Here is a 56,771-nt window from a genome sequence, read left to right as displayed (position 1 = left end):
CGAAGCCGCCGAAGCTGATCTCCGCGTAGTGCTCGATCCGCAGCCCGGTCGCACCTTCTACGGTCTTGACCAGCAGCGGCGCGCCACCGAGCGCGAACGCGGCGTTGATCTTGTTGACGCCGTGGCCCGGCACCTCGACGTTCGAGTCGCGCGGCAGCGACAGCAGCGTCGGCAGGGTGTCGTTGTCCGGGATGTGCGCGACCATGATCGTGTCGGTGCGCTTGCCCGCCGCGTCACCCGTGGTGAGCTTGGCCTTCTCCTCCTCGGACAGGCCCTCGCGGCTGTCGGACCCGACGATCAGCCAGTTCGTGCCGGAGGCCTCGGCGGGCCTGCCCGGGTAGTCCTCGATCGCGGTCACCCGGTTGAGTGAGAAGTCCATCCACACCAGACCGCCCGCGACGATCAGGAGCAGCACCAGGACGCCGATGAGGATCCGCCGCCCCCAGCGCGGCCTCCTGCGCCGCCGCGGTGGTGGCGGGTAGCCCTCGTCGCCGACGGGCGGGCGCCGGTAGTCGTCCGGCGGGGCCGGGCGGCGTGGCGGCGGGCCGTTGAAGTCACGCGGGTCGTCCTGCCCTGGCAGGGGCAGCATCCTCGTGTTGTGGTAGGCGGGCTTGCGACCACCGGGGCCCGAGCGTCCGTAACCGGGCTCGGGGCCATACCCTGGGCCGCCTCGGCCCTGCGGGGGACGGCCCTGCCCCGAACCGGGCCGTCGCGGTGGCTGCTGGTAGCTCATTTCCCCACCCTTTCGTTGCAACACAGGACGTGGGGACCCTCGCGCAGGTTGCGAAACACGGTGCATACCGTACGAGACCGTTACTAGACGGGCACGCGGAGTCCGTCCGGCACCGGCTTGCCGAGTGCGTCGAGGATATCCCGGTCCAGCTCCGTGAAACCCAGGACACCCAGCGTGAAGCGCCTGACCAGGCGGGTCCACTCGCGGTAGCGGAGCAGCAGGGCGTGCGACTCGCCGCGGACGTCGAACCGCGCCACCCGGTCGGTGACCTTCTTGGCACGTTCGGCGTAGGCGTAGGACAGCGCGGGGTCGGTGACCCGGTCGCGGTCACCGTGCGCGATGAGCACGGTACGACCGGCCAACTGGTCGACCGGCTCGCCCTGCGGCGTCCACGGCGCGAGGGCGCACACGCCGACGACGGCCGGGTCGTCGGCCACCCGCAGTGACACTCGCCCACCCATCGAGTGACCCACGAGCGCGATCGGCACCTCCGGGTACTCCCGGCGGATCTCCGCGAGCGCACGGCGTGCGTCGGTGACGGGATCGAGGTCGTTCCAGCCGCGGTGGGTGTTGAGCACCTGCCAGACCGCCAGACCTCTCGTGCGGCCGAGCGACCGCGCGAACGGCACCATCCGCCAGTACGCGGGGTACCAGCGGGTGGCCGGTCGCGTGCTGACCTCCTGACCGCCGTGCAACACGAGCACCACCGCACGCACCCCGGTGGTCGCCCCCCTCTTACTGATTTCCACGTGTCTCCCTGTCGATGTACGCCTCGATGCCGTCGAGGACGCGTTGGAGGCCGAACTCGAACTCGTCCTCCCAGGTCAGCTCCTCGTCCCGCCAGACGCTCGCGAGGGAGGGGAACCGACTCAGGTGCGGCTCCAGCAGCGGCGCGAACTCGTGCCAGAACTGGAGGTCGGACCTGCCGGAACGCTGCTCGGTGCGGGCGGCCTCGGCCAGTTGGCGGGCGCGGCCCTGCACGTAGCTGACCACGAGGCCGACGACGGCCATCTTCCGCCCGTTGGTGAGGCCGGTGCCGTCGAGCACGGCGAGGAGCCGGTCGAGCACCGCGGCCTGGTTCGGCCCGACCATGCCCCGCGACAGGGACGCCTCGAGCAGCCACGGATGCCGGCGGTAGCCGTCGAGGCTCTGCCGTGCGACGCCCGCGAGGCTCTCGCGCCAGTGCCGGGTCGCCGGGCCTGCCACACCCGCGTCCTCGCCCATGACGGTGTCGAGCATCAGCTCGTACAGCTCGGCCTTGCCCGGCAGGTAGCGGTAGAGCGACATGGTGCCGACGCCGAGCGTGTCGGCGACGCGGCGCATGGAGAGCGCGTCGAGCCCGTCCGCGTCGGCGATGGCGATCGCGGTGGCCACGATCCGCTCGACCGTCATGCCCGGTTTTCGGCCCCGGGCCGGCGCCGGCTTGGTGCCCCAGAGCAGGGCCATGGTCGTCGCCATGTCGCCCGCGTGGTCCTCAGTGGTCATCACCCCCGATCGTACGGTGGTACCGTTTATGCGTACAGCGTACCCACTTTGGGAGGGTCCCCGTGAAGGTGTTGGTGACCGGCGCGACCGGTCAGGTCGGTCGGCACGTGGTGGAGCAGCTGGTGGCGGCGGGTGCGTCCGTGGTGGTGCTGACCCGTCGGGCCGACGCCGTCTTCCCCGCCGGGGTGACGGTGGCGCGCGGGGACCTGCTCACGCCGTCGTCGCTGCCGCTGGCGGACGTGTCGCGGATGTACCTGTTCCCCGAGCCGAGGACGGCACGGGAGGTGGTGGCCCGCGCCGTGGCGTCGGGCGTGACGCGGATCGTGACGCTCTCGTCCGGGGCGGTGACCGGTGGCTTCGACACGGACTTCCAGCTGCCGGTGGAACAGGTCGTGGAGGCGTCGGGTCTGGAGTGGACACACCTGCGGCCGGGTGACTTCGCGTCGAACACGCTTCGCCTGTGGGGCCGGATGATCCGGTCGTCGCGGGTCGTGCGCTACGCGGCGCCGTCGGCCCCGAGCCTCGCGATCCACGAGGCGGACATCGCGGCGGTGGCCGTGGCGGCGCTGCTGTCCGACGGACACACGGGCCGGTGGTACGACCTGACGGGACCGGAGCTGGTCACCCGGCGGGAGCAGGTGGGCGCCATCGGTGCCGCGCTCGGCGAGGAGGTCCGGTTCGAGGAGGTGAGTCCGGTCGAGGCCAGGGACATCCTTCTGGCGCAAGGAGGATGGGCCGCGGAGAACGCCGACTTCCTGCTGGGGTTCGCCGACTACTCGGCGGACGGCCCGTCGTTCGAGGACGTCGACTGGTCGGCGCCGCTGCTGCCCCTGCCGACGGTGGCGGAGGTCCTCGGCCGCCCGGCGAGGACGTACGCGCAGTGGGCTCGCGACAACGTCGACGCGTTCCGCTGAGCAACGCACCCGATCGGCCGGGTTCGGGGGTTTACGCTGGGGTTGTGAGAGTTGCTGGGTTGCTGTTGGCAGCGGGGGCCGGGCGGCGGTACGGGATGCCCAAGGCCCTGGTGCGACATCGCGGCAAGCTGTTCGTCGAGGCCGCGACGGACGTGCTGTACGACGGCGGCTGCTCGCCGGTCGTGGTGGTCCTGGGGGCACTCGCCGAGGATGTGCGGACCACCGCCGCGCTCAGCGGGGCGCTGCTCGTGGACAACCCGGACTGGGACACCGGTATGGGTTCTTCCGTGCGGGTCGGGCTTTCCGCCCTGGGTGCGACGGACGCCACGGCCGCTCTCGTCCTGCCCGTCGACACCCCCGGGACCACCGCCGAGGTGGTCCGCCGGTTCGTGGGGCTCGCGTCGGCCGACGTGTTGGCCAGGGCCACCTATGGCGGCGTGCCGGGGCATCCCGTGCTGATCGGGCGGGAGCGCTGGGAGGCCGTGTCCGAACTCGCCACCGGGGACGCCGGGGCACGTCCCTACCTCGAGCGGCACGACGTCGCCACCGTGCCGTGCGAGGACCTGGCCGACGGCGCCGACGTGGACCGGCCCGAGGACCTGCCTTCCTGAAACACCTGCCGGAGGAGCGGCGACGGCCATCGTGACCGCGACGGTGTGGGGGCTCGCACGGCCGTTCCGGTCCGGTCGGGACGGAAATCGGATCATGACCCGTGGCCTGGTGATCGCAAAACCCCTGGTCGCGTCCGTTCCATTCCGACCGGAGGCTCGAGCGCCCTGGTCGCCGGGTCGATCCGCGACCAGACACGGATCCACCCAGCACAGTGGCCGGCGGACGCGGCCGCGATGGAGTGATCCGCGGGACCGCTGTCCTGGTCAGGAGTCGAGGGCCGACCCCGCTCCGCCGGGATGGGTGGAGCGGGCGTGACGCCAGGTTTCGATTCCGTCCACAGAGCGGTTCTCGGTCGGGGATTCCAAATTCCCGGACGGTCATTTCCCCGTGCGTCGACCGGCCGTCTTCATACCCGGTTCAGCTGGTTGGTCGTTCGGTTTTTCGTCGCTTTCTCACGCTGCCGCCGGTTGGTTCGCGAACTGTGTTCGGTAGAGGTCCGCGTAGCGCCCGCCCGCCTCCAGGAGGGCACCGTGGGTGCCCCGTTCCACCACCTCACCCGACTCGACGACCAGGATCTGGCTCGCCGCACGGATCGTGGACAGGCGGTGGGCGATGACGATCGCCGTCCGGTCCGCCAGCGCGTCTGCCAGCGCTTCCTGTACCGCGACCTCCGACTCCGAGTCCAGGTGTGCGGTCGCCTCGTCGAGGATCACCACCCTGGGCTGGGCCAGCAGCAGGCGGGCGATGGTCAGGCGTTGGCGTTCGCCGCCGGACAGGCGGTAGCCGCGCTCCCCCACCACCGTGTCCAGGCCGTCCGGCAGCGATCGGACCAGGCCGGCCAGGCGGGCACGTGTCAGCGCCTCCCACAGCTCCTCCTCGGACGCGCTCGGCCTCGGGTACAGCAGGTTCGCGCGGATCGTGTCGTGGAACAGGTGGCCGTCCTGCGTCACCACGCCGACCGTCTCACGCAGCGAGTCGAACGACAGGTCCCGCACGTCCGTACCGGACAGCCGGATCATCCCGCTGTCCACGTCGTACAGTCTCGGGACCAGCGAGGCGATCGTGGACTTGCCCGCACCCGACGAGCCGACCAGCGCGACCATCTCCCCCGGGCCCGCGCGGAAGCTCACGCCGTGCAACACCTCCTCGCCGCCGCGCTTGTCCAGGACAGCCACGTCCTCCAGCGACGCGAGCGAGACCTTCTCCGGCGGTGGGTAGCTGAAGTGGACGTTCTCGAACTCCACCGAGACCCCGCCCTGCGGCACCGGGACCGGGTCCGGCTTCTCCTCGATCATCGGGTGCAGGTCGAGCACCTCGAAGACCCGCTCGAACGAGACCAGCGCCGTCATGATGTCGACCCGGACGTTCGCCAGCGCGGTCAGCGGCGTGTACAGCCTGGTCAGCAGCAGTGCCAGCGCGACGACCGTGCCCGGCGCGAGCGCGCCGGTGATCGCCAGGTAGCCACCCAGCCCGTACACCAGCGCCTGCGCGAGCGCCGACACCAGCGTCAGGCTCGTCATGAACCACCTGGTCAGCATCGCCGACCTGATGCCGATGTCCCGCACCCGCAACGCGCGGTCGGAGAAGTCGGCCAACTCGGCACGCGGGTGCCCGAACAGCTTCACCAGCGTCGCGCCGGGCGCCGAGAACCGCTCGGTCATCTGGGTGGTCATCGACGCGTTCAGGCCTGCCGACTCGCGCTGGAGGTCGGCCATCCGCCTGCCCATGCGACGTGCCGGCAGCACGAAGATGGGCAGCAGGACCAGCGCCAGCACGGTCACCTGCCAGGACAGCGTCAGCATCACGCCGACCGACAGCACCAGCTGGATCACGTTCGTCACCAGCCCGGCCAGCGTCGACGTGAACGCCCGCTGCGCACCCATGACGTCGTTGTTCAGCCGCGACACCAGCGCGCCGGTGCGCGTGCGGGTGAAGAACGCGACCGGCATCCGCTGCACGTGGCCGAACACGGCCCGGCGTAAGTCGTAGATCAGGCCCTCGCCGATGCGCGAGGACTGCCACCGCTCGACCAGGCCCAACCCCGAGTCCAGGATCGCCACACCCGCGATGGCCAGCGCCAGCCACACCACCACCGACACCGCGCCACCGCCGACGATCACGTCGACCACGCGGCCCGCGAGCAGCGGCGTGGTCACCGCCAGCACCGCCGACACCATGGTCAGCAGCAGGAACACCACCAGCTTGCCCCGGTGTGGTCCCGCGAACTGGTACACGCGCCGCAGGGTGCCCTTGCGCAGGCCCTTCGGTGCGTCCGACGCGTGCATCGCGCCACGCATGAACATCCAGCTGTTCTCCACCTGATACCCCTCACTCCGCCCTGACCAGGAACAACACGTACGGCAGCCGTGTGCTTCCCGGTTGATCGCAGAGCGAACACGGGCGGGTAGCCTGCCGCTGTGGAGCCGACCCGACGCCGTGCCTGGCGCCTCGACCTGCTCTTCTACGGCGTCAGCCTCGCGTTCGCCGCCGGCAACGCGATGTTCTCCGAGTTCTACGGGTATCGCGTGTGGGGCAACTTCGCGACGGCCGGCTACCTGCTCGCACTCGTCCTCACGGTTGTGCAGGCAGTGTCTCGCACGGCACCGACAAACGCGCTCCGCTCCAGGTGGACGGCCGTTTCAGTGGCCGGGCTGCTCGCCGGGCTGGTGCCGCTGGTCGTGCTCGTGTTCAGGCGCGACCCCCGCTTCGTGTGGGGCGACTGGCCGTGGTCGTTCCCGTCGCAGCCCGAGGTCTGGGTGGTCGAGCGGTCGGCCCGCTGGCTCATCGACCACGGCACGCCCTACCCGGACCTCGGGCTGCTCGGCAGGCCACCGGACCCCGACGACTACACGCCCTACGGCCCGGCCATGACGATCTTCGGCCTGCCGAGGGCGCTGTTCGGGGACGGGCCGTTCACCGACGCCCGTGTCTGGTTCGCCGTCGGCACCGTGCTGGCCGTGGTGGCGGCCCTCAAGGTCATGGGCTGGCCCAAGGCGCCGGTGCTCGCCGCACAGCTCGCCGCCGTCAGCCCGCTCACCCTGCTGACGGTCACCGTGGCGGGTGACGATCTCCCCGTCATCGCGCTCGTCGTACTCGCGGCCGTCGTGGCTTTGAGATCCAGTCCCACCTCGGGTGGCACCAGTCAGTCCATTGCGGCCGGACTCGCGATCGCCTTTGTCATCAACATGAAGCTCACCGCGCTGCCCGCGCTCGCGGTGCTCGCCGTCGCGCTGTTCGCGACCAGAGGTTGGCGTGCGTTGTTGATCTTCTTTGGTACAGTGATCATCACGAGCGCGGTGCTGGTACTACCGGTGCTGTTGGAGGACCCGGCCGCTTTCGTCGAGCACGTGATCCTGTATCCGGCAGGGTTGGGCGAGGCTGGGTCCCCGGCGGCGAGTCCGCTGCCGGGGCACCTCATCGCGCAGCTCGGCCCGGTCGGGCACGCGGTTTCGCTCGCGCTGCTCGCGGCGGCGGCCTGTGCGATCACCGTCTGGCTGGTGGTCCGTCCGCCACGCGACCCCGCGGACGTCATGCTGCGCACCGCGACCGGGTTGGGGACGGCGATCGTCCTCGCACCGGCCACTCGCTGGGGTTACCTCGTGTACCCGCTGGCGATGGCAGGCGCGATGCTCGCCTTCTCAGCAGCGACTCCGGCGACCCGGAAGGAGGGGACCAGGACTACCGCGGGTCCGACCGACGGTGAGCAGGACGTCACCCACGACGACGACGTCAACCATCAGATCGCGAGCCCCGACACCCGCGGCATCCAAGCGTGAACCCAGTTACTTCTTCTTCGTTCGCGTTGCGCCACCACGGCCGCGCAACGTCACCCCGGATTCTGACAGGACGCGATGTACGAATCCGTACGATCGCCCCGTCGACTCGGCCAGGGCTCGAATGCTGGCGCCCTTCTCGTACTTCTTCTTCAGGTCGGCAGCCAGCTTGTCGCGGGTACTGCCGGTGATCCGCGCGCCCTTCTTCAAATCAGCCACGTTGTCCGCCTTCCGTAGCGTGTCACGGAGGTTTATTGAGAACACCTGCCGTGGCAATGATCGAACACGATCGCGTGGAATGCCAGGCGAGATCGAAAATACCTATGAAATCCCCCACGGCTCACCGGTACGGAGCAACCGTTCCGGGCCCCCGGACGGGTCCGGGGGCGCCCCCTCACGCGAGCTGCACGAGCTCCAGATAGTCCGCTGACCAGTGATCTTCTGTCCCGTCGGGCAGCAGGATCACCCGCTCGGGCTCCAACGCCTCCACGGCACCCGGGTCGTGTGTGACCAGCACTACCGCGCCGGTATATCCCCGCAACGCGTCGAGAACCCGCTCGCGGGAGGCCGGGTCGAGGTTGTTGGTCGGCTCGTCGAGCAGCAGGACGTTGGCCGCACTGGACACCAGACCAGCGAGCGCGAGCCTGGTCTTCTCGCCGCCGGAGAGCGTGCCCGCCGGCTGCTCGAGCTGCTCGCCGGTGAACAGGAACGTGCCGAGCAGCGAACGCAGCTGCTGCTCCGGGGTGTCCGGCGCGGCGTGGCGGACGTTCTCCCACACCGACGCCTCGTGGTCGAGGGTCTCGTGTTCCTGGGCGTAGTAACCGATCCGCAGCCCGTGGCCGGGCACGACCTCGCCGGAGTCGGCCGTCTCCCGGCCGCCGATCAGGCGCAGCAGCGTGGTCTTACCAGCACCGTTGAGTCCAAGGACGACGACCCGTGAGCCGCGATCGATGGCCAGGTCGACGCCGGAGAACACCTCGAGCGAGCCGTAGGTCTTCGACAGGCCCTCCGCGGTGAGCGGGGTCTTGCCGCACGGCGCGGGCTCGGGGAAGCGGATCCGCGCGACCTTGTCGGACTGGCGGACCTCCTCCAGACCGGACAGCAGGCGTTCCGCGCGGCGCGCCATGTTCTGTGCCGCAACGGCCTTGGTGGCCTTCGCACGCATCTTGTCGGCCTGCGCCTGCAGGGCGCCCGCCTTCTTCTCGGCGTTGGCGCGCTCGCGACGGCGGCGCTTCTCGTCGGCGGCACGCGCGTCGAGGTAGCGCTGCCAGGTCATGTTGTAGGTGTCGACCTGACCACGCGTCGCGTCGAGGAACCACACCTTGTTGACGACCTCGGCGAGCAGCTCGACGTCGTGGCTGATCACGACGAGGCCGCCGTTGTGTCCCTTGAGGAACCCGCGCAGCCAGGTGATCGAGTCGGCGTCGAGGTGGTTGGTCGGCTCGTCGAGCAGCAGCGTGGTGCCCGCGCCACCGCCGCCGGAACCGGCCTCGGAGGCGGCGAACAGGATGCGGGCCAGCTCCACGCGGCGGCGCTGGCCACCGGAGAGCGTGCCGATCTGCTGGGCGAGGACGCGGTCGGGCAGGCCGAGGTTCGCGCAGATCCGCGCGGCCTCGCTCTCGGCCGCGTAGCCGCCGAGTGCGGCGAAGCGCTCCTCGAGCCGACCGTAGCGGCGGACCTCGCGGTCGCGCTGCGCGTTGTCGACCAGCTCGGACATGGCCGACTGGGCCTTCTCCATCTCGCGGAGCAGCTCGTCGAGCCCCCGTGCGGACAGGACGCGGTCCTTGGCCGTGACCGACAGGTTGCCTTCGCGCGGGTCCTGCGGCAGGTAGCCGATCTCGCCCTTGCGGAGCAGGTGACCGCCGTAGGGCTCCCCCTCGCCCGCGAGGACGCGCAGCGAGGTGGTCTTGCCTGCGCCGTTGCGCCCGACGAGGCCGATGCGGTCGCCCGGTTGGACACGCAGGGTGGCGTCGGAGAGGAGGATGCGGGTGCCTGCACGCAGTTCGAGGTCAGTGGCGGTGATCATGTCGGAAGCTCCGGGGATTGGTCGTGGGCAGGACTGAGTGGCCCGCCGGTCGGAACCGGTGGGCGCGCCTGCCTGCTAGGCCGTACGGATCACCACGTCCTCGACTATACGTGGCTTCGGCAACAGGGTTTCGCGCGCACTCGCGGACTAAGCAAGCGCTTAGCTAGAGTCATCAGCCATGACACAGGACTTTAAGGGAAAGGTCGCGCTGGTCACGGGGGCCAGCCGCGGCATAGGCCACGCGATCGCGGCGGAGCTGGCCAGGGGTGGGGCGGCGGTCACGATCTCCTCACGCAAGCCCGACCAGATCGCGGCGGCCGCCGACGAGCTGCGTGCGCTGGTCCCGGACGCGCGGGTGCTGGCCGTGCCCGCGAACACCGGGAGCGACGAGGACCGGGCGGAGGTCGTGCGCCGCACGGTCGAGGAGTTCGGCTCGCTGGACGTGCTGGTCAACAACACCGGCATCAACCCGACCTACGGCCCGCTCGTGGACGCGGACCTGGCCGCGGTGCGCAAGATCTTCGACGTGAACGTGGTCGGCGCGCTCGGCTACGTGCAGCTCGCGCTGAAGGCGTGGATGGCGGAGCACGGCGGGTCGATCGTGAACATCGCGTCGGTGGCCGGGCTGCGGTCCTCCGGGGTGATCTCGGCGTACGGGGCGAGCAAGGCGGCACTGATCCGGCTGACCGAGGAGCTGGCGTGGCAGCTCGGCCCCGGCGTGCGGGTCAACGCGGTGGCGCCCGCCGTCGTGAAGACGAAGTTCGCCGAGATGCTCTACAACGCCGACGAGGACGCCGTCGCGAACCGGTACCCGATGAAGCGCCTCGGTGCCCCGGAGGACGTCGCGCAGCTGGTGGCGTTCCTGGCCTCGGAGCAGGCGTCGTGGATCACCGGCGAGACCGTCCGCGTGGACGGCGGGATGCTCGCGACCGGGTCACTGTAGGGGCTCGAGGACGTTGTTCACCTGGTGGCGGTAGACGATCGACGTGCGGAAGCCGACGATCTCGCGGCGGCTGGTGAACCGGTCGACCAGGAACGCGTGCAGGTGGTCGATGTCCTGGGCGGCCACGTGGATGATGAAGTCGTCGCTGCCTGCCAGGGTGAACACGGCGAGCACCTCCGGCAGTGCGGCGACGCTGTTCTGGAAGGCCTCGATCACGCGCCGGGACAGCGGCCGGATCTGGGCGGCGATCAGGGCCTGGACGCCGCGGTTGAGTGCCGCGAGGTCGATGTCGGCGTGGTAGCCGCGGATGACGCCGCGCCGGCGCAGCAGGCGGGTGCGCTCGAGGCAGGTCGACGGCGCGATGCCGACCGCGCGGGCGATGTCCTGGTTGGGCTGGCGGGCGTCCTCCTGCAGCGCGCGGATGATCGCCGAATCAACTTCGTCCATGCCGCCATTTTGCCCACCCGCATCGAATTTTGTTCGGCGGACGGCCCATTTCCCTGGCGATCTGCCTAACGTTGGTCCGCACGGTCGTGATGTGTTCGGCAGGAGGACGTGGTGGGCGAATCATGGGAGCACGAGGAGGTCGTGACGCGGCTCGGCCGCCGATCCGGGGTGCCGGTGACGGTGGCCGTGCACTCGCGGCGCCTGGGCCCCGCGGCCGGCGGGATCCGGCTGCGGCAGTACGCGACGTGGCAGGACGGCCTGGCCGACGCGTTGCGGCTGGCCAGGGGGATGACCTACAAGAACGCGGTGGCCGGACTGGCCTTCGGCGGCGGCAAGACGGTGATCGCGGTGCCGTCGGGGGTGGCGCTCACCCCGGCCCTGCGTGCCGACGCGCTGGCGGACGCCGGTGACCTGATCGCCTCGTTCGAGGGCTCCTACCTGGCCGGACCGGACATCGGGACCGGCCAGGAGGACATGCTCTACCTGCGGTCGTTCACCGACCACGTGTTCTGCCTGCCCGAGGCGCACGGTGGGACGGGGTCGTCGAGCGGGCCGACGGCGCGGGGTGTGCTGGCGGCCGTTCGGGCGGGGATGTCCTCGGTGTTCGGTACGTCGACGGTGGCGGGCCGGCGGGTGGTCGTGGTGGGGATGGGTTCGGTGGGGACGCTGCTGGCGCGGGACCTGTCGGCGCAGGGCGCGTCGGTGGTGGTCGCGGACGTGGACGAGACGCGGTGCGCAGGGTACGAGCAGGTCGCGGTGGCCGACGCGTACTCGCTGCCCGCCGACGTGCTGGTACCGGCGGCGGTAGGCGGGGTGATCGGCGAGGGCGTGCGGGCGCCGCTGGTGGTCGGCCCCGCCAACAACCAGCTGGTCTCCGACGACGTGGCGGCATCGCTGAACGCGTCCGGCGTCGTGTGGGTGCCGGACTTCGTGGCGAGCGCGGGCGGGGTGGTCTACACGCTCGGCCGGGAGGCCTCCGGCCTCGACCACGACGCCGCGATGGCGCAGGTGGAGACGATCGAGGAAACGGTCACCACCCTGCTGGCAGCTTCCGCGGCGCACGGCGCGACGCCGCTGGCGGAGGCACTCGCACTGGCTGAGCGGCGCCTGGCACCGGCACCTAGCCGAGTGTGAGCAGGGTGCTCTCCCCGTCGATGGCGGCGAGCAGCACCCCGGGGGCCCAGTCGAGGCGGACGCTTCCCGACGCGGCGGCCACGTGGCCGCCGCGCAGCTTGGTCGGTGCACCGCCCGGTTCGGACACGACGTCGACCGAGCCGGGCAGGTCGACGTAGGCGATGGCGTGGCCGGTCGGCGACCAGGTCGGGAACGCGACCTTGCCGCCGGCCACGGGCACCGGGTCGCCGCCGAAGACGCTGACCGCCCTGGCGCCGCCTCCTGCCGCGCCCGCGTAGCCCGCGTACTGGGACAGGGAGTCGGCGAGCAGCCACAGGCCGTCCGGCGAGAAGGACAGAGCCGACCAGTCGGCGCCCTTCCTGCTGGTGACCACCTTGTGGGCGTCGCCGCCGTCGTGGCCTGCGATGCTGACCGTCGCGTCGTCGAGGCCGCAGGTCCAGGCGACGTGGTCCGCCGTCCACGCCATCGCCGACAGGGTGGTGACGGCGCAGTCGACCGTACCCAGCTTCGTGGCGTCGCCCCCGCCCGCGGGAACGGACATCAGGTCGACCCGTTCGGCGTCGAGGTCGCCGCGCGCGAACCAGACCGTCGAGCCGTCGGGTGACCACGCGGGCAGGATGTCGACGTCCGCATTCGGGTCGGGGTTGGTGAGGTCGAGCTTTTCCGTCGCGTCGTCGGTGAGGTCGCGCAGGTCGCCGGTGGTGACGTCGTACACCCAGACGTCGGGCTCGCGGAAGAACCGGAAGAAGTCGTCGGTGAAGACGAGCTTCGTGCCGTCCGGGGACCACTGGGCGAGCCTGCCGTCCAGCTTGACCTTCTCGACGCACTTCTCGGCGCCACCGCCGCGGTCGGTGACGCACAGGTCGTTGCCGGTCTGAGCCAGGTGCCTGCCGTCCGGGGAGAGGCGGACGGGTCCGTCGGCCGTGACCTTCTCGATGCCGATGACCTTGAGGTTCGCCGCCTCGGGCTGCTCGTCGCTGTCACTCGAGCAACCGGCGAGCGCGAGGAGGAGAGCGAGCACGAGGATTCGCCGCACGGGCCCATGATGGCGGACGAGAGCCTGCGGCGTGCGGGTTTCGGGTCAGCGGCCGTTGTGCCGGGGACCGCGGGCGTCGTGCCGGCCCGGCCCGTGGTCGTGATGGCCTGCCGCCCCGATGACGTTGCGCCAGGATGCGCCGCAAGCCTGAACGGCTCCCGTGAGTTACCTGACGAGATTCGCCAGAGTGGCAACGGACCTACGAACGTCCGCCCGCACCGCCCGGCCAACAGCCATCCCGATCGGCCCGAATACAGGCCGTCCGGTCACCTCGGCGGAGATGTTCACCTCCGACACCGACTCCCCCACCGCCCGGATCGACAGTGTCAACGACACCCGCACCCCACCCACGCCCCGCCCCGAGATCGACAGCCCCGACGGTGGCGCGTACGACTCCACCCGCCACCTGATCCGGTTGCGCAGCCCCATGACCGAGACCACCGACGTCAGCGCCGTGCCCTCCTCGATCACCGACGGCACCTCGCCCCGCCAACCGTCGTGCAGGGACATCCACTCGTCGAAGCGGCTCAGGTCCGACGCGACCGCCCAGGTGCGTGCGGGTATCGCCGGGACCGTCGCCGTCGCGTTGACCTTCGCCACGGTCGAAAGAGTAGGGCCGCCCACCGACACCGGTGGGCGGCCCCTTCGAATCTCATTCAGCTACGGACGGACGTACCCGTTGAAGTGCAACGAGACCGCGCGGACCGAACCGGTGTCCGCACCGGCCGTGTCACGCACGAAGAACTTCCACGTGCCGTCCACCGCCGCGCCACGCAGCGCGTCGAGCGGGCTGGCCGGCTGCCACGTGCCCGAGTACGGCGCGTCGCCCGCCTCGACCGTGGCGAACGGGGTCGCCGCGGCGTCGTCGAACACGACCTGGCAGAAGTTGTTGCCGCTGCCGCCGTCGTTGCTGAACACGGTCGCCGTCGTGCCGTTCGGCGCGATCAGCTGCCCGACCAGGTCACCGACGTAGGTGTGGTCGATGCCCACGGTCGTCGAGCCGGTCGCCGTGCTACACGTCGCGCCGTCGACCGAGAACGAGATCTTCGACGCGCGGCCGAAGCCGGACACCGGGATCGACACCGTGGCGCCGACCTGGCTGTTGTCCGGGATCGGGACGGCCGCGCCGCTGTAGGCGAAGGCCACCGACTCCTCGGACGGCCTGCCGACGTCGACCAGGAACGACGACGTCTTCGGCGAGAACGTGCCCGCGAAGGTCACCCGTGCGGTGAACTGGATCGGGACGCCGACCTCCTGCGAGGCGGGCACCGTCACCTTGTAGTCCTTCACCACGGTCTCGCCTGCCGGGATCGTGCCGTAGGACTGCGCGCGCGGCGTGATCGTGACGCCCGGGGTGGACGTCGTGAGCACGACGCTCGTGGAGACCGCGGTGCCGTCACCCTGGTTGGTCACCGGGAGGGAGACCGTCAGGGTGTCGCCCGGGTCGACGTAGGCGCCACCGTCGTCCGCCGTGACCTTCGGCGTCTCCGGGACGGCCAGCGGCTGCGGGCTCGCACCGGTGTAGCCGAGGACGCGGTCGGCGAGGATCACGCCGTGGCCGGTGACCGGGTCGACGCCGGGGGCGCCGAGGTCGATCGCGGTCTGGGTGAGGGCCTCACGGACCTCCGCGGGGTCGATGCCGGGGTTGCCGGACAGGACGAGACCCGCGATGGCCGCGGCGTGCGGTGCCGCTGCCGAGGTGCCGAAGAACGGGATGAAGCCGTCGACGGACGTCGCGACACCGTCAGCGGCCGTGATGTCCGGCTTCTGGCGCACCTCGCCACCGGTCGAGCTGAAGTTGCCCGGGGTGATGGGGGTGCCGTCGGCCTCGAAGAACACCTTGCGCGGGCCGTCGGAGCTGAAGCGCTCCCACTTCGAGGACGAGTCGAACGCGTTCGGGAACGGCCCGGCCGGGTTCGGCGGGTCGCCTGCCTCGAGGTCGAAGGGCAGCGGATCGGCGGCGGGTGCCGCGGCCACGGAGAACGCGCCGCGGGCGGCCGAGTGGCCGAACGTGACACCCGTGGTGGTGAACGCCTTCAGGTCGGACTGGTCCTCGAACCGCCCACGCAGCGCGGACAGCGAGAAGTACCGGTCGGCGCCGGTGAACTTCACGACCGCGATCCGCAGCCCGGCACCCGACGGAACGTCGATGCGCTCGTACGGGTCCTGGGTACCGGTCTGGAAGCTCTGGCTCGTGCCACGCACGTTGCCTGCCGCGTCCAGGATGTAGAGGTCGTAGTCGTTGGCCGAGCCACCGGTCGGGTCCGCCCAGGTGAGGATGAGCGGGGCGCCCGCGGACTCGTTCGACAGCGGCTCGAAGATCTGCGTGCCGGGGCCGGGGTCGAAGTCGTGGGCGTAGCCTGCGAACTTGCCGACGATCTGGCCGGAGTTGACGTAGTCGCCCTCCCAGTGACCAGCGGTGCCGTCGGCAGTGTTGCCCTCGTTGCCCGCGGAGGAGAAGTAGAGCGCGCCGTCAGCGATCACGTCGTTCACGGCCTGGGCGATGATCCAGTCCTGGAACGGGGCTTCCTTGAAGTAGATGATGTCGTCGACGATGATGTCGCAGCCGCGGTCGAAGCGCAGCGCGCGGATGTTGTCCGCGAAGCTCGCGTCGCTGTTGAACGCGGTGGCGAAGCCGAGCGCGGCGTTGGGCGCCACGTCGTGGATGATCTCCAGCATCGCGGTGCCCTCGTCGCCGGAACCGGCCTGGCCGGCCAGCACGTCGACGTCACCGAGCTCGCCGCCGGCCTGTGACGTGGCCAGCGAGTCGACACCGTCGGAGAGAGCACAGATCTTGACGCCGACACCGGTCACGCCGATGTCGCCGCGGGCGGTGTCCGCGTTGTGCGCGCGGTCGCCCTCACTGTCCACCGCGCCGGCGCGGTCGGAGATGGCCTCGCGCGTGTTCTGCGCGATCCGCTTCTCCTTCTGCTCCTTGGTTTCCGAGGAGGTCTTGCCACCGTTGGGGCTGAGCTCGCGGGCGGTCATGGCACCGTCCGCCTCCTCGACCCGCCTGACGTCGGCCCGTGCCGCGATCGTGTTGACCGAGGACAGTGGCACCTCGGCCCGGACGCTGCCGTACCGCGTGGAGACCGCCTTGACGGCAGCGCCCTTCGCGGCGAGGTCCTTCAGCAGTGCGTCGCTGACGGTCGCGCGGATGTCCACGAGCACCTTGCCGCTCGCGGTCTTCTCGACACCGTTCTGCAGCATCGGGACCGCGGTGGTCGAGGCCCGGTTCGTGGTCATTCGCTGCTGCAGCACGAGCTGGCTGTCCACTTTGGCTTCCGCCGGGGACAGACTCTTCTTGATGTCCTGCAGCGCGGCGATCTGGTTCGCCGCGTTCTTCTCAGCCGAGATCGTCTTGTCCCCAGGCTGCGGCGCGGCGACCGCCGGGCCTGCGAGCCCCACCACCGCGAGCAGGCAGGCCGCCCCGGTCATCAGGACTCGTGTTCTTCGTGAAGCGTGTGCAGGTAAACGCACGGATGCCCTCCGCGTTTTGCTTGGCCGTGCCCCGACTCACGACGCCCAGTGCCGGTGCCCCCGGCCAGGCTCAACGTATGGTCGAAAACAAAGCAACACAGCGGCCATTCGGCGCAATGACACCCGGTGTGTGTTAACAGTTGCCGTCTGTGAACGACTTAGAGAACGAAGGCGTCGGACCAGGGCTGCGAGCTGCGTCCGGTCAGGGCGTCGAGGAGGGTCGCTGCCTGACTGTCCGTTAGGGACGCGACGAAGTCGACGACCGCTCTACCCCTTGCCAACTCACGAATTCCGTGCTCGCGGTCGGGCGCCTCGCCGAGCGCCTCGACCAGAGTGGACATATCGGTCGCGGCGAGCGCGCGGTACTCGGTCTCCGAGAGTTCCACAAGGTCCTGTAGCCGGCGGGGCAGCCGGTTGGCCTCGTGCCGGTCGGTGAGCCACTGCGCGAGTGCCTCCACCAGGGAGGTGACCAGGGTGGCCTGCCCGCGCTGGTGCAGTGCGAGGTCGGGCCGCAGCAGGACGAACCTGCGGTGGACGAACTTGAGGACCTGGACCTCGTGCCACTGGGCGGGCGCGAGCAGGACGTGCCCCGAGCGGACGGGCGGGTCCAGCACGACGGTCATGCCGTCGACCAGCCGCACGGTCCAGCCGGACGAGAACCCGGCGACGGCCTGCTCGGCCTCGACCGACCCGTCGAACGGCGACCCGAGCAACCCGTCGACCAGCTCCGTCCGCACCCTGGTGACCGCGGCGACGAACGCGTCGTCGTCGACGACCCAGGCGTCCCTGCGGTGCATGCGGCGGCGGAGCTGTTCGAGGGAGTACCCGGGGCGGCGCGCCCGCGCGGCGAGATCCGCGTCGTCGAGCGCGGCCAGCTCGAGGGCGTTGCCGAGCCAGTGCCCCAGCTCGGCGGCGACGGGTGCGTGCTGGAGCACGCCGATGCGGTGGAAGTCCTCGAGGTCGTGGATGGCGTAGGCGATGTCGTCGGCGAGGTCCATGACGGAGGCCTCGACGGTCTGCTGCCAGCTGGCGAGGCGGCCTGCGAAGGGGGCGCGGGCCTGGGCCATGTCGTCGAGTTCGGTGACGTAGACGGAGAACTTGGTGGACCCGGTGCCCGGCTCGTCCGCGGGGGCCGACGCGCCACGCGGCGGGGTGGCCAGGTGGCGGGGGTGGGGGTCGGGGTGGGTGAGGCGGGTCCAGGGGTACTTGAGCATGGCCGCGCGGACGGCGGCGGTGAGGTCGAGCCCGACGGCGCCGGGCCCGCCGGTCTCGGTGGTGGTGACGATGCGCAGGCTCTGGGCGTTGCCCTCGAACCCGTCCGGCAGGCCGAAGCGGTGGCGGGCGAGGCGGTCGAGGACCTGCTCGCCGAGGTGCCCGAAGGGTGGGTGGCCGAGGTCGTGGGCGAGCCCGGCGGCCTCGACGACGTCCGGGTCGCACCCGCCGAGCTTGTCGAGCATGGGCACGAAGACCGGGTCGGCGAGCAGCCGCTCGGCGATGGCCCTCGCGACCTGGGCGACCTTGAGACTGTGCGTGAGCCGGTTGTGCAGCAGACCCGACCCGCTCGCGCTGACGACCTGGGTAACACCGCCGAGCCGCGCGAAGAACGGCGAGGCGACGATCCGGTCCCTGTCGACCCGGAACGGGCTGGCCGCGAGGTCCCCGGCGGCCGGCCCGGCAACCTGCTCCGAGCGACGCTCCTCCCGGGGGTCGACCTGATCAGTCATGGCCACGACCCTAGTGCGCGACCACCGGGTGACAACGGTGTTACCCGGCCACCGAATGTGCGAGGGATACCAGCCAGGCCCCGGCCTCGGCGAACCACGTGGCTGCTCCACGCCGGGGTCGAGCGGGTCCGCCCCGCGGCCGGGTTCGGCCTCCGCGAGACGTTTCGGCTGGCCACGACGTCGCCGGTACCGTTCGGGTGGGACACCGGGCGGTTCGGCGTGTCCTGTGGCCGGTGGCGGCCAGGGTCGTGTATCGGTTGCGGGTCCGGGCGTGCCGACCTCACCGGCGATGGCCGCGACGTCCACCACCGCTCCGACTCGCCTCCGCCGGAAGATGATCATGCCATGACCCCAGAGAAGCTCCTCGCCAAGATCCGGCAGGCCCTCCCGGACGCCGACCCGCTCGACGTGAAACGCCAGCTCGACGAGTACACGGGCCCCGAGAGGCTGCGTGTCCAGCTCGCCATCGTCAAGCTCACCGACGAGGACCGGCGCGACTCCCCGAGGCACTACGTCGACAGCGCGCGGCAGGACTACCGCGACGTGCTCGCGTGGGCCGAGTCACCCCAGCAGCTGCGGCCCGACTGGTTCAGCCTGTCGGTCACCGAACGGGCGAAGGTCACGAAGGCGGATCGGCAGCAGTACGCGCGCTGGCTGGCTCGGTGAACAGTGGGTGACATGGGCTGACCCGGGGCCGCGCGCGAGGGAAGATAGGCCGTGGCCACGGTGCCCGAACTGTCATACGCGTTCCAGCCCATGCTGTCGACCCGCACGGGACGGCTGCTCGCACTCGAGGCACTCGCGCGTCCCGGGACCGGCACGATCCACGACGTCCTCCGCGACGCCGCACGCGCCGGGCAGCTCGTCGAGGTGGACATCGAGCTCGCGGCAGGCGCCATCCGCGCCGCGACCTCGGCCGAGGTGCCACTGCACGTGAACGTACTGGCCGTCACCATCACCCGGTCGGATGAACTCCTTCGGATGCTGCTGCCCGCGTTGAGGGCGACCGGCAGGCGGCAGGCCGACGTCACCGTCGAGGTCACACCACCGTTCGGCGGACTGCACCGCAGCGCACTGCTCGACGGACTGAACCTGTTGCGGGAGCAGGGTTTCCGCATCGCCTTCGACGGCGCCGGGGACGGCGACCTGCCGCTGTCGATCATCGCGGACGTCGTGCCCGACATGGTGAAGCTCGACGCGTACCTGTTGCACGGCGTGCCCGGCAACCCGGCCGTGGTAGCCCTGATCGAGGCGCTCGGCCACCTGGCGGGCCGCACCGGCATCCGTCTCGCGGCGGTCGGCGTCGAGTTCGAGGACCAGCTCGCCCTGCTGAGCAAGCTGGGTGTTCCGGTGGCGCAGGGCAACCTCATGGCGTCCGCGCAGGTCGGCATGCCGACGTATGTGGCGCCGGAGATCACCCGGCTGGACGGGGTGCCGGTGGGTCCGGGCGGACCGCTGGTGGCCGACCTGATCCACCCGGCGGTGACCATGTCGGAGGCCACGACCTCCGAGCAGGTGCGGCAGGTGTTCGTCGAGTCGCCCGAGGTCACGAGCGTGGTGCTGGTCGACTCGGGCAAGAGGCCGCGCTGGTCGCTGGACCGCAGCCGCTTCCTGCTCGCCGTGACGGGCCCGTACGGGCACGCGCTGCACGCGAGCAAGCCTGCCGCCCGGCACGCCGACCCGCCACGCACCATCCGCGCCGATGCCAGCAGCATCGAGCTGCTCGAGGCGGTGGGCGAGACCGAGGGCGCCCGCGCGGGCGACGACGTGGTGGTGGTCGACGGGGTGGGGCGGTGTGTCGGGATCGTCCGGCTGACGGAGGTGATGCGCGGCGTGGCCGAGGCGAAGGTCGAGCAGGCCGTGGCACTGAACCCGCTGACGAGACTGCCCGGCACCGGCGTGGTGACCCGCGAGATCGACAGGCGCATCGAACGCGGCGACATGTTCGTGGTGAGCTGGCTGGACGTGGACGCGTTCAAGCAGGTCAACGACACGAAGGGCTTCGCGGCGGGCGACGACCTCATCCGCGCGATCGGCCGCGCCCTGTCCGACCTGGCGGCCCGCCTGCCCGGCACCCGCGTGGCCCACGTGGGCGGCGACGACTTCCTGGTGGTGACGGACGTCGACGAGGCGGGCACGCTCGCGGCCGAGGTGGTGGACCGCCCGTGGACCGTCGACGACTCGACGGTGAGCGTGTCGCTGGCGTCGCTGGTGTGCGCGGTGGGCTCGGTGGGCTCCTACCGCGAGGCGTCCAGGCTGCTGGCGCCGCTGAAGAGCCGCGCGAAGCAGGTGGGCAGGTCGAGCTGGGTGCTCGGCAGACCGAAATCGGACCGGATCGACGTGCTTCGGGGTCGTGTGATGAGCGCTCCCGCCTAGAATCAACGCATATGGAGCTGTTCACACCGGGACAGGTGGCCGAGAAGACCGGTTTCAGCCTCGACACGCTGCGGTACTACGAGCGGATCGGGCTGCTCGACGACATCGCCCGCAACCCGGGCGGCCAGCGGGTCTTCACGGGGGACGACGTCGCGTGGCTGCGCATCCTCCGTTGTCTGCGGGATACCGGCATGCCCATCCAACGCATGGTCCGCTACGCCGAGCTGGCCAGAGGCGGGGACGAGACGGTCGCCGAGCGCTTGGAGCTGCTGCGCGAGCACGACCGCGACATCGACGACAAGATCGAGCACCTGCGGGTCGAACAGGACCACATCCGCGCGAAGATCGCCCATTACCAGCGAGAGATGGCCCCACCCCTGGAAACCCAGGCCACCAGAACCTGATGACCGACGACCCGAGGCGTCCGGCGGAGGACCCACCGCGATGAGCCATGAGAGCGGCCCCCCGAATGACCCGGCCGACGAGGCGTTGTCGGGTTACGGCCCGACGACCTACGGCCCGTTGACCGGCCCGAACCGGATCCCTCGTCTCGACGAACCGCCGTTTCCTGTCGGGGAGGCGGGAACTCGGCACCAGGTCGGTGGCCCGTCTGCTCCCGATCCTGGTCACGCGGGCGGAGCGACAACCGATCCCGCCAGGGCCGCGGAGGCAAGCCGACCGTCCGGCGAGTTCCCCGTTCCCGGTCCGAACCAGCCAGGCGAGGGGATGGTCGGGGAGGCAACACCCGCCGAGCAGGCTGGCCGGCCATCCGACGACTCGGCCACCCCCGATCCGAGCCAGGTAGGTGAGCGGGCGGTCGGCTGGGCAACACCAGCCCAGCAGGCAGACCAATCACCCGTTCAACCCGCCGCCTCCGAACCAAACAGGCAGGGCGAGCAGGCATTCAACTGGGCAGCACCCGCCCCGCAGGCAAACCAATCACCCGACCAGCAGGGCGAGCGGTCACCCGGCCCGGTTCCCACCGAACAGGCGAGGCAGTCACCCGACCAACTCCCCACCCCACGCACCGAGCCGACAGCCAACCAGGCAACCCCACGCACCGAGCAGCCCAGCCAGCCACTCCACGAACCCGCCACCCCCGACCAGGCGGGCGAACACACACCCGGCGGCACTACACCCGTCGAACAAGCACAGCGATCACCCGACGAACCCGACTTTCCCGAGCCGCCCGCCGGGGTCGATGGTCCGACTGTCGCGCAGCCGGTCGAACCGGCCCGTGTCGAGACGGGTACCAGCGTCGACGGGCCCACCATTGCCGAGGCGGTCGAGGCCTCGAGGTATCCCGCCTTCTTCGCCGTCGGTGGCCCGACGGCCGCGTACCCGGTCGACGTCGAGCCGCTCGACGAGCCCACCATCGCCGCACCTGTCCAGGCGGGTGACTCGGTAGACGGGCCGACCGTCGCCGAGCCGGTCGCTGCCGACACCTCCGATCCCGCCACCGACGGCTGGCCGCTCGACCAGTTCGAGGTCGCGCTACCTCCGGCACCAGGCCGACAGGCGACCCCCACCACACGAACCCCGGCCTACTACGTCACTCTCGGCGCGGCCGTCGTCCTCGTCGTCGGGTTGGTGGCGGTCGCCGCCTTCGTCTCGGTCGTGCGGCCCAGGCAGGCCGTCGCGGGGAGCGGGTCCGCCGAGGTGCCCGTCATCAGCAGCTCCACCCAGGCGCCTCCCCCGCCGTCCACCACGACCGGCCCCGCCCCGGCAGGCCCCTACAAGGCACTCGCCGAGCATCCGCTCTCCACCGCCGCCACCCGCATGCCGGACGCCACCTGCGCGCTCCCCCGCTTCGACCCCGCCGACGACAAGCAGGCCGCCTTCTTCACCGCCGCCAAGACCTGCGCCGACGACGCCTGGCGGCCCGTGCTGCAGGAAGCCGGTCTCGACGGCCAGGTCAACGTCGTCACCGTCACCGGTCCGGTCCAGACCCGGTCGTGCGGCGAGCTGGCCCCCACGAGCCCCGCAACGCAGTGCGACGGAACCGTCTACCTGACCCCCGCCCACCTGCGTGACACCGAGCAGAACGGCCGCTACCCCGGCAGGTACCTGGGCGTCTTCTTCCGCGAGTACGCCCGCGCGCTGCAGTTCGTCAACGGGCTCGACCAGCTCACGTCCGCGGTACCGGACGGGGATGCCGCGGATCTGGACACGCGGCTCGACCAGCAGGCCACCTGCATGGCGGGCATCACCAGCGGCGCCATGGCGGGCCGGGGTGCCGTCGACGGCAACATCACCGGCGAGATCCGCCAGCGACTGTCCAGTGTGGACGCGCCGCCGGACGCGCAGTCGTTGCTGGACAAGGGGTTCCAGCAACGCACGCCGGCGGCGTGCAACACGTGGGCTAAATAGTGAAGCCCAGGGCGCGCAGCTGCTCGCGGCCGTCCTCGGTGATCTTCTCCGGGCCCCACGGCGGCATCCAGACCCAGTTGATCCGGAAGTCGCTCACGAGACCGCCGCCGGGGCCTGCCGTCAGGGCCGCGCGGGTCTGGTCCTCGATGACGTCGGTCAGCGGGCACGCCGCGGACGTCAGTGTCATGTCCAGGGTCGCGGAGTTGTCGTCCTCGACGTGGATGTCGTAGACCAGCCCGAGGTCGACCACGTTGATGCCGAGCTCGGGGTCGACCACGTCGCGCATGGCCTCCTCGACGTCCTCGACCGCGGCCACGTCCGCCTTCGGGGCGGGCGGCTCCGGCAACGAGTCGACTCCGCGTGCTTCCTCTGTGCTCATTGGCTTCTTTCCTCGCTCAGGCCCGGGGCCGTGGCAGTGCGGTCAGGTCAACCTGCAACGAGAACGGCACCGTTGTCGTGAACGTTCCGGTGACGGCTGGTGCTGCCTGGAAGTCGAAGTCTCCAGGCAGGTGGTACTCAGCCAGCGACAGCGGATCGTTCAGGTCGATCAGCCAGTAGTACGGTATCCCCGCTTTGGCGTACTCGACCGGCTCGACCAAGGTGTCGGTTCGCTGTGATCCGGGGGAAATGATCTCCACCGCGAGAAGTGCCTCGTCGGCATCCAGCCGCGGCACGGCGCCGCTCACCGCTTCCTCCCGAACCACTTGGCTCACGACAAGTACGCCTTCTTGGAGTTCGTGGCGACGGCTGTTGTCCTCGGGGAGCTCGAAAAGCTCCTCGAGCGTCAACGGATGGTCCGGCCACGCCTCCGCCGTCATCGACTTGCTCCTTCGCCTGCCCTGGACACCGCGTCCTTGAACGCCATCCAACCGAGCAAAGCGCACTTGACCCGCGCCGGGTACTTGGCGACACCCGCGAACGCGACGCCGTCCTCCAGCACTTCCTCGTCCGGCTCGACCTTGCCGCGTCCCTGCACCATCTCGACGAAGGCGTCCATCGTGGACAGTGCCTCGCCGACGGGCCGGCCGGTCACCAGGTCGGTCAGCACCGACGTCGAGGCCTGGCTGATCGAGCAGCCCTGACCGTCGTACGACACGTCGGTGACCTTGTCGTCCGCCACCGCGACCCGCAGCGTCACCTCGTCGCCGCAGGTCGGGTTGACCTGGAACGACTCGGCGTCGAAGGGCTCGCGCAGGCCGCGCCCGTGCGGGTGCTTGTAGTGGTCCAGGATGATCTCCTGGTACATGGACTCCAGGTTCATCCGAAGACCTTCTTCACCTGTGCGAGGCCCGCCACCAGCGCGTCCGCCTCGGCAGTCGTGTTGTACAGGTAGAAAGACGCTCGGGTGGTCGCCGGAATTCCGTAGTGGATCACCGCGGGCCGTGCGCAGTGGTGGCCGACCCGTACGGCGATGCCCAGCTCGTCCAGCACCTGGCCGACATCGTGTGGGTGAACACCGTCGAGGGTGAACGAGATCTCGGCGACGCGCCCCTCGGCGGTCGCCGGGCCGATGATCTTCACTCCGTCCACGGCGGACAGCGCGTCGAGGGCGTAGGTCGTGAGCTCGTGCTCGTACGCCTCGATCGCCGGCATGCCGACCACGGTCAGGTAGTCCACGGCGGCACCGAGCGCGATCGCCTCGGCGATCGGCGGCGTGCCTGCCTCGAACTTGTGCGGCGGCTGCGCGAAGGTCGACTTCTCCATCGTGACGACCTCGATCATCTCACCGCCACCCAGGAACGGCGGCAGCTCCTGCAGGAGCGGCAGCCGCCCCCACAGCACGCCGATCCCGGTCGGCCCCAACATCTTGTGGCCGGTGAAGGCGACGAAGTCGGCACCGAGCGAGGTCACGTCGAGCGGCAGGTGCGGCGCGGACTGCGAGGCGTCCACGAGCACCAGCGCACCGACCTCGTGTGCCCGCCTGGCGATCGTCTCGACGGGGTTGATGGTGCCCAGCAGGTTCGACACGTGCACCATCGACACGATCTTCGTGCGCGGCGTGATCACCGAGTCCAGGTTGGACAGGTCCAGCCTGCCCTCGTCGGTGATGGAGAACCACTTCACGGTCGCGCCGGTCCGCTCCGCGAGCAGGTGCCACGGCACGATGTTGCTGTGGTGCTCCATCTCGGTGATGACGATCTCGTCGCCGGGGCCGAGTCGTCTGGCGGAGCCGGGGTCGCCCAGCACGCGGGCGATCAGGTTCATCGCCTCTGACGAGTTCTTGGTGAAGATCACCTCGTCGCGGCTCGGCGCGCCGATGAACTCGGCCACCTTGTCGCGGGCACCTTCGTACAGTGCCGTCGCTTCCTCGGCGAGCGTGTGGATGCCGCGGTGCACGTTGGCGTTGTGCTTCTCGTAGTAGTCGACGATCGAGTCGATGACCTGGCGCGGTTTCTGGGAAGTCGCCGCGTTGTCCAGGTACACCAACGCCTTGTCGCCGTGGACCAGCCTGGACAGGATCGGGAAGTCCTTGCGGATCGTCTCGACGTCGAGGCCGGCAGCTGTGGTGGTCATGGCCGGGAACCTCGTCTCGTGGAGCTTGCGGAGCGAACCATTGATCTGCGGGGCCTGTCAGCCGATCGCGGCCGGCTCCTGCTTGCCGGTGAACCGCACGTAGCCGTGCTCCTCGAGCTGGTCGGCGAGCTCACGTCCGCCGGACTCGACGATGCGGCCACCCGCGAACACGTGCACGAAGTCCGGCGTGATGTGGCGCAGGATGCGGGTGTAGTGGGTGATCAGCATGATGCCGACCTCGCCGCCCGCCCGGACGCGGTTGATGCCCTCGCTCACGACACGCAACGCGTCGACGTCCAGACCGGAGTCGGTCTCGTCGAGGATCGCGATCTTCGGGGCGAGCAGCGCGAGCTGGAGGATCTCGTGGCGCTTCTTCTCACCGCCGGAGAAGCCCTCGTTGACCGACCGCTCGGCGAACGCCGGGTCGATCTCCAGCTCCGCCATGGCCTCCTTGACCTCCTTGACCCAGTGGCGCAGCTTGGGGGCCTCGCCACGGACCGCGGTGGCCGCGGTGCGCAGGAAGTTCGACATCGACACGCCGGGCACCTCGACCGGGTACTGCATGGCGAGGAACACGCCCGCGCGGGCACGCTCGTCGACGGTCAGCGCCAGCACGTCCTCGCCGTCGAGCAGGACCTCGCCGGAGGTCACCTCGTACTTGGGGTGGCCGGCGATGGCGTAGGACAGAGTGGACTTGCCGGACCCGTTGGGGCCCATGATCGCGTGTGTCTCACCCGAGTTGATGGTCAGGTCGACCCCGGACAGGATCTCCTTGGGAGCTCCGTCCGTGGTCACCGAGACGTGCAGGTCCTTGATCTCCAGCGTGGCCATCTCTTGCGCTTTCTCCTTGGTACCTAAGTCAGTTCGTGGTGGTGGCGACGTCGACGTACACGTCGCCGTCGCGGATCTCGACGCCGAAGACGTCGACCGGTTCGGTTGCGGGTAGCGAGGACGGTGCCCCGGTGCGCAGGTCGAAGCAGGAGCCGTGCAGCCAGCACTCGATGCCCTTGCGGGTCACCTCGCCCTCGGAGAGCGCGAGCGTCGCGTGGCTGCACTCGTCCCGCAGGGCGTGCACCTCGTCCCCTTGGCGGACGAGGACGACCGGCTCGTCATCGATCTCGACGCCGAACGGCTTCCCGTCGTCCAGATCAGACAGTGCGCAGGCCCTGATCATGCCGGTCCCTCGCCCTTGCGCGCCGCCTTCCACTTGGCAACGCGCGAATCGCCGATTCTGCTCCCGTGGGTTCGTGCGAGAGTCCCATTCGCTCGCACTGGGTCGCTCTCGCGTCCTTGGGGTGTTCTGGAGGCTCCGCTCATACTCCGACCGCTTCCAGCTCTGCCTCGATCGCGGCTTCCAGGCGCTCGCGGATTTCCGGGATGTCGATCTTCATGAGCAGCTCGTGGAAGAAGCCGCGGACGACCAACCGTCGGGCGGCGCCTTCGGGGATGCCGCGTGCCTGCAGGTAGAACAGCTGCTCGTCGTCGAACCGGCCGGTGGCGCTGGCGTGTCCGGCGCCGGCGATCTCGCCGGTCTCGATCTCCAGGTTCGGCACCGAGTCGGCGCGCGCGCCTTCGGTGAGCACCAGGTTCCGGTTGAGCTCGAAGGTCTCGGTGCCCTCGGCCGCCGCGCGGATCAGCACGTCGCCGATCCACACCGAGCGGGCGTCCTCACCCTGGAGCGCGCCCTTGTAGACCACGTTGGACCTGCAGTTGGGCTGCGCGTGGTCGGCGAAGGTACGCAGTTCGATGTGCTGGCCGGCGTCGGCGAAGTACAGGCCGTTCAGCTCGGCGTCGCCGCCGGGGCCCGCGTAGACCACGGTCGGGCTGACCCGGACTAGGTCACCGCCGAGTGCGACGAGGTGGTGCTTGAGGGTGGCGTCGCGGCCGAGCTTCGCGAGGTGTGAGGAGACCTGCACGGTGTCGTCGGCCCAGTCGTGGACACTGACGACGGTGAGCTTCGCGCCGTCGCCGACGACGATCTCGACGTTGTCGGCGATCGTGCCGCTGCCTCGGTGGTCGATGACGACGACGGCCTCGGCGAACTGCTCGGCGCGGATCTGCAGGTGCCCGTAGGCGATTTTGCCCTCGCCGGGCCCGGTGACGGTCACGGTGGTGACGGCGGCCTGGGTCTCCTTCGGCACGGTGACGACGGTGGCCTTCGTGAAGGACGAGTAGGCCTGCGCGGCGACGCGGTCGGCGGGCGTTCCGCCGTCGCCGAGCCGGGAATCCTCGCGGCCGACGGTCTCGACCCGCACGTCGGGACCGCCGACCTCGATGGAAAGCTCCCCTGAAGCTACCGCAGACCCGTCTTGCAATCCACGAAGTCGCCGCATCGGCGTAAAGCGCCAGATCTCCTCGCGCCCACCGGGAACTTCGAACGCCTCGACGTCGAAGGAGGCGAACTGCTCGGCGCGGGACGCCGCGGGTACCACCGCACCGTGGGAGTGCGGTGTCCGTGCAACTGCCGAAGGCGAGCTTGCCGAGTCGAGAATTGTGTCGGACATTTAGCCGACGGCCCCTTCCATCTGCAGCTCGATGAGCCGGTTCAGTTCGAGTGCGTACTCCATGGGCAGCTCACGGGCGATCGGCTCGACGAAGCCGCGCACGACCATCGCCATCGCCTCGTCCTCGGTGAGGCCGCGGGACATCAGGTAGAAGAGCTGGTCCTCGCTGACCTTCGAGACGGTCGCCTCGTGGCCCATGGACACGTTGTCGTTGCGGATGTCGACGTACGGGTAGGTGTCGCTGCGGCTGATCTGGTCGACCAGCAGCGCGTCGCACTTCACCGTGGACTTGGAGTGGTGTGCCCGCTTGGCGACCCTGACGAGGCCCCGGTAGGAGGTCCGGCCGCCGCCGCGTGCCACCGACTTCGACACGATGGTCGAGGAGGTGTGCGGCGCGAGGTGCTCCATCTTGGCGCCGGCGTCCTGGTGCTGGCCCTCGCCGGCGAACGCGATGGACAGGACCTCGCCCTTGGCGTGCTCGCCCATGAGGAACACCGACGGGTACTTCATGGTGACCTTGGAGCCGATGTTGCCGTCGACCCATTCCATGGTCGCGCCCTCTTCGGCCTTGGCGCGCTTGGTGACCAGGTTGTACACGTTGTTCGACCAGTTCTGGATGGTCGTGTACCGGCAGCGGGCGCCCTTCTTCACGATGATCTCGACAACCGCCGAGTGCAGCGAGTCGGACGAGTAGATCGGCGCGGTGCAGCCCTCGACGTAGTGCACGTAGGCGCCCTCGTCGACGATGATCAGGGTCCGCTCGAACTGGCCCATGTTCTCGGTGTTGATCCGGAAGTAGGCCTGCAGCGGGATCTCGACGTGCACGCCCTTCGGCACGTAGATGAACGAGCCACCCGACCAGACGGCGCCGTTGAGCGCGGAGAACTTGTTGTCACCGTGGGGGATGACCGAGCCGTAGTACTCCTCGAACAGCTCCGGGTGCTCCTTGAGCGCGGTGTCCGTGTCGAGGAAGATCACGCCCTGGCGCTCGAGCTCCTCGTTGATCTTGTGATACACGACCTCGGACTCGTACTGCGCGGCGACTCCGGCCACCAGGCGGGCCTTCTCGGCCTCCGGGATACCCAGCTTGTCGTAGGTGTTCTTGATGTCCTCGGGCAGGTCCTCCCAGGAGGCGGCCTGCTTCTCGGTCGAGCGCACGAAGTACTTGATGTTCTCGAAGTCGATGCCGGACAGGTCGGCGCCCCAGTTGGGCATCGGCTTGCGGTCGAAGAGCTGCAGGCCCTTGAGCCGCGACTCCAGCATCCACTCCGGCTCGCCCTTCTTGGCCGAGATGTCTCGAACCACGGCCTCGGACAGGCCACGTTGGGCGGCGGCGCCGGCGACGTCCGAGTCGGCCCAGCCGAACTCGTAGTTGCCCATGGCTGCCAGGGTTTCGCCCTGTGCCTGGAGGCGCTGCTCGGCAGCGGTGGTCATGAAGGCGTCCCTTCGGTTGTGGTGGTGTCGTCCGGCTCGGCGGTTCGGGGGCCGCTGAGCGGTACGTGCGTGGTGCACGCGGCGTCCCCGCGTGCGATGGTCGAGAGTCGCTGTACGTGGGTGCCGAGCAGTTCGGCGAACGCCGCCGTCTCGACCTCGCACAGCTCGGGGAACTCCGCCGCGACGTGCGCGACCGGGCAGTGGTGCTGGCAGAGCTGCTCCCCTGTCCCGACCCGCCGCGTCGACGCAGCGTAACCCTCCCTGGTGAGAGCCTCGGCGAGGGCCTTGGCCCGGTCCGCGAGCTCCGGTGTGCCCAGCACCTGGGTGCGGTGCCGGTCGACCAGTGTGGCTGCCCGCCGCTCGGCGAACTCCCTCACCGCGGGTGCCCCGGCGGCCTCGGCGACGAACCGGATGGCCGCGATGGCGAGGTCGTCGTAGGCGTGGCCGAACCGGGCGCGTCCCGACTCGGTGAGGAGCCAGAGCTTGGCGGGGCGGCCCCGCCCTCGCTGGCCGCGTCGCGGTGCGTCGCGCATGCACGCCTCACCGTCCGCGACCAGGGCGTCCAGGTGCCTGCGGACCGCCGCCGGGCTGATGGCGAGGGTCTCCGCGACCGCGGCCGCGGTGATCGGCCCCCGCTCCAGCAGCAGGCGCGCCACACCATGTCTGGTGCGGCCCTCGGCCAGCTGCTCGTTTTTCACAACACTAGTGTGTCTTATTTCGCGGGAACCGGCAAAGGACCCCCCTGATGAGGTGATCGGAGTCACCGAACGGGTGACTCGATACTCTTTCGCACGTGGCAGACGGTGTAGAGGCGTCGGGTGGCGTCAACGGGCGACCCGTCACGCGTGCCGAGGCCACCAGTCAGCCGCTGGACGCGCGCGAGCGCCGCCAGCTGGACGTGATCCGCCGGTTCGGCACGGTCGGTGCGTTGCTGCTGGCCCTCGGCTCGCTGGGGGCGGGTGCGGCGCCGGTGTACAGCCCGGTGTGGGGTCTGCCCGTCTTCAGTCTTTTCCCCCGGATGAACACGGTGTCGCTGGCGATCGCGTTCGCGGGTGTGTTCATGATCGTGCTGGGGTGGCTGGGACTCGGCCGGCTGTCGATGCCGGGGCGCGCCAGGATGGTGTCGCTGCCGCAGATGGCGCGCACGCTCGTGATGTGGACCGCGCCGCTCGTGCTCACCGTGCCGATGTTCTCCAAGGACGTCTACAGCTACCTGGCGCAGAGCGAGATCGCCGCGCGGGGGCTGGACCCGTACACGGTCGGGCCCGCCGAGGCGCTCGGCAACGCCGACATCCTCACCAAGAACGTGCCGACGATGTGGCGGGAGACACCGTCGCCGTACGGGCCGTTGTTCCTGGTCATCGGGCGTGGCATCACCTGGATCACCGGTGACCACGTCGTCGCCGGGGTCGCGTTCCACCGGCTGCTGGAGCTGTTCGGCTTCGCGATGATCGTGTGGGCGCTGCCCCGGCTGGCGCGGCGGTTCGGCATCAACCCGGTGAGCGCGCTGTGGCTGGGGGCGGCCAACCCGCTGGTGCTGTTCCACCTGGTCGTCGGCGTGCACAACGAGGCGCTCGCGATCGGCCTGATGCTGGTCGGCATCGAGCTCGGGTTGAGACGGATGCCCCGCTGCGGACCCGGTGGCCCGTATCCGCCGTGGCAGCCGGGTGAGCTGCTCTGGTACGGCATCGGCGCGACGGTGATCACACTCGGCGCCGTGGTGAAGATCCCTGCCGCCCTGGCTCTGGGGTTCCTCGGCGTGATGATCGCCAGACGCTGGGGCGGCCGGTGGAAACACCTGTTGCTCACGGCGGGCGCGCTGCTGGTGATCTTCCTCGCGGTGGTGGCGGTGACCTCCATCGGCAGCGGTCTCGGCTTCGGCTGGACCGCGACGCTGAACACGGCGAGCACGATCAAGAGCTGGATGGCGCCGATGACCGCGCTCGGGTTCGGCGCCGGCGGGCTCGGCATCCTGCTCGGGCTGGGCAACCACATCGACGCGGCGATCACGGTGAGCCGGATGGTCGGCACGCTGCTCGGTCCGCTGCTGGCCGCGAAGCTGCTGCTGGACAGCTTCCGGTGGCGGCTGCGGCCGATGATCGGCCTCGGCGCGGCGCTGGGCGCGGTGCTGGTGTTCGGCGCGACCGTGCAGCCGTGGTACCTGCTGTGGGCGGCGATCCCGCTGGCGTCGGCGGCAGGCAACACGCGTTTCCGGATGGCGGCGACGGTGATCAGCGCGGCGTTCGCGGTGGCGCTGCCGCCGACGGGGAACTCGTTCGACTTCCGGACCTACCTGCTGCCGTACGCGTACGTGGGGGCCGCGGTCGTGGTGGTGGTCGCGTTGTTCGTGGTGCGCAAGCACGTGCCGGGCCGGCCGCCCCGGATCACCGACACCACCTTCCTGTCCAGCCCCTGACCTGCGCTTTCCAGAACTGTCGGTGCTCGGGCATACCGTGCGCGCATGGCTTCCTTCACCACTTCCGACCTCGACTACATCACTACCGAGTACCGCACGCTGGCCGAGCTCTGCGACGGTCGCGCCCTCGGTGCCGCCCAGGTCTCGGCGCTGGTGGCCGAGGGCCGGTTACCCGGTGCGACGTACGTGCTGCCCAGTGGCGAGCGCCGGTTCCCGCCGGACTACTTCGCGCTGGTCGACGCCGTCGGGCTCGAGTCGCTGGCCGAGGGGTTCCGCGAGCGGTTCCTGGCGGCGGGCGGAGCCGAGGCCGACGTGGACGACTACTGGCAGGACTACCTGGGCGGCGGGTTCGGGGTGTGTCTGCGTTCGGTGACGCCGGAGTCGATGGTGGCCAAGAGCAGGCTCGTCGCGCGGGTGGCGGAGTTGACCGGGGCGTCGGCGCCGGAGGACCCGGTCTGGCGCGACGCCCTGCGCACGGCCGTCGACGAGCTCGACGCGCTGCTGCGCCCGTTCACCGACTACGACCGCGAGCGATATGGAGACACGAGCAGGGACAAGAACGTGACCAGGGTGCGTGCGACGTGGGCGGAGGTGTTCGAGGAGTGTGACGTGCACCCGGTAGGGGTCTGAGCGTTCCTCCAGGACGAAGCAATAGCCTTACGGACGTGAGCGCCCCTTCCTCGGTACCCGCGGTGGAGCTGACGGCGCTGGTCAGAAGATTCGGCCAGACCACCGCGGTCGACGGCCTGAGCCTGCGGTTGGACCGTGGGCAGGTGCTCGCGCTCCTCGGACCCAACGGCGCGGGCAAGACGACGACGGTCGAGATCTGCGAGGGGTTCCAGCGCCGGGACGGCGGCGACGTGCGGGTGCTGGGTCTCGACCCGGCGACCGAGCACGAGCGGCTGCGTCCACGCATCGGGGTGATGCCGCAGGGCGGTGGCGCGTACCCGGGGGTGCGTGCCGAGGAGATGCTCGCGCTGGTGGCGGCCTGCGCGGCGGACCCGATCGACCCCGCGTGGCTGATCGACGTGCTGGGCCTGTCGTCGGCTCGGCGGACGCCGTACAAGCGGCTGTCCGGCGGGCAGCAGCAACGGCTGTCGTTGGCGTGCGCGCTGGTGTCGCGTCCGGAGCTGGTGTTCCTGGACGAGCCGACCGCGGGCATGGACCCGCAGGCGCGGCGGCTCGTGTGGGAGCTGGTGCGTGCGCTGCGTGCCGACGGGGTGAGCGTCCTGCTGACCACGCACGTCATGGAGGAGGCCGAGGAGCTGGCCGACCACGTCGTGATCATCGACCACGGCAGGGTCGTCGCGGAGGGCAGCCCGAGCCAGCTGACGACCGAGGAACCCGAGGCCGCGCAGCTGCGGTTCCGGGCGCAGGCGGGCCTGGACCTGTCGCAGCTGTGCACCGCGCTGCCCGCCGACTGCCGCCTCGACGAGCCGTCGCCTGGCACGTACCTGCTGACCGGCCGGGTCGACCCGCAGGTGGTGTCGGCGGTGACGACGTGGTGCGCGCAGCAGGGGGTACTGGCCGAGGAGCTGCACGTGGGTCGCCGAAGCCTGGAGGACGTGTTCCTGGAGCTGACCGGAAAGGAACTGCGGTGACGACGACGTTCCCCGCCGGTACCTTCACGCCCGCGCCGGGCCGCGGCCGGGTGGGCAGGATGCTGCTGGTCCACGCCCGCACCGAGGCGATGCTGACGCTGCGCAACAGCGAACAGATCCTGCTGACGCTGCTGATCCCGGTGGCGCTGCTGGTGGGGCTGACGCTGTTCGACGTCTTCGACCTGCCGGAGCCACGCATCGACTCCGTGGTGCCGAGGGTGTTCGCACTGGCGGTGATGTCGTCGGCGTTCACCGGACAGGCCATCGCGCTGGGCTTCGACCGCCGGTACGGCGTGCTGAAGCGCCTGGCGGCAACGGCCCTGCCGAGATGGCTGCTGGTGGCCGGCCGCACGATCGCGGGTCTGGTCGTGGTGGCGGTGCAGCTGGTGGTGCTCGGCGTGGTCGCGGCGGCCCTCGGCTGGTCACCGACCGTGGCGGGCCTGGGGTGGGCGCTGCTGCTGGCCGTGCTGGGCACGCTGTCGTTCGGCGCGCTGGGCGTGCTGCTGGGCGGCGCGCTGAAGGCCGAGGTAGTGCTGGCGCTGGCGAACGTGGTGTGGTTCGTACTGCTGCTGGCGGGCGGCATCATCGTGCCCCCGGACTCGATGCCCGGCGTCGTGGGCGACGTGGTCGCACTGCTGCCGTCGGGCGCCCTCACGGACGGCATGCAGACCGCACTGGTCGAGGGCGGCGTCCCGGGCTGGCCGGTGTTCGCGGTCCTGGTCGGCTGGGGCGCGGTGGTGACGCTGATCGCGTCCCGCACGACGAAGCTCAGCTGAGCAGGATCAACAGCCCGACCCCGATCAGCACGACCGGTAGGACAACGTGGCCCCACCGAGCCAACAAACGCGCGACCACCGGCCTCGTGGCCAGGAAGACCCCCGCCAGGCACCAGACGCCGAGCAGCACCAGGAACACCACCGAGTACACGACGATCCCGGTGGTCCCGCTGACGGCGAACACCGGAACGTAGACGCCGGCGTTGTCCCCACCGTTGGCGACGGTGACGGCAGCGACGGCCAGCACCGCCGGCCCGGCGTCAGGCTGGTCGTCGTCATCGTCGGTTCGACGCCGCCACACCTGCCAGGCGGCACGCAGACCGAGGAACAGCGGCACGAGCCCGAGCCAGGGCAGCGCGGACTCGGGCAACAGTCCCGCGCCCAACGCCCCCGCCACCGACACGGCGAGGATCGCACCAAAACCGAGGTACTGCCCCGCGACGACCCGCACCACCGCACCCCTGGCGAAGAACAACGCCAGCAGCACGAGGTCGTCCACGTTGGTCACCACGAACATGCCGACCGCCTGGCCGACCAACCCCCACGTCACCGGCCGACCCAACCACACGCCCCGAGCGCACCGAACGCCCTCGGCGCGTCTCAGCTCAGACCGAAACGCTCCGCGAAGGCCGACAACTCGTCCCGCTGCCGTGACGGGTCCGGTGAGGTGGCGCTCACCACCAGGCGGGTCACCCCCTGGACGGCCAGTGCCTCGACCTTCTCGGGGAGCAGGTCGAGCGAGCCCCAGCGGGTGTACTCCAGCGCGGCCGGGTCGTGGCCCGCGTCGGCGGCGGCTGTGCGGGCCAGGTCGAACTGGCGGGCGCGTTCCCCGGGAGCCAGCATCCCGCCCGCGAAGTAGCCGTGCCCGAGCCGGCCCGCACGACGGGCCGCGGCCGCGCTCGAACCACCCACGTGAATGGGCAGATCGGCCGTTGGACAGCTGCACACGTCCTCGAACCGGAAGAACTCGCCCGCATGGCTCACCGGCCTGCCCGACCACAGCAGCCTGAGCACCTCGATGGCCTCGTCGGCGCGACGGCCGCGCGTGGTGAAGTCCACACCGACCGCCGCCGCCTCGCCCGGCAGGGCCCCGACGCCGACGGTCAGCAGGCGCAGTCGGCCGCCCGACAGGAGGTCCACCGTGGCGAGGCGTTTCGCGAGCGGCACCGGATGGTGGTGCGGCAGCAGCAGGACCCCGGTACCGAGCAACAGCCGTGACGTGTTGGCCGCCACATAGGACAGACAGTCCAGGGGGTCCAGGCACGGGGTCGTCGGCGGGGAACTCCACGGCGCCGACCCGGGCACCGGTGTACAGCGCGACGTGCTCGGGCAGGTAGAGCCCCTCGAAGCCGCACTCCTCCGCGTGTCGGGCGTACGCGGCGAGGACCTGCGGGTCGAGACCGTGCAGGGCAGGCTGGTAACTGACGGCGAAGCGCACCCCGGCGACCCTGGACATTCCCCTCGGGGGCAGGGCAAGCCCGCGCGACCGACGCCCGCGCCGGTTCCTTACGATCAGGGCCGTGCCGCTGGAAACACTCAAGGCCCGTATCGACCGCCTGCCCGACCCGAGCCGCCGCCTTCAGCTCGGGTTCGCGGTCGCGGTGCTGGCCACGCAGGCGCTGATCGCGATGACCGGCGCGGTCGTGCGGGTCACCGGGTCCGGCCTCGGCTGTCCGACCTGGCCGCAGTGCTTCCCCGGCAGCATGGTCCCGGTCTCCCACCCCGAGTACGACACGCTCAACCAGTGGATCGAGTACGGCAACCGCCTGTTCACCGGCGTGGTCGGCATCATCGCCGGTATCTGCTTCGTGCTCGCCTACCTGCACCGGCCGCGCACCGACCGGCGTTACCTGTGGCTCGCGGCGGCCATGCCGATCGGCGTGGTCGTCCAGGCTGCCATCGGCGGCGTCACGGTTCGGCTCAGCCTCGTGTGGTGGAGTGTCGCGATCCACCTGCTGGCCTCCACGGTGATGGTGTGGCTCGCTACTCTGCTCGTCCACGCCGTACCCCGCGACGACGACGTACCTGCCCCAGAGAACACGGTGCCCGGCGCGCTGCGTACCTGGCTCTATGTCCAGACCGCCCTGCTCGCCGGGCTGCTCGTGACCGGCACGATGGTCACCGGCGCGGGACCGCACGGCGGCGACCCGGACACCCCGCGCCTCGGCATCCCCGTCGAGACCATGGCGCACGTGCACGCCACCTTCCTGTACACGTTCCTCGGCTCGCTCGTGCTCCTCGGCTTCTGGCTGCGTGCCCAGCAGGGCTTCCCGCCGCCGTGGCGGCGCTACCGGGTGCTCGTCGCGGTGGTCGTCGCGCAGGGCACGGTCGGGCTCGTCCAGTTCCTGACCGGTGTGCCGGAGCTGCTGGTCTGCCTGCACGTGCTCGGCGCGATGTGTGTGATCATCGCCACCGGTTCCGTGTGGTGCGCGGTCCGCGGCCGCACCCGGGAAGTGGATCTTGAGGCGGCCGGGTCCCGCGTCGGATAGTGTCCGTCGGGACCCATCCCTGATCGTGGAGGACACCGTGGTTGACCGGATCGATGCCATTCTCGTGCGTGCGGCCGGCGGGCCGGAGGTGCTGGAGCTCGACAGAGTCGACGCTCCCGAGCCCGGTGCGCGCGACCTCGTGGTGGCGGTCGCGGCGGCCGGCGTCAACTTCATCGACGTCTACCACCGCATCGGGCAGTACCCGGTGCCGCTGCCGTTCACGCCCGGCGCCGAGGGAGCGGGCACGGTCGTCGCGGTCGGGTCGGAGGTCACGGGCTTCGCCGAGGGCGACCACGTCGCGTGGGCTGCCGCGCCCGGCTCGTACGCCCAGCGGGTGGTCGTGCCCGCCACCGCGGCGTTCAAGGTGCCGGAGGGTGTCGAGGACGAGGTCGCGGCCGCCGCCATGCTGCAGGGGCTGACCGCGCACTACCTCGTCACCGCGACCTACGCGGTCAAGCCGGGCGACACGGTCCTGGTGCACGCGGCGGCCGGCGGGGCCGGCCTGCTGCTGGTGCAGCTCGCGAAGTACCGCGGCGCCAAGGTGATCGGCACCGTGTCGACCCCGGAGAAGGAGGCGCTCGCGCGCGAGGCGGGTGCCGACGAGGTGATCCGCTACACCGAGACCGACTTCGCGGACGCGGTCGCGGAGCTGACCGGCGGCGTCGGCGTCGCGGCGGTGTACGACGGTGTCGGTAGGACGACGTTCGACGGCAGCCTGGCCTCGCTCGCGCGCCGTGGCGTGCTCGCCCTGTTCGGTGCGTCCAGCGGCCCGGTCCCGCCGGTCGATCCGCAGCGGCTGAACTCGGCGGGCTCGGTGTTCCTCACCCGCCCGACACTCGGGCACCACATCGCGACGCCCGAGGAGTTCCAGTGGCGGTGTGACGAGCTGTTCCAGGCCATCGCGGCAGGCCGGGTCTCGGTCCGCATCGGCGGCCGTTACCCACTGGCCGACGCCCGCAAGGCCCACGAGGACCTGCAGGCCCGCCGGACGACGGGCAAGCTACTGCTCCTGCCCTGACCCGAGGCACCCGACCGGGCCCCGTACTGAAGGCGCCCTTCAGAACGCCCACCGTTACGAAGGCGCCCTTCAGAACGGCCAGCGTTACGAAGGCGCCCTTCAGTGCATCGGCGCGGCAGGCTCGGTCCGGCGTAACGAAGGACCACTTGACATCTATAGGAGCATCCTTCAGTACGCCCGGTGCAATGAAGGACGCCTTCAGTGCGTCGGGGCGGGCCTGCGGGGGCCGGTCGGGACGTGTTGATCGGCGGGCGCGCGGTCAGTCGCGGACGCTGACCGCGTCCACGACGAAGATCAGTGCGTCCGGGTTGGCGGTGTCGCTCGTCGCCCGCTGCGGGGGCAGGACCACCAGGCGTCGGCCGCCTTCCCGGATGCCGATCAGGCCCTCGTCGAGGCCGTGGATCCAGCCGGAGCGGCCGAGGTTCGTCACGGCCTGGGTGTTGCCGTTCGAGGTGTACCCGGCGCGGTCCAGCTCCTCGCCGGTCGACCACGCCACCATCACGTAGTTGATGTCGAGATCCGAACCCCTCACGGCCTGCGGGCCGCCGCCGACCTCGAGATCCGCCGCGATGACCCGCGACGGTGACTTGCAGTCGGTCGGCACGGCCACCGCCGGCTTCTCCTCCAGCGTGCCGGTCACCTTGACGTCGTCGGTCGAGCACTCCCCCGAGACCGGGCTCGCAGTCGGCGCTTGGGACACGGACGGGTGAACCGCGGCGCCGGAGGGACCAACGCGGCTGACACAGGCAGTGAGCACCAGCAGTGCTAGCAACAGGGGTACGACCCTGGTCACGATGCGCATGATGGCCGTAAGACTAGACCGCCGTTTTTGGCGGCCGAACAGGCGCTGACAGTGACCAACACACCACCCGTTCTTCCTATTTATCACTTACGCGTGCAGCGGTAGAGTAACAGCCCGTACTCGATCAACCACTGAACGCTGTCCCTCGTTTGGGTGACAGCCGAAGGAGGTGGTAGCCGGTGCCCGCGGAAGCCAAGGGCCTCCGCAGAAACCCCGTTCACGAGATCTTCTGGACCAGAACCGGCCTCCTACTCCTGATCTTGGTGGTGGTCTCGGGCCTGACCATGGTCCTGTCGGCGAACCTCGACCCCGGCGTCGGCAAGAACCTGGTCACCTCGATCGCCACTGGCACCCTGGTCTCGGCCATCGTCGGCTTCGGCCAGACCCTCATCACCGCGACCGCCTCGCAGCGGGCGATGCTCACGCCTCTCGTCGAGGAAAGCCGACAGGCGTTGCGTGACCTCGCCGACGAGTACCGGTCGATGAACCGTGAGTTCTTCCCCACCCACGTCTTCGAACCGACCGCGGAACCCAACCCCGCGCTCAACCGGTTGATGATGCAGGACCTGCGAAGCACGAGGCAGTACCTGTTCCGAGGTTTCTCCGGTCGGCACGCTGCGGCACGCATGCTGCTGTCCCGATCCGAACGGGAGTTCCGCGGCGTCCTCGCCGATCCCGACAACGCGTCCGGCATCTCCGGACGAGCCCGCTACCTCATCCGCCACTCGGCGGTCGACGTGGACATGGACACCATCCAGTCGCGCCTGCACGCGGAGATCAGGATGGGCCTCGTCGGCCTGTACCTGGCCCGCAGCAGGTGCTCGCGGATGGAGGTCACGGTCATCTCCGACCCCCCGCTCGACCGCCTGGAGATCTTCGACGAGAGCGTGTGGGTGACGCTGTACAGCGACGCGCACGAGCCCGCCGAGTACCCGCGCACGCTGCGGTTCTCCGAGGGCTCGTTCATCTACAACATGGAACGCGCCGAGTTCGGCCGGATCTCCGCGTCCCGCCACGCACACCACCTGGTGATCACCCCGGACCTGCCACGGCAGGAGTTCATCGCACGGTTCGAGAAGATCACCAACTCCCGGCTCACCACCAAGGAGTTCCAGGAACTGACGACCCAGTTCTCCAACTTCGTCCGGGAGTTCTCCGTCACCGCCGAGTTGGGGAGCTGATCATCGTGGTTACCAGGGGCTCCGCGGTAGGAGAGCTGGCCGAGCAGTTGCGGGCCGCCGACGTCGACCTCACGTCCCACTGGACCGACGTCGACCGGTGGTTCGGGACGTGGGCGCAGGGCCACGGCCTGCGGGCCGACCTGCGCGCCCACCTGCTCGCCCTGCCGACCGACCAGGCGAACGCGATCATCCGGCGGTCACGGGAGACGAGGACGCACTTCGCGTGGTGCCTGCGCGACCAGCCGGACGAGCCGTTCACGTTCTGGCTGCACGAGTACAAGGAGCAGCGCGACTGGCGCGCGGGCTACGCGGACTCCGTGCACAACCACCGCTACCACTTCTGCACGACGATCCTGCGTGGCGGCTACCAGCACGAACGCTACTCGGCACAGCTGTCGCCGCAGAGCCAGCTGATCACCACGACGGAGCTGCTGACCAGCACGCCGTGCCCGGTCGGTGCCTCCGACAGCCTGCTCGCGTCCGACTTCCACCGCATCCCGCGCGCGGTCGACGGCACCATGACCTTCCTCGTGAAGTCGAGGGAGGTGACGCCCTGGAGCCTGTCCTACGACCCCCTCACGCAGGAGAGCCAACGGCACGTGCCCGTCGAGTCCCGGCTATCGCAACTGGTCAGCAGGCTGTGAGACCGGACAGATAGGAACGAACGGCCGCAGACAAACCACACTCGGGCCAATTACCATCACCTCCACCAGCCCTGCCCGGCGGGCGCTAACCACAGCCGGCAAGGTTCGGAGGGGTCGATGTCGTCCGAGGGTGAGCTCATGCCGGTCTTACCGCCGGCGGTGGTCGACGCTGTCGAGGCCGACGTGCGGCGACTGTGCACGCGTTACGCCGCCCGTCTGCAGTTCCACGGCTGGCACCACGTGTCGTTCGTGCGGACCAAGGCCGCGCGTTTCGCCGTGCTGAACGGCGCCGAGGTGAGCGTCGTGGAGACCGCGGCGCTGGTCCACGACGTCAACTACCTGGTGCGCCGCAACTCGGCCGCGTCGGCGGGCAGCGGGCTGCGGCTCGCGATCCTGTCGCGGGCGCGCGTGCCCAAGCACGTGGCCGGGTGGATCGACCGCATCGTCGACGAGGCGGAGATGGCCAACCGGGACCGGCACATCTCGCTGGAGGCCCAGGCGCTGTCGGACGCGGACACGCTGTTCAAGGCGCTGCCCGTGACACCGGTCGTGCTCGCGCACAAGTATCTCGAGGAGAACGGCATCGGCCTGCGCGAGCTGGCCAACAAGATCTGCGGCGAGCAGCGACGCGTCCACGACGAGGGCTTCTACTTCTACAACCAGGAGGCCGCCGACCAGTACGCCCATTGGGCGGCGGCGAACCTGCAGCTGTGGCAGTGCATCCGCGAGTCACTCGACGACGCCGACGTCTCGGCCCTGCTCGACACCGTCACCGGCTCGCCGGCGGCCGCGTCCTAGTGCAGGCGACGGCGGTCGCCGCGCGATCTCCAGCAACGCGGCCTCCAGCGCTATCAGGATCTCCGCGGTCGCCTTCGGGTCGCTGAGGGAGCGTCCGGTGGCCGACTCGATCCGGCGCAGCCGGTGGCGGACCGTGTTGGGATGGCAGAACAGGACGCCCGCGGCATCCGACGCCGACCCCCCGCTGTCCCGCCACGCGGCCAGGGTGTCGAGGAGGACCTTGCACTGCTCGGCGGGCAGGTCGAGGATCGGCCCGAGCACGGCCTGCCGGACCCTGGCCATCGCGTCCGGCGCGCTGACCGCCGCGACGGCAAGGGGAAAGTCGTCGAACATCGTGACGTGCGGGGTGCCCGCGACGGTGCTCGCCAGTGCGATCCGCGCGAAACGCAACGCGACCGCCGTCTCCGTCAGCGCGAGGTAGGGCGGGCTGATGCCGATCCGGCTGCGCGCCGACGCCCTCAGCGTCGACGTGAGCGGGCGCATGTCGGTGTCGTTCCCGAAGCGCACGATCCCGATCTGCGCGTCGGGCGTCAGCCGCCAGGCAGACCCGATCCGTTGTACCCGCAGTCGGTTCTCGATGCCGGGCAGCGCCTCCTGGGCCAGTTGCACCGACTCGGCCGCGACCACGACGAACGGCCCGCGTTTGGGCAGGCGAAGCACGTCGGCGACATCCCAGACCGACGTCTCGCCCAGCGGCCGTCCCTCCAGGAGGGCACCGACCAGTGCCGACCGCTCTCCCTCGTTGCGCAGCACCAGCGTCATCGTCGTCTCGCGGTGCGCGGCGGCCATCTCCTCGGCGAAGGTGTCGTGTGCGGACCACAGGTCGGACGCCGCGTCCACCAGCGCCTGGTTGGAGACCTGCCGCCGTGCACGGGCGTGCAGCACGAGGCTGTGCCAGATCTGGCTGAACAGGATGCGGAACGCCGCCATGACGACCGAGAGCGGCACCCCCTGCTCGGCACGCAGGGCACCGGTCGTCCTGGCCGCGGCGACATCGGCGAACTGGTCCTCGCGCAGCGACCGGAGGACGTACTCGGTGTTGCCCCGCACGGACAGCCTCAGGTCCTCGGCCGACACGACGCTGTGTGTCGAGTAGAACGCGACCCTGGCCTCGATCGCGGACGCGATCTCGTCCGCGAACTCGTCGAGGGTGTCCAGCAGCCGTCCCGCGAGTGCCACGAGTTCCGGATCCGGCCCACCCGTGGCCTCGCGCCGCGTCACCCGACCAACCTAGTGCTCGTCCTCAGTACCTCATCCGCCGGAGGCGGTGACGATCAGGTCGATCGTCTCGGCAGGCTTGCTGATCATCGCCACGTGCGAGGCGGTGACCTCCACCGTGTGCGCTCCGGCGCGCTTCGCCATCGCTCGCTCGGCCTCCGGCGGGATCGTGGCGTCGTCGGCGGCCACGAGGTACCAGCTGGGGATGGTCCGCCAGCCGGGCACCCCGGACGGGGTGGACAGGCACGACAGCGCGAACCCGCGCTGGGCGACCCCCATGAAATGGGCGAGCCCGGCGTCCAGGTCGGCGCAGAACAGCTGGTGGAAGAACGCCAGGTCCAGGTAGCCGTCGGCGTCACCCTCGGGCGCACCCGGGTAGGGCCGCTGAACCAGGTGCTCGCCGAGTCCGGTCCTCCCGCCGCCCAGCGCGATGGACTCGAGCAGCGTCTCGCCCTCGTCCGGCGCGAACGCGGCGATGTAGACCAACGCCCGCACGTTCGGGGCGTCCGTGCTGGCGTTGGTGATCACGCAGCCGCCGTAGGAGTGGCCGACGAGCACGACGTCGCCCTCGATCGTCGACACGAAGTCCCTGATGTAGTCGGCGTCGGCGGCGACGCCGCGCAGCGGGTTGGCCGGGGCGAGGACCTGGTGCCCACGCGCACGCAGGCCGTCGGCCACCGCCTGCCAGCCGGAGGCGTCGGCGAACGCGCCGTGGACCAGAACGACGGTGGGTAGTGCGGGAGCAGCCATGACCAGCCTCGTGTTCCTGTGGTAGGTGAAGGAGTTGCCGCCCTCCACGCTGGAGCAGGGCACGCGCTCCGGCAATGTTCCCGATCACCCCGAACGAGGCCGTTCGTTGTTCGCCCGGATAACCGGCTACGACCGGCTGGGCCTTTCCTGCATCGACCACACGTTGCCGTCCGGGTCGTTGAAGGTCAGGAACGAGTTCCAGTCGCCGCCCTTGCCGTCGACCTGCCTGCCGTCCTCGATGTGCCAGATCGGGGTGGCGTCGACGCCGCGCTCGACCAGCTCGGCGCGTGCCTTCTCGATGTCCGTGACGACGATCTGGACGCCCTTGAGGTCGCCGGGCTCCATCTCGGTGACGTTCGCCCCGAACCCGATCGAACAGCCCGAGCCCGGCGGCGTGACCTGCACGAACCGGAAGTCCCCCGCCGTGTGGTCCACGTCGACGGGGAAGCCCAGTCTGGTGGCGTAGAACTCCTTGGCCCGCTCCACGTCGGTGACGGGCACGGGGATCAGCTCGATCTTCCAGTCCATGGGGTGCTCCAGTGTCTCTGTCAGGCGGTCCAAGCTCGCGCCGACACCGCGGGCCATGCCCGAGTCGACGACGGCGTCACGGATCTCGCGGGTCGGGAAGGTGGCGGTGTGGGTCAGGTGGGTGTCGCCGGTCAGCTCGATGGTGATGACCGACTCGTACTCGGCACGTGCGTGGCAGTCGACGTTGGTCTCGGTCATCACGAGCAGGTTCGGCGGGTCGACCACGAGGTAGCGGCCGTGGAGGACCATCTCCTGGTCGTCCGGGCCGCGCATGACGTAGTGCCACTCGCCGCCCTCGCGCAGGTCGACGTCGCAGACGGTGAGCCGCCAGCCGTGCGGGCCGAACCAGCGTCGGAGCAGGTCGGGCCTGGTGTGGGCGTCGAACACCCGCCGCCGTGGCGCGGCGAACTCGCGGGTGATGACGACGTCGCGGTCACTCATCGGCGAGCAGGTCCTCGAGGCGGTCGTAGCTCTCGGTCCAGAAGCGGCGGTAGTCGCCGAGCCAGCCCGCCGCGTCGCGCATCGGCTCGGCTACCAGACGGCAGGGTCGCCGCTGGGCGTCCTTGCCGCGTTCGACCAGCCCGGCCCGCTCCAGGACCTTGAGGTGTTTCGAGATGGCGGGCTGGGTCATGGCGAACGGCTCTGCCAGTTCCTTGACCGACGCCTCTCCCCTCGCCAGGCGCGCGAGGATGGCCCGCCTGGTCGGGTCGGCCAGCGCGGCGAACGTTGCGTCGAGCCGTTCGGGTGCCAGCGTCGTCACGTTTCATTACCTCCCGGTTCCATAACCAGAAGGTAATTGATGCTGGTGACCCCGTCAACCGGGGTCCTGCACCGTCCAGGTGTTGCCGTCCGGGTCGGCGAAGTGGACGAAGGAGCCACCGGAGCCGGTGGTCACGTCGGAGACGGTCACACCACGGCCGGCCAGCTCGGCACGGGCCGCCTGGATGTCCTCGACGACCAGTTGGAGGCCGCGCAGGGAGCCGGGCGCGGAGTCGACGATGCCGACGCCCATGATGATCGAGCAGGCCGATCCGGGCGGGGTCAGCTGCACGAACCGCAGTTCCGGGCTGAGCGTGTGGTCGACGTCGAGGCTGAACCCGACGGTGTCGCGGTAGAACGCGACCGACCGATCCACATCGGACACAGGCACCGGCACGACCTCGAGCTTGAAATCCATGCCGGGGACGGTACGGGAGGTCAGCGGAGCGGACCCGAGTAAGCGCAGATCAGAACGGCCAGCCGACCACGGGCAGACCCAGTGCCGAGTCCACGGCCAGCGCCACGAACACCAGCGTCAGGTACGTGTTCGACATGTGGAAGAGCTTCATCGGCTTGCCCGGCTCGCCGCGTTTGGTCTGGGCGTACAGCCGGTGGGCGACGACCAGGAACCAACCACCCGTGACGACCGCGAACGCCGTGTAGACCCAGCCGGTCGCCGGGACCAGCAGGAGTGTCCACGCGACCATCACCCACGAATAGGTGACGATCTGACGCGCCACCCGATCGGGTGTCGTCACGACCGGCAGCATGGGCACGCCGGCCCGCGCGTAGTCGTCGCGGAACTTCATCGCCAGCGCCCAGAAGTGGGGCGGGGTCCAGAAGAAGATCACGCCGAACATCACGAACGCGGGCCACTCGACCGAGCCCGTGACCGCTGACCAGCCGATGACCACCGGCATGCACCCGGCGGCGCCACCCCACACGATGTTCTGCGCGGTCCGCCGCTTCAGAACCATCGTGTAGATCAGAACGTAGAAGAGGATGGCGGCGACGGACAACAACGCTGCCAGGAGGTTGGTGGTGGGCCACAGCCACGCGAACGACAGCACGCCGAGCGTGACGCCGAACACGAGTGCGTTGCGCGTCGGCACCTGGTGCTTGGGCAGGGGCCGCGACGACGTGCGCTTCATCACCGCGTCGATGTCGGCGTCGGCCACGCAGTTCAGGGCGTTCGCGGAACCGGCGGCCATCGTGCCGCCGAAGAGCGTGGCGAACACCAGCCACGGCGACGGGATGCCACGCTGCGCGAGCATCATCGCGGGCACGGTGGTGACCAGGAGGAGCTCGATGATCCTCGGCTTGGTCAGCGCGACGTACGCACGGACGACATCCCTGCGGGTGCGGCGCGGGGCTTCGGTGGCCGCCCCGAGCGCTGCGCTCACCAGCGGCTCCCAGGTGTGTAGGTGGCAGAAGTTCGGGTAACGCCAGGGATCGTAACCGCGTGACCGTGAACGGCCTTCGCCGGGTGGTTTCGTTAGGCTGAGGAATTGTCCGGGCATCCCGAGGATGACCAGCGCGGTCGTGCGCCAACGGCATGATCGAGAACACGATTAGGTGGGAGCTTGAGTCCGTGTCCATGAGTGCAGACGAACTCGCCCGTTTGACAACGCAGAATCTGCCTGACGACTGGACCGACCTGGACAAACGCGCCGTGGACACCATCAGGGTCCTCGCCGCGGAGGCCGTCCAGAAGGTCGGCAACGGTCACCCCGGCACCGCGATGAGCCTCGCGCCGCTCGCGTACGCCCTCTACCAGCGGGTCATGCGCCACGACCCGAGCGACCCGGAGTGGATCGGCCGCGACCGGTTCGTCCTGTCCGCGGGCCACTCGAGCCTGACGCTGTACCTGGAGCTGTTCCTGTCCGGCTACGGCCTGGAGATCGAGGACATCGCGTCGCTGCGCACGTGGGGCTCGAAGACGCCGGGCCACCCGGAGCACGGGCACACCGCGGGCGTCGAGATCACCACCGGACCGCTCGGCCAGGGCCTGGCCTCCGCGGTCGGCATGGCGATGGCCGCCCGCCGCGAGCACGGTCTGTTCGATCCGGACACACCGCTCGGCGAGAGCGTCTTCGACCACCACATCTACGTGATCGCCTCCGACGGCGACATCGAGGAGGGCGTGACCTCCGAGGCCTCGTCGCTCGCGGGCCGCCAGGAGCTCGGCAACCTCATCGTCTTCTACGACGACAACAAGATCTCCATCGAGGACGACACGAACATCGCGCTGTCCGAGGACACCGCGAAGCGCTACGAGGCCTACGGCTGGCACGTCCAGGTCGTCGAGGGCGGCGAGGACGTCGTCGCGATCCTGGACGCGGTCGAGGCCGCGAAGGCGGAGACCTCGAGGCCGTCGTTCATCCTCCTGCGCACGATCATCGGCTACCCGGCGCCCAACAAGATGAACACGGGCAAGGCGCACGGCGCCGCGCTGGGCGACGACGAGGTCGCCGCGGTCAAGAAGATCCTCGGGTTCGACCCCGACCAGCACTTCGTGGTCGAGCCGGAGGTCCTCAAGCACGCCCGCATGGTCGCCGACCGGGGCAAGCAGGCCCACGAGGAGTGGCAGAAGGCGTTCGACGCCTGGGGCGAGGCCAACCCGGAGCGCAAGGCGCTGCTCGACCGCGCGTCGGGCTACCGCCTGCCTGAGGGCTGGGAGGCCGAGCTCCCGTCGTGGGACCCGGACCCCAAGGGTGTCGCGACCCGCAAGGCCTCCGGCGAGGTGCTCAACGCGCTCGCCGACGTGCTGCCCGAGCTGTGGGGCGGCTCCGCGGACCTCGCGGAGAGCAACAACACCACCATGAAGGGCGCCGACTCGTTCGGGCCGACGTCCGCGAAGACCAAGGAGTGGGACGCGACGCCGTTCGGGCGGACCCTCCACTTCGGAGTCCGCGAGCACGCGATGGGCTCGATCCTCAACGGGATCGTGCTCCACGGCCCGACGCGCCCCTACGGCGCGACCTTCCTCGTGTTCTCCGACTACATGCGTCCGCCGGTGCGCCTCGCCGCGCTGCAGAAGCTGCCCGTGACCTACGTGTGGACGCACGACTCGATCGGCCTCGGCGAGGACGGGCCGACCCACCAGCCGATCGAGCAGCTCGCGGCGCTGCGGGCCATCCCGGGCCTGGTCGTCCTGCGGCCGGGTGACGCCAACGAGACCGCCGCCGCGTGGCGGGCGATCCTCACCCAGCACGACGCCCCGGTCGGACTCGCGCTGACCAGGCAGAACCTGCCCACGCTCGAGGGCACGAAGGAGCTGGCCGCGGACGGCGTCGCCAAGGGCGGCTACGTCCTCGCCGACAGCTCGGCGGGCGTGCCGCAGGTGGTGCTGATCGCCACCGGCTCCGAGCTGCAGATGGCCGTGGACGCTCGGAATGTCCTGGAGGCGGACGGGGTTGCCACGAGAGTGGTGTCCATGCCGTCGCAGGAGTGGTTCGAGGCGCAGGACCAGGCCTACCGCGACCAGGTCATCCCACCGAACGTGAAGGCGCGGGTCGCGGTCGAGGCCGGCATCGCCCAGCCCTGGTACCGCTACGTCGGCAACTCCGGCGAGATCGTCTCGATCGAGCACTTCGGCGCGTCCGCGGACTACCAGACCCTGTTCAAGGAGTTCGGTTTCACCACCGACGCCGTCGTCTCCGCCGCCCGCCGCTCACTACTGAAGACCGAGAGGCCGCACAATGACTGACAACCTCGCCAGGCTCTCCGAGCTGGGTGTGTCCATCTGGCTCGACGACGTCTCGCGCCGCAGGCTCAACTCCGGCAACCTCGCCGGGCTGGTCCGCGACAAGCACGTCGTCGGCGTGACCAGCAACCCGACGATCTTCGCGAAGGCGCTGTCCGACGCGGCCGACTACGACGAGCAGATCCGTGAGCTGGCCGGCCGGGGCGCGTCGGTCGACGCGGCGGTCAAGGAGATCACGACCACCGACATCCGCAACGCCTGCGACCTGTTCCGGGACGTCTACGACGCGTCCGGCCACGTCGACGGCCGGGTGTCGATCGAGGTCGACCCGCGCCTGGCACACGACACGGACAAGACCGTCGCCGAGGCGCTCGACCTGTGGAAGACGGTCGACCGGCCCAACCTGCTGGTGAAGATCCCGGCCACCGAGGACGGCCTGCCCGCCATCACCCGCACGCTCGCCGAGGGCGTCAGCGTCAACGTCACGCTGATCTTCTCCGTCGAGCGCTACCGGGCGGTGATGGACGCCTTCATCTCCGGCGTCGAGCAGGCGAAGGCCAACGGCCACAACATCGCCGAGCTGCACTCGGTGGCGTCGTTCTTCGTGTCCCGCGTGGACAGTGAGGTCGACAAGCGGCTCGACAAGATCGGCACCGACGAGGCGAAGGCCCTGCGCGGCAAGGCGGCCGTGGCCAACGCGGTCCTCGCCTACGCGGCGTTCGAGGAGACGTTCTCCACCGACCGCTGGCGCACGCTGGCCGCGGAAGGCGCCAACGCGCAGCGTCCACTGTGGGCGTCGACGGGTGTGAAGAACCCCGACTACTCCCCCACGCTGTACGTGGACGAGCTGGTCGTCGCGAACACCGTCAACACGATGCCCGAGGCGACACTCGACGCCGTTGCCGAGAAAAGTGAGCTCCGTGGCGATACGGTGACCGGCAACGCGGGGGAAGCCCAGGCGGTGTTCGACGCGCTGGCCGCGGTGGGCATCGACATCTCCGACGTCTTCGTCACCCTCGAGAACGAGGGTGTGGAGAAGTTCGAGAAGTCCTGGCAGGAACTGCTCGAGTCCGTCGACGGACAGCTGAAGGCCGCCAAGGAAGGCTGAGAAGGCATGACAGAGGTTTGGGGGGACGAGCGGCTCCGCGAGGAAGCCGCTCCCCTCGTCGAGCGGCTGGTGGCCGAGCAGGTCGCCAGCAAGCTCACTGCCGGAGATCCCACCCTGTGGGGCCCGGAGGCCGAGTCCGAGGCGAGCATCCGCCTCGCGTGGACGAAACTGCACGAGACCTCCCGCCCGCTGCGTGGTGAGATCGAGGCGCTGCGGTCGACGATGAACGCCGAGGGCGTCAACCGCGTGGTGCTCGCGGGCATGGGCGGCTCGTCGCTCGCGCCGGAGGTCATCACCAACACCGCGGGCGTGCCGCTGACCGTGCTCGACACCACCGACCCCGGACAGGTGGCCGACGCGCTCGAGGGCGACCTGTCCGCGACGATGCTGGTCGTGTCGTCCAAGTCCGGGTCGACCGTGGAGACCGACAGCCACCGCCGGATCTTCGAGAAGGCGTTCACGGACAACGGGATCGACGCCGCGTCACGCATCATCGTGGTGACCGACCCCGGCTCGCCGCTGGAGGCCTCGGCCAGGGAGGCGGGCTACCGGCGCGTGTTCACGGCCGACCCGAACGTCGGCGGCCGCTACTCGGCGCTGACGGCGTTCGGGCTCGTGCCCGCCGGTCTCGCGGGTGCCGACATCGGCGCGCTGCTCGACGAGGCGTCGTCGATCGCGCCGAAGCTGGCGCAGGACAGCGAGGACAACCCGGCGCTGTTCCTCGCCTCGGCACTGGGCGGGGCACACGCGCGCGGCGCGGAGAAGGTCGTCTTCGCCGACACCGGCTCGGGCATCAGGGGCTTCGGCGACTGGGTCGAGCAGCTGATCGCCGAGTCGACCGGCAAGCAGGGCACCGGGTTGCTGCCGGTGGTCGTGGAGAACGCGGACGCACCCGGCTTCGCCGACGCGGGCCAGGACGCCACCCCGGTCGCGATCGGCGAGAACGTCGGGACGGGACTGTCCACCTCGGGCAGTCTCGGCGAGCTGATGCTGTTGTGGGAGTACGCGACCGCGATCGTCGGGCGACTGCTCGGCATCGACCCGTTCGACCAGCCGGACGTCGAGGCGGCCAAGAAGGCGGCCCGGTCCCTTCTGGACGCACCGACATCCGAACCGGCGAAACCTACCTTTGTGGACGGCACCGTCGAGGTACACGCGCCGGAGGGTCTCGTACCCGCCGAGCAGACGCTCACCGCCGCGCTGCGTGCCTTCTTCGACGCCGTCCCCGAGTTCGGCTACGTCTCCGTGCAGGCCTACCTCGACCGGCTGGCCGACGCGTCGGCGGTCGTGCTGCGGCCGGAGATCACCCGCATCACCGGCAGGCAGACCACGTTCGGGTGGGGCCCCAGGTTCCTGCACTCGACAGGGCAGTACCACAAGGGCGGGCACCAGAACGGTGCCTACCTACAGCTGACCGGCGCGGTCGACGACGACCTCACGGTGCCGGACCGGCCCTACACACTCGGCACGCTGCAGCTCGCGCAGGCCCTCGGCGACGGCCAGGTCCTCGCCGACCACGGCCGCCCGGTGCTGCGGCTGCACCTCACCGACCGGGCCGCCGGACTCGCGCACCTGGTCAAGGCTCTCCAGGAGGTCTCCAGGTGACAACACGCACTTGGCAGAACCCATTGCGTGATCCGAGGGACAAGCGTCTTCCGAGGATCGCCGGGCCTTGCGGCCTGGTGATCTTCGGGGTGACCGGTGACCTGTCCCGCAAGAAGCTCATGCCGGCGATCTACGACCTGGCGAACCGGGGGCTGCTGCCACCCGGTTTCTCTCTGGTCGGCTTCGCCCGTCGCGACTGGGCCGACGAGGACTTCGGTCAGGTCGTGCACGACGCCGTCAAGGAGCACGCGCGCACGCCGTTCCGCCAGGAGGTCTGGGACCGGCTCGCCGAGGGCTGCCGCTTCGTGCAGGGCTCCTTCGACGACGACCAGGCCTTCGACAACCTGGCGAAGTGCATCAAGGACCTCGACGACGAACGCGGCACGGCAGGCAACCACGGGTTCTACCTGTCGATCCCGCCCGCCGCGTTCACCAAGGTCATCCAGCAACTCGCCCGCACGGGCCTCGCCGACCAGAAGGCCGACGAGTGGCGCCGGGTGGTGATCGAGAAGCCGTTCGGCCACGACCTGGCGAGCGCCAAGCAGCTCAACAAGACCGTGAACGACGTCTTCCCCGAGGACTCGGTGTTCCGCATCGACCACTACCTCGGCAAGGAGACCGTCCAGAACATCATGGCGATCCGGTTCGCCAACCAGCTGTTCGAGCCGATCTGGAACGCGAACTACGTCGACCACGTGCAGATCACCATGGCCGAGGACATCGGCCTCGGCGGTCGCGCCGGGTACTACGACGGCATCGGCGCCGCTCGCGACGTGATCCAGAACCATCTGCTGCAACTGCTCGCGCTGACCGCCATGGAGGAACCGGTCTCCTTCCGGCCGGAGACCGTCCGTGCCGAGAAGGCGAAGGTCCTGGCGGCCACCCGGCCGGTCCTGCCGTTCGCGGAGACGACCGCGCGCGGCCAGTACTCCGGCGGCTGGCAGGGCGGCCAGAAGGTGCCCGGTCTGGTGCAGGAGGGCGGCTTCGCCAAGGACTCCAAGACCGAGACCTACGCGGCGATCGAGCTGGCCGTGGACACGCGCCGCTGGGCCGGCGTTCCCTTCTACCTGCGTACCGGCAAGCGGCTCGGCCGGCGCGTCACGGAGATCGCCGTGGTGTTCAAGCGGGCACCGCACCTGCCGTTCGACGACACCTCGACCGAGGAGCTGGGTCAGAACGCACTCGTGTTCCGGGTCCAGCCGGACGAGGGCGTGACCATGCGGTTCGGCTCGAAGGTGCCCGGCTCCACCATGGAGGTCCGGGACGTCAACATGGACTTCAGCTACGGCCACTCGTTCACCGAGTCGTCGCCGGAGGCCTACGAGCGGCTGATCCTGGACGTGCTGCTCGGCGAGCCGTCGCTGTTCCCCAAGAACGACGAGGTCGAGCTGTCCTGGGAGATCCTCGACCCGATCCTGAAGGCCTGGACGACGCACGGCAAGCCGGACCCGTACCCCGCGGGCACGTGGGGCCCCGAGTCCGCCGACCAGATGCTCGCCAGGACAGGCCGTCACTGGAGGCGTCCATGAGCGAGCTCGCGAGCGAACAATCGGCACGAACGGCGTCTCGGAGCATGCGGTCCGGCGTCGACATGAGCGGAGCCTGCGGAGCGATTCGACACCGCGCCGCAGGCGAGGAGACGCCGTGATTATTGACCTTCCCGCCACCACTACCTCGCAGGTGAACAGCAAGCTCGTGCACCTGCGTGAGCAGGGCGGCGCCAACACCATCGGCCGCGTGCTGACGCTGGTGATCGTCACCGACGACAGCGAGAAGACCGAGGACGTCATCGACGCGGCCAACTACGCGTCGCGCGAGCACCCGTGCCGGGTGATCGTCGTGGCGCGGGGGGCGAAGAAGGCCTCGCCACGGCTCGACGCGCAGATCCGGGTCGGCGGCGACGCGGGTGCGAGCGAGGTCATCGTGCTGCGCCTGTACGGGCCGCTGGCCGGTGAGGGCGCGTCGTGTGTGATCCCGCTGCTGCTGCCGGACGCGCCGATCGTGGCGTGGTGGCCGTTCGAGGCACCCACGGTGCCCGCGAAGGACCCGATCGGGCGGCTCGCCACCCGGCGGATCACCGACGCGGCGGCCGAGCGCAGCCCGACCAGGTCGCTGGAGGCCCGCGCCAAGGGCTACGAGCCCGGTGACACGGACCTGGCGTGGACGCGGCTCACGCTGTGGCGTGCGCTGCTGTCCGCGGCGCTGGAGCTGCCGCCCTACGAGAAGGTCACGGCCGCGACCGTGTCCGGCGAGGCCGACTCGCCCTCCGCCGAGCTGCTGGCGGCGTGGCTGTCCGCACGTCTGAAGCTGCCCGCGAAGCGGCTGAAGGCCAAGGAGGGCCCCGGGATCGTGTCGGTGACGCTCGAACGCAAGTCGGGCACGATCGAGATCCACCGCCCGGACGGTTCGGTCGGCACGCTGTCGCAGCCGACCCAGCCGGAGCGGCGGGTCGCGCTGGGCAGGCGCGCGGTGCGCGACTGCATCGCCGAGGAGCTGCGCAGGCTCGACCCCGACGAGATCTACGAGCAGGCCCTCAAGGCGCTCGGCAAGGTCGACCGGGGTGGTCGCGGCACGACGGCCCGCAAGCCTGCCGAGCCGAAGAAGGTCAAGGCCGGGACCGGCGCGTGACCACCTTCGTCTACGAGACGCCTGACGAGCTGGCGTCAGCGACCGCGGACCGGTTGGCCGCGGCGCTGGCGTCGGCCCAGGCCGAGCGTGGCACGGCCTCGGTCGTGCTCACGGGTGGCCGCACCGGCATCGCGGTCCTGACCGCGCTCCGGTCGGCCACGCTCGACTGGTCGTCCCTGGACGTCTACTGGGGCGACGAACGGTTCCTGCCCGCAGGCGACCCGGAACGCAACGAGACGCAGGCCCGAGCGGCGTTGCTGGACCACGTGCCGGTCGCGCCGGGGCGGGTCCACCCGATGGCGCCCTCGGACGGCGAGTACGGCGACGACCCGGATGCGGCGGCCGAGGCGTACGCGGTGCTGCTGAAGGACGTGGCGAGCTTCGACGTGTGCCTGCTGGGCGTCGGCGAGGAGGGGCACACCGCGTCCCTCTTCCCGGGTTCCCCCGGTGTCCAGGAGACCAGCCGGGCGGTCGTGGCCGTCAGGGACTGCCCCAAGCCACCGCCCACACGGGTATCCCTTACGCTACCCACCATCCGCCGGGCGACCGACGTCTGGCTGATGACCACTGGGGACGCGAAGGCCGAACCCGTCGCAGCGGCACTTGCCGGCGCGAACGAGGAGGACCTTCCGGCGGCTGGTGCGCGCGGAAAACGCGACACGCTGTGGATTCTCGACAGAGCGGCCGCCGCGAGACTTTGAGGTACGTCAGTTGACCGATGTCTCCGGCAACTGACAGGGCCAGGGTTGCACGGGTGACATCGGAACAGGAACTGGACAACGAGAAGGTCGTCAGGCAAGTACTCGGCGACCTGCCCTTCCCGGCCTTCCGCTGGCAGCTCATCGCACAGGCGGCCGTGTACGGCGCCGACTCGGTGACGATGGGGAAGCTGCACCGCCTGCCGGTACGCCGCTACGCGGACCGCGAGGAGGTCACGGCGGCGATCATCGCCGCCCAGCACGTACGGCCGAGGCCGAGGCGGTACCGGAGGATGGTCATCCCGATGAACGTCAGGCACCGGCCGCTGGTGGTCGCCGTGGCGGCGCCGGACTGACATGCGTATAGGCATCATCGGCGCCGGCCAGGTCGGCACCACGCTGAGCAGGCACCTCGCCCTGGTGGGGCACGACGTGTCGCTCTCCGGCCTGCTCATCGCGCGGACGGTCCGGGCGGTGGCGGCCTTCGCGGACGTGGTGGTGGTCGCGGTCCCGTTCAGCCGCTACCAGGAGCTGCCGGTCGCCGAGGTGGCGGGCAAGCCCGTGATCGACACGACCAACTACGACTCGGAGACCGACGGGCGCATACGCGAGCTGGACGAGGACCGCATCACCTCCAGTGAGCTCGTGCAGGCGCACCTGCAGGGAGCCCTGGTGGTGAAGGCGTTCAACGCGATCCGCTGGGAGCACCTGCGCGAGCACGCCCACCGCGACCGGTTCGCCGGGCGCAGGGGCATCCCGGTCTCCGGCGACCACCTCAGGGCCAAGAAGGCCGCCATGGCCCTGGTGGAGGAGATCGGCTTCGACGCGGTCGACGCGGGAGGCCTCGCCCGCGGCGGCCGCAAGTTCCAGCCGGGCACACCCGTCTACGCCGCCGACCTCACGGCGCGGGATCTGCGCGCCCGACTACACACGTGAGGTGGCCGAGCTTCGCCCGGCCACCTCACGTTCTGTACCGCTCTTGGACGGGTGGCAATTGCCGCTGGGGGCCGACGTGGAAGCGAACCTGAGTCCGGTGGGGCGGCGCGGCCCCACCGGCCCTCCCCTGATCACACCCGTCGACGCGGCCGGGACTAGAATCGGTTCCCTGCCGACAGCCGGGGCGACGCGCGGGAGAGACGTCATGGGGAAAGACCCAGACCGTCTTCCTGCCATGCGTACGCAGTCACCGGACGTGCAGCGGATCATCGACCGGCGTTTACAGGTCAAGGTCGTTCGACACAATCCCGACCTCTACGTGTGCCGGGTGGCAGGCGAGGTCGACCTGCTGACCGTGCCCACCCTCGTCAACGTGCTCGACGACCTGCGGGAACGCGAGGCCCCGGCGGTGGTCGTGGACCTCACCGGCGTGACCTACTGCGCTGCCGCCGGTGTGCGGGCGCTCCTGGACGCGACCGAGACAGCCAGGGCGGCCGGCCAGCGGCTCGCGGTCGTGATCGCGAGCCTGACCGTGGCCAGGGTCCTCAAGGCCACCGACACCATCGACGGCATCGAGAACTACTCCAACCTGTCCGAGGCCATGCTCGCGATGGTCACCTAGCTCACACGCGACAGGCGAGGACGGCCAGCGGCTTGGGCACGTCGCCCACCTGCTTGGGCGTGCGCCGGTCGGCGCGGCCCGGCGGACGGCTGGGCACCACGCGCTGGCGCACGTAGCGGGTCGGCAGCCGGTACTCGACCTCGGGCACGACGTGCACCTCCGTACGGCGACGGCCGCCGCTGAGCATGGCCATGCCGATCATGCTGATCACCAGGGACACGTGCACCAGCACGTCGTCGCTGTGGAACGGCACGATGGCCGGGTCCGCGACGGAGCCGAACTGCCACAGCAGGACGTAGACCACGCCACCGCCGATGAGGTAGCCGTGCGCACCCCGCGCACTGCCCGCGAGGCCGAACCCGACCGCCCCGAACGCCAGGTGCACCAGGTTGTCGAGCAGGCCGGGCGCCATGTCGAGCACCCCGGCCACCACGAACAGCGCGGCCACCAGCATCGCGGCCCACTGCCCGGGTTCCCGCCGAACCCCGTACCTCGTCATCCCGCACACCATCCCCTCGACCCCGACCAACCATGCCCTCTGCACCTGGTGGACGCGCATCCGACGCGCCGGTTGTTAACCGAAGATCAACGCGAAGGTGTTACGCCTTCCGGGACGAAAGTTGATGTTCCCCCGCCGACCCATCCGGACCGCCCCGCACCGAAGGCTTCCCACAGCACACCCAGCGCAACGAGGGTCGCCTACCGTGCGCCCAACGTTACGAAGGCGTCCTTCAGTACGGCCAACGCAACGAAGGCTCCCTTCAGTACCCCCAGCGTTACGAAGGCGTCCTTCAGTACGGCCAACGCAACGAAGGCTCCCTTCAGTACGGCCAACGTTACGAAGGCTCCCTTCAGTACGGCCAACGTTACGAAGGCTCCCTTCAGTACGGGGGTGTAAGAATAACGGTGTAACTGTCCTAAGTGGAGGGTAGTGCATCGATGGCTGACAAGGCAAAGACGCAGGCTGTGATACCAGCGGCGAC

At 70.1% G+C, this 56,771-nt stretch carries 57 protein-coding genes (1 of these 57 running past the window's edge); 27 read left to right on the top strand and 30 right to left on the bottom strand.

From position 1 onward, the window contains the following. From CLV71_RS45910 to CLV71_RS45900, 3 genes are all read right to left on the bottom strand, one after another. Positions 1-733 carry the 5' portion of an LCP family protein gene (locus tag CLV71_RS45910; RefSeq protein WP_133909277.1) on the bottom strand. 488 nt of this gene lie to the left of the window's left edge, so the window shows 733 of its 1,221 coding nt (coding positions 1-733); it begins with the start codon at positions 731-733; the stop codon falls past the left edge of the window. 83 nt (positions 734-816) lie between these two features. Beyond that, entirely contained in the window at positions 817-1,482 is a 666-nt protein-coding gene (locus CLV71_RS45905) for an alpha/beta hydrolase (RefSeq protein ID WP_243867499.1), read from the bottom strand. Then, positions 1,469-2,218, bottom strand: coding sequence for a TetR/AcrR family transcriptional regulator (locus tag CLV71_RS45900; RefSeq protein WP_133909276.1), 750 nt, complete (start codon positions 2,216-2,218; stop codon positions 1,469-1,471). The genes CLV71_RS45905 and CLV71_RS45900 overlap by 14 nt, the downstream gene beginning before the upstream one ends. A gap of 62 nt (positions 2,219-2,280) precedes the next feature. Between CLV71_RS45900 and CLV71_RS45895 the strand changes: the two genes are divergently transcribed. Continuing rightward, positions 2,281-3,132 carry an SDR family oxidoreductase gene (locus CLV71_RS45895; protein ID WP_133909275.1) on the top strand — a complete coding sequence of 284 codons (852 nt, stop codon included), beginning with the start codon at positions 2,281-2,283 and terminating at the stop codon, positions 3,130-3,132. A 44-nt stretch (positions 3,133-3,176) separates the two neighbouring features. After that, positions 3,177-3,743: a nucleotidyltransferase family protein gene (locus CLV71_RS45890; protein WP_133909274.1), complete on the top strand. Its 567-nt coding sequence runs from the start codon at positions 3,177-3,179 to the stop codon at positions 3,741-3,743. A gap of 453 nt (positions 3,744-4,196) precedes the next feature. On the opposite strand, the gene CLV71_RS45885 is transcribed toward CLV71_RS45890, so the two are convergent. Then, a complete protein-coding gene (locus CLV71_RS45885; RefSeq protein WP_424923967.1) occupies positions 4,197-6,041 on the bottom strand; it encodes an ABC transporter ATP-binding protein in 1,845 nt (614 codons plus the stop codon). Between the two features lie 120 nt (positions 6,042-6,161). Between CLV71_RS45885 and CLV71_RS45880 the strand changes: the two genes are divergently transcribed. Continuing rightward, a complete protein-coding gene (locus CLV71_RS45880) occupies positions 6,162-7,520 on the top strand; it encodes a glycosyltransferase 87 family protein (protein WP_133909272.1) in 1,359 nt (452 codons plus the stop codon). Positions 7,521-7,526: 6 nt separating this feature from the next. Here the strand turns inward: CLV71_RS45880 and CLV71_RS45875 are convergent, their stop codons facing one another. After that, entirely contained in the window at positions 7,527-7,736 is a 210-nt protein-coding gene (locus CLV71_RS45875; protein WP_133909271.1) for a helix-turn-helix domain-containing protein, read from the bottom strand. A 175-nt stretch (positions 7,737-7,911) separates the two neighbouring features. Then, positions 7,912-9,543, bottom strand: coding sequence for an ABC-F family ATP-binding cassette domain-containing protein (locus CLV71_RS45870; RefSeq protein ID WP_133909270.1), 1,632 nt, complete (start codon positions 9,541-9,543; stop codon positions 7,912-7,914). A 178-nt stretch (positions 9,544-9,721) separates the two neighbouring features. On the opposite strand from CLV71_RS45870, the gene CLV71_RS45865 reads away from it, so the two are divergent. Beyond that, positions 9,722-10,486, top strand: coding sequence for an SDR family oxidoreductase (locus CLV71_RS45865; RefSeq protein ID WP_133909269.1), 765 nt, complete (start codon positions 9,722-9,724; stop codon positions 10,484-10,486). Here the strand turns inward: CLV71_RS45865 and CLV71_RS45860 are convergent. Then, positions 10,478-10,933 carry an Lrp/AsnC family transcriptional regulator gene (locus CLV71_RS45860; protein WP_133909268.1) on the bottom strand — a complete coding sequence of 152 codons (456 nt, stop codon included), beginning with the start codon at positions 10,931-10,933 and terminating at the stop codon, positions 10,478-10,480. The two genes, CLV71_RS45865 and CLV71_RS45860, sit on opposite strands and share 9 nt — an antisense overlap. A 111-nt stretch (positions 10,934-11,044) precedes the next feature. On the opposite strand from CLV71_RS45860, the gene CLV71_RS50360 reads away from it, so the two are divergent. After that, complete coding sequence (locus CLV71_RS50360) at positions 11,045-12,067, top strand: Glu/Leu/Phe/Val dehydrogenase dimerization domain-containing protein (RefSeq protein ID WP_133909267.1); 1,023 nt, start codon at positions 11,045-11,047, stop codon at positions 12,065-12,067. On the opposite strand, the gene CLV71_RS45850 is transcribed toward CLV71_RS50360, so the two are convergent. From CLV71_RS45850 to CLV71_RS45835, 4 genes are all read right to left on the bottom strand, one after another. Beyond that, positions 12,054-13,103, bottom strand: a complete 1,050-nt coding sequence (locus CLV71_RS45850) for a TolB family protein (RefSeq protein WP_133909266.1) — start codon at positions 13,101-13,103, stop codon at positions 12,054-12,056. The two genes, CLV71_RS50360 and CLV71_RS45850, sit on opposite strands and share 14 nt — an antisense overlap. 165 nt (positions 13,104-13,268) lie before the next feature. Then, a complete protein-coding gene (locus tag CLV71_RS45845; RefSeq protein WP_133909265.1) occupies positions 13,269-13,703 on the bottom strand; it encodes a type II toxin-antitoxin system Rv0910 family toxin in 435 nt (144 codons plus the stop codon). A 60-nt stretch (positions 13,704-13,763) separates the two neighbouring features. Next, positions 13,764-16,541: a S8 family serine peptidase gene (locus tag CLV71_RS45840; RefSeq protein WP_133909264.1), complete on the bottom strand. Its 2,778-nt coding sequence runs from the start codon at positions 16,539-16,541 to the stop codon at positions 13,764-13,766. A gap of 200 nt (positions 16,542-16,741) precedes the next feature. Further along, on the bottom strand, positions 16,742-18,307 hold the full coding sequence (locus CLV71_RS45835; RefSeq protein WP_133909263.1) for a deoxyguanosinetriphosphate triphosphohydrolase family protein: 1,566 nt from the start codon (positions 18,305-18,307) through the stop codon (positions 16,742-16,744). A gap of 345 nt (positions 18,308-18,652) precedes the next feature. On the opposite strand from CLV71_RS45835, the gene CLV71_RS45830 reads away from it, so the two are divergent. The 4 genes from CLV71_RS45830 (at position 18,653) to CLV71_RS45815 (ending at position 23,053) form a co-directional block, all read left to right on the top strand. Beyond that, complete coding sequence (locus tag CLV71_RS45830) at positions 18,653-18,973, top strand: hypothetical protein (protein WP_133909262.1); 321 nt, start codon at positions 18,653-18,655, stop codon at positions 18,971-18,973. A 60-nt stretch (positions 18,974-19,033) separates the two neighbouring features. Further along, positions 19,034-20,683 carry a GGDEF domain-containing protein gene (locus CLV71_RS45825; protein ID WP_341771725.1) on the top strand — a complete coding sequence of 550 codons (1,650 nt, stop codon included), beginning with the start codon at positions 19,034-19,036 and terminating at the stop codon, positions 20,681-20,683. An 11-nt stretch (positions 20,684-20,694) separates the two neighbouring features. Then, positions 20,695-21,087 carry a MerR family transcriptional regulator gene (locus tag CLV71_RS45820; RefSeq protein WP_133909260.1) on the top strand — a complete coding sequence of 131 codons (393 nt, stop codon included), beginning with the start codon at positions 20,695-20,697 and terminating at the stop codon, positions 21,085-21,087. A gap of 322 nt (positions 21,088-21,409) precedes the next feature. Further along, positions 21,410-23,053: a hypothetical protein gene (locus tag CLV71_RS45815; RefSeq protein ID WP_133909259.1), complete on the top strand. Its 1,644-nt coding sequence runs from the start codon at positions 21,410-21,412 to the stop codon at positions 23,051-23,053. Here the strand turns inward: CLV71_RS45815 and CLV71_RS45810 are convergent. The 9 genes from CLV71_RS45810 to CLV71_RS45770 all read right to left on the bottom strand — a co-directional run bounded on the left by CLV71_RS45810 (position 23,046) and on the right by CLV71_RS45770 (position 30,203). Next, positions 23,046-23,432 carry a metal-sulfur cluster assembly factor gene (locus CLV71_RS45810; RefSeq protein ID WP_133909258.1) on the bottom strand — a complete coding sequence of 129 codons (387 nt, stop codon included), beginning with the start codon at positions 23,430-23,432 and terminating at the stop codon, positions 23,046-23,048. The two genes, CLV71_RS45815 and CLV71_RS45810, sit on opposite strands and share 8 nt — an antisense overlap. 16 nt (positions 23,433-23,448) lie before the next feature. After that, entirely contained in the window at positions 23,449-23,871 is a 423-nt protein-coding gene (locus tag CLV71_RS45805; protein ID WP_133909257.1) for a Uma2 family endonuclease, read from the bottom strand. Next, the gene (gene sufU, locus CLV71_RS45800; RefSeq protein ID WP_133909256.1) at positions 23,868-24,314 is read right to left on the bottom strand and encodes a Fe-S cluster assembly sulfur transfer protein SufU; all 447 of its coding nucleotides are present in this window, start codon (positions 24,312-24,314) and stop codon (positions 23,868-23,870) included. Before sufU ends, CLV71_RS45805 begins: the two co-directional genes overlap by 4 nt. After that, positions 24,311-25,567, bottom strand: coding sequence for a cysteine desulfurase (locus tag CLV71_RS45795; protein ID WP_133909255.1), 1,257 nt, complete (start codon positions 25,565-25,567; stop codon positions 24,311-24,313). The genes sufU and CLV71_RS45795 overlap by 4 nt, the downstream gene beginning before the upstream one ends. 57 nt (positions 25,568-25,624) lie before the next feature. Further along, positions 25,625-26,398 (bottom strand): Fe-S cluster assembly ATPase SufC, encoded by a 774-nt coding sequence (sufC, locus tag CLV71_RS45790; RefSeq protein ID WP_133909254.1) that lies wholly within the window; start codon positions 26,396-26,398, stop codon positions 25,625-25,627. A 28-nt stretch (positions 26,399-26,426) separates the two neighbouring features. Further along, entirely contained in the window at positions 26,427-26,741 is a 315-nt protein-coding gene (locus CLV71_RS45785) for a non-heme iron oxygenase ferredoxin subunit (RefSeq protein WP_133909253.1), read from the bottom strand. Between the two features lie 139 nt (positions 26,742-26,880). Next, positions 26,881-28,071, bottom strand: coding sequence for a Fe-S cluster assembly protein SufD (gene sufD, locus CLV71_RS45780; RefSeq protein WP_133909252.1), 1,191 nt, complete (start codon positions 28,069-28,071; stop codon positions 26,881-26,883). Then, positions 28,072-29,505 (bottom strand): Fe-S cluster assembly protein SufB, encoded by a 1,434-nt coding sequence (gene sufB / locus CLV71_RS45775; protein WP_133909251.1) that lies wholly within the window; start codon positions 29,503-29,505, stop codon positions 28,072-28,074. Further along, positions 29,502-30,203: a helix-turn-helix transcriptional regulator gene (locus CLV71_RS45770; protein ID WP_243867497.1), complete on the bottom strand. Its 702-nt coding sequence runs from the start codon at positions 30,201-30,203 to the stop codon at positions 29,502-29,504. Before CLV71_RS45770 ends, sufB begins: the two co-directional genes overlap by 4 nt. A 95-nt stretch (positions 30,204-30,298) precedes the next feature. Here CLV71_RS45770 and mptB point away from each other — a divergent pair, with 95 nt between their 5' ends. From mptB to CLV71_RS45750, 4 genes are read left to right on the top strand one after another with little or no spacing between them, the layout of a single operon-like run. Beyond that, positions 30,299-31,921, top strand: coding sequence for a polyprenol phosphomannose-dependent alpha 1,6 mannosyltransferase MptB (mptB, locus tag CLV71_RS45765; RefSeq protein ID WP_166664531.1), 1,623 nt, complete (start codon positions 30,299-30,301; stop codon positions 31,919-31,921). A 45-nt stretch (positions 31,922-31,966) separates the two neighbouring features. Continuing rightward, positions 31,967-32,551 (top strand): DUF6058 family natural product biosynthesis protein, encoded by a 585-nt coding sequence (locus CLV71_RS45760; protein WP_133909249.1) that lies wholly within the window; start codon positions 31,967-31,969, stop codon positions 32,549-32,551. 35 nt (positions 32,552-32,586) lie between these two features. Continuing rightward, the gene (locus tag CLV71_RS45755; RefSeq protein WP_133909248.1) at positions 32,587-33,522 is read left to right on the top strand and encodes an ABC transporter ATP-binding protein; all 936 of its coding nucleotides are present in this window, start codon (positions 32,587-32,589) and stop codon (positions 33,520-33,522) included. Positions 33,523-33,581: 59 nt separating this feature from the next. Then, the gene (locus CLV71_RS45750; RefSeq protein WP_133909297.1) at positions 33,582-34,298 is read left to right on the top strand and encodes an ABC transporter permease; all 717 of its coding nucleotides are present in this window, start codon (positions 33,582-33,584) and stop codon (positions 34,296-34,298) included. Here CLV71_RS45750 and CLV71_RS45745 read toward each other — a convergent pair. Next, positions 34,291-34,848, bottom strand: a complete 558-nt coding sequence (locus CLV71_RS45745; RefSeq protein ID WP_166664530.1) for a cadmium resistance transporter — start codon at positions 34,846-34,848, stop codon at positions 34,291-34,293. The two genes, CLV71_RS45750 and CLV71_RS45745, sit on opposite strands and share 8 nt — an antisense overlap. Before the next feature lie 50 nt (positions 34,849-34,898). After that, positions 34,899-35,603 (bottom strand): TIGR03619 family F420-dependent LLM class oxidoreductase, encoded by a 705-nt coding sequence (locus CLV71_RS45740; RefSeq protein WP_243867495.1) that lies wholly within the window; start codon positions 35,601-35,603, stop codon positions 34,899-34,901. A 215-nt stretch (positions 35,604-35,818) separates the two neighbouring features. On the opposite strand from CLV71_RS45740, the gene CLV71_RS45735 reads away from it, so the two are divergent. Continuing rightward, the gene (locus CLV71_RS45735) at positions 35,819-36,787 is read left to right on the top strand and encodes a COX15/CtaA family protein (RefSeq protein WP_133909247.1); all 969 of its coding nucleotides are present in this window, start codon (positions 35,819-35,821) and stop codon (positions 36,785-36,787) included. 49 nt (positions 36,788-36,836) lie between these two features. Then, entirely contained in the window at positions 36,837-37,805 is a 969-nt protein-coding gene (locus CLV71_RS45730) for a quinone oxidoreductase family protein (RefSeq protein ID WP_424923966.1), read from the top strand. Positions 37,806-38,064: 259 nt separating this feature from the next. Here CLV71_RS45730 and CLV71_RS45725 read toward each other — a convergent pair whose 3' ends face one another. Beyond that, entirely contained in the window at positions 38,065-38,598 is a 534-nt protein-coding gene (locus CLV71_RS45725) for an FKBP-type peptidyl-prolyl cis-trans isomerase (protein WP_166664529.1), read from the bottom strand. A gap of 188 nt (positions 38,599-38,786) precedes the next feature. Between CLV71_RS45725 and CLV71_RS45720 the strand changes: the two genes are divergently transcribed. The 3 genes from CLV71_RS45720 to CLV71_RS45710 all read left to right on the top strand — a co-directional run bounded on the left by CLV71_RS45720 (position 38,787) and on the right by CLV71_RS45710 (position 41,230). Beyond that, positions 38,787-39,788, top strand: a complete 1,002-nt coding sequence (locus CLV71_RS45720) for a hypothetical protein (protein WP_133909245.1) — start codon at positions 38,787-38,789, stop codon at positions 39,786-39,788. A gap of 5 nt (positions 39,789-39,793) precedes the next feature. Next, on the top strand, positions 39,794-40,432 hold the full coding sequence (locus tag CLV71_RS45715; protein WP_133909244.1) for a hypothetical protein: 639 nt from the start codon (positions 39,794-39,796) through the stop codon (positions 40,430-40,432). Positions 40,433-40,570: 138 nt separating this feature from the next. Continuing rightward, positions 40,571-41,230 (top strand): HD domain-containing protein, encoded by a 660-nt coding sequence (locus CLV71_RS45710; protein WP_133909243.1) that lies wholly within the window; start codon positions 40,571-40,573, stop codon positions 41,228-41,230. On the opposite strand, the gene CLV71_RS45705 is transcribed toward CLV71_RS45710, so the two are convergent. The 6 genes from CLV71_RS45705 to CLV71_RS45680 all read right to left on the bottom strand — a co-directional run bounded on the left by CLV71_RS45705 (position 41,162) and on the right by CLV71_RS45680 (position 45,888). After that, positions 41,162-42,451 carry a PucR family transcriptional regulator gene (locus tag CLV71_RS45705; RefSeq protein WP_133909242.1) on the bottom strand — a complete coding sequence of 430 codons (1,290 nt, stop codon included), beginning with the start codon at positions 42,449-42,451 and terminating at the stop codon, positions 41,162-41,164. The two genes, CLV71_RS45710 and CLV71_RS45705, sit on opposite strands and share 69 nt — an antisense overlap. A gap of 30 nt (positions 42,452-42,481) precedes the next feature. Further along, positions 42,482-43,261, bottom strand: a complete 780-nt coding sequence (locus CLV71_RS45700; protein WP_243867493.1) for an alpha/beta fold hydrolase — start codon at positions 43,259-43,261, stop codon at positions 42,482-42,484. 63 nt (positions 43,262-43,324) lie between these two features. Beyond that, positions 43,325-44,167, bottom strand: coding sequence for an SRPBCC domain-containing protein (locus tag CLV71_RS49035; RefSeq protein ID WP_133909241.1), 843 nt, complete (start codon positions 44,165-44,167; stop codon positions 43,325-43,327). Continuing rightward, positions 44,160-44,477, bottom strand: coding sequence for an ArsR/SmtB family transcription factor (locus CLV71_RS45690; protein WP_133909293.1), 318 nt, complete (start codon positions 44,475-44,477; stop codon positions 44,160-44,162). The genes CLV71_RS49035 and CLV71_RS45690 overlap by 8 nt, the downstream gene beginning before the upstream one ends. Positions 44,478-44,540: 63 nt before the next feature. After that, positions 44,541-44,903: a VOC family protein gene (locus CLV71_RS45685; RefSeq protein ID WP_133909240.1), complete on the bottom strand. Its 363-nt coding sequence runs from the start codon at positions 44,901-44,903 to the stop codon at positions 44,541-44,543. A 49-nt stretch (positions 44,904-44,952) separates the two neighbouring features. After that, the gene (locus CLV71_RS45680) at positions 44,953-45,888 is read right to left on the bottom strand and encodes a heme o synthase (protein ID WP_243867491.1); all 936 of its coding nucleotides are present in this window, start codon (positions 45,886-45,888) and stop codon (positions 44,953-44,955) included. A gap of 194 nt (positions 45,889-46,082) precedes the next feature. Between CLV71_RS45680 and tkt the strand changes: the two genes are divergently transcribed. The 9 genes from tkt to CLV71_RS45635 all read left to right on the top strand — a co-directional run bounded on the left by tkt (position 46,083) and on the right by CLV71_RS45635 (position 55,788). Then, on the top strand, positions 46,083-48,194 hold the full coding sequence (tkt, locus tag CLV71_RS45675; RefSeq protein ID WP_133909238.1) for a transketolase: 2,112 nt from the start codon (positions 46,083-46,085) through the stop codon (positions 48,192-48,194). Beyond that, positions 48,187-49,299, top strand: a complete 1,113-nt coding sequence (gene tal, locus CLV71_RS45670) for a transaldolase (protein WP_133909237.1) — start codon at positions 48,187-48,189, stop codon at positions 49,297-49,299. Before tkt ends, tal begins: the two co-directional genes overlap by 8 nt. Before the next feature lie 6 nt (positions 49,300-49,305). Then, on the top strand, positions 49,306-50,904 hold the full coding sequence (locus CLV71_RS45665; protein ID WP_133909236.1) for a glucose-6-phosphate isomerase: 1,599 nt from the start codon (positions 49,306-49,308) through the stop codon (positions 50,902-50,904). Then, on the top strand, positions 50,901-52,433 hold the full coding sequence (gene zwf / locus CLV71_RS45660; RefSeq protein WP_133909235.1) for a glucose-6-phosphate dehydrogenase: 1,533 nt from the start codon (positions 50,901-50,903) through the stop codon (positions 52,431-52,433). Before CLV71_RS45665 ends, zwf begins: the two co-directional genes overlap by 4 nt. A 115-nt stretch (positions 52,434-52,548) precedes the next feature. After that, a complete protein-coding gene (opcA, locus tag CLV71_RS45655) occupies positions 52,549-53,532 on the top strand; it encodes a glucose-6-phosphate dehydrogenase assembly protein OpcA (protein WP_133909234.1) in 984 nt (327 codons plus the stop codon). Next, complete coding sequence (gene pgl, locus CLV71_RS45650; RefSeq protein ID WP_133909233.1) at positions 53,529-54,233, top strand: 6-phosphogluconolactonase; 705 nt, start codon at positions 53,529-53,531, stop codon at positions 54,231-54,233. The genes opcA and pgl overlap by 4 nt, the downstream gene beginning before the upstream one ends. Positions 54,234-54,286: 53 nt before the next feature. Beyond that, positions 54,287-54,586, top strand: a complete 300-nt coding sequence (locus tag CLV71_RS45645) for a DUF2795 domain-containing protein (RefSeq protein ID WP_166664528.1) — start codon at positions 54,287-54,289, stop codon at positions 54,584-54,586. Position 54,587: 1 nt separating this feature from the next. Then, positions 54,588-55,166 (top strand): NADPH-dependent F420 reductase, encoded by a 579-nt coding sequence (locus CLV71_RS45640; RefSeq protein ID WP_133909231.1) that lies wholly within the window; start codon positions 54,588-54,590, stop codon positions 55,164-55,166. Between the two features lie 235 nt (positions 55,167-55,401). Then, on the top strand, positions 55,402-55,788 hold the full coding sequence (locus tag CLV71_RS45635) for an STAS domain-containing protein (RefSeq protein ID WP_166664527.1): 387 nt from the start codon (positions 55,402-55,404) through the stop codon (positions 55,786-55,788). Position 55,789: 1 nt separating this feature from the next. Here CLV71_RS45635 and CLV71_RS45630 read toward each other — a convergent pair whose 3' ends face one another. After that, complete coding sequence (locus CLV71_RS45630) at positions 55,790-56,287, bottom strand: DUF4383 domain-containing protein (RefSeq protein ID WP_166664526.1); 498 nt, start codon at positions 56,285-56,287, stop codon at positions 55,790-55,792. Between the last annotated feature and the right edge of the window lie 484 nt (positions 56,288-56,771).

It is taken from the genome of Actinophytocola oryzae (assembly GCF_004364325.1).
GTDB lineage: Bacteria > Actinomycetota > Actinomycetes > Mycobacteriales > Pseudonocardiaceae > Actinophytocola > Actinophytocola oryzae.
Note: the sequence above shows the minus strand (reverse complement) of the source record. Positions and strands in the feature narration are given on the sequence as shown.

What these genes read in the sequence shown, in the direction of transcription:
- CLV71_RS45900 (WP_133909276.1), bottom strand. Translation starts at nt 2,218, where the DNA reads ATGACCACTGAGGACCACGCGGGCGACATGGCGACGACCATGGCCCTG.
- CLV71_RS45885 (WP_424923967.1), bottom strand. Translation starts at nt 6,041, where the DNA reads ATGCGTGGCGCGATGCACGCGTCGGACGCACCGAAGGGCCTGCGCAAG.
- CLV71_RS45870 (WP_133909270.1), bottom strand. Translation starts at nt 9,543, where the DNA reads ATGATCACCGCCACTGACCTCGAACTGCGTGCAGGCACCCGCATCCTC.
- CLV71_RS45865 (WP_133909269.1), top strand. Translation starts at nt 9,722, where the DNA reads ATGACACAGGACTTTAAGGGAAAGGTCGCGCTGGTCACGGGGGCCAGC.
- CLV71_RS45860 (WP_133909268.1), bottom strand. Translation starts at nt 10,933, where the DNA reads ATGGACGAAGTTGATTCGGCGATCATCCGCGCGCTGCAGGAGGACGCC.
- CLV71_RS45840 (WP_133909264.1), bottom strand. Translation starts at nt 16,541, where the DNA reads ATGACCGGGGCGGCCTGCCTGCTCGCGGTGGTGGGGCTCGCAGGCCCG.
- CLV71_RS45835 (WP_133909263.1), bottom strand. Translation starts at nt 18,307, where the DNA reads ATGACTGATCAGGTCGACCCCCGGGAGGAGCGTCGCTCGGAGCAGGTT.
- CLV71_RS45830 (WP_133909262.1), top strand. Translation starts at nt 18,653, where the DNA reads ATGACCCCAGAGAAGCTCCTCGCCAAGATCCGGCAGGCCCTCCCGGAC.
- CLV71_RS45820 (WP_133909260.1), top strand. Translation starts at nt 20,695, where the DNA reads ATGGAGCTGTTCACACCGGGACAGGTGGCCGAGAAGACCGGTTTCAGC.
- CLV71_RS45815 (WP_133909259.1), top strand. Translation starts at nt 21,410, where the DNA reads ATGGTCGGGGAGGCAACACCCGCCGAGCAGGCTGGCCGGCCATCCGAC.
- CLV71_RS45810 (WP_133909258.1), bottom strand. Translation starts at nt 23,432, where the DNA reads ATGAGCACAGAGGAAGCACGCGGAGTCGACTCGTTGCCGGAGCCGCCC.
- CLV71_RS45805 (WP_133909257.1), bottom strand. Translation starts at nt 23,871, where the DNA reads ATGACGGCGGAGGCGTGGCCGGACCATCCGTTGACGCTCGAGGAGCTT.
- sufU (WP_133909256.1), bottom strand. Translation starts at nt 24,314, where the DNA reads ATGAACCTGGAGTCCATGTACCAGGAGATCATCCTGGACCACTACAAG.
- CLV71_RS45795 (WP_133909255.1), bottom strand. Translation starts at nt 25,567, where the DNA reads ATGACCACCACAGCTGCCGGCCTCGACGTCGAGACGATCCGCAAGGAC.
- sufC (WP_133909254.1), bottom strand. Translation starts at nt 26,398, where the DNA reads ATGGCCACGCTGGAGATCAAGGACCTGCACGTCTCGGTGACCACGGAC.
- CLV71_RS45785 (WP_133909253.1), bottom strand. Translation starts at nt 26,741, where the DNA reads ATGATCAGGGCCTGCGCACTGTCTGATCTGGACGACGGGAAGCCGTTC.
- sufD (WP_133909252.1), bottom strand. Translation starts at nt 28,071, where the DNA reads ATGTCCGACACAATTCTCGACTCGGCAAGCTCGCCTTCGGCAGTTGCA.
- sufB (WP_133909251.1), bottom strand. Translation starts at nt 29,505, where the DNA reads ATGACCACCGCTGCCGAGCAGCGCCTCCAGGCACAGGGCGAAACCCTG.
- CLV71_RS45760 (WP_133909249.1), top strand. Translation starts at nt 31,967, where the DNA reads ATGGCTTCCTTCACCACTTCCGACCTCGACTACATCACTACCGAGTAC.
- CLV71_RS45750 (WP_133909297.1), top strand. Translation starts at nt 33,582, where the DNA reads ATGCTGCTGGTCCACGCCCGCACCGAGGCGATGCTGACGCTGCGCAAC.
- CLV71_RS45710 (WP_133909243.1), top strand. Translation starts at nt 40,571, where the DNA reads ATGCCGGTCTTACCGCCGGCGGTGGTCGACGCTGTCGAGGCCGACGTG.
- CLV71_RS49035 (WP_133909241.1), bottom strand. Translation starts at nt 44,167, where the DNA reads ATGAGTGACCGCGACGTCGTCATCACCCGCGAGTTCGCCGCGCCACGG.
- CLV71_RS45685 (WP_133909240.1), bottom strand. Translation starts at nt 44,903, where the DNA reads ATGGATTTCAAGCTCGAGGTCGTGCCGGTGCCTGTGTCCGATGTGGAT.
- tkt (WP_133909238.1), top strand. Translation starts at nt 46,083, where the DNA reads ATGAGTGCAGACGAACTCGCCCGTTTGACAACGCAGAATCTGCCTGAC.
- tal (WP_133909237.1), top strand. Translation starts at nt 48,187, where the DNA reads ATGACTGACAACCTCGCCAGGCTCTCCGAGCTGGGTGTGTCCATCTGG.
- CLV71_RS45665 (WP_133909236.1), top strand. Translation starts at nt 49,306, where the DNA reads ATGACAGAGGTTTGGGGGGACGAGCGGCTCCGCGAGGAAGCCGCTCCC.
- CLV71_RS45640 (WP_133909231.1), top strand. Translation starts at nt 54,588, where the DNA reads ATGCGTATAGGCATCATCGGCGCCGGCCAGGTCGGCACCACGCTGAGC.
- CLV71_RS45635 (WP_166664527.1), top strand. Translation starts at nt 55,402, where the DNA reads ATGCGTACGCAGTCACCGGACGTGCAGCGGATCATCGACCGGCGTTTA.
- CLV71_RS45630 (WP_166664526.1), bottom strand. Translation starts at nt 56,287, where the DNA reads ATGACGAGGTACGGGGTTCGGCGGGAACCCGGGCAGTGGGCCGCGATG.